The sequence below is a fragment of the Streptomyces sp. NPDC051664 genome, from assembly GCF_044453545.1.
Taxonomy (GTDB): Bacteria; Actinomycetota; Actinomycetes; order Streptomycetales; family Streptomycetaceae; genus Streptomyces.
On record NZ_JBITCU010000001.1, the window covers coordinates 1 to 55,248 of the forward strand.

A 55,248-nucleotide genomic window follows, 5' to 3' on the forward strand; every position below is an offset into this window, starting at 1 on the left:
CAGCAGCCTCGGCTACCTCAGCCCCGCCGAGTACGAGACCGCACTCGCAGCCTGACCACCACACCAATGGTGTCCGTCAAAGCGGAACAAGCTCATGGCCAGCTGATCCCGTAAGGCTGCGGCCTGAGAGTCATTGCCGTCGTCAGAGGAATCTTCGTAAGCATCCGGCCGGTTTAGGTGGGCTACAACCACGCGGGTCAGGATCTCGTCCACGCCCGCCTTGTCCACACGCACACAGCCCTTGCCCTTGCAGACGTAGGCGGCTGTATCGCGCTTGTACGAGACGGTGATGGGGCCGGAGCACACGTCGCAGACGACGGCTCCGGTGAACTCGTGCCGTGGTGCGCCCGAATTGCCCGTGAACCGGGACGGTTCGGCCAGCATCGCTTGCACCTCGTAGAACAGCTCGTCGCTGACCAGCCGTTCCCACGACGCCTCGACTGTCGTGCCCTTGGTGGAGCGCAGCCCGATGTAGGCAACGTTCAGGGCCAGGTCACGCATGGTCTCTGGTGAAATCGTCTTGCCCCGGCGGCCGGTGATCCCCTTCGCCGCCCAGTCCCGTGCGATGGCCCGGAAACTGTGACCGGCCCGTGTGCGGGTGAACAGCTCGACAACCAGCGGCGCCTCGTCTGGGTGGGCGTACTGACGGACCGGCACGAGCTTGCCCTTGAGCGTCACGTAATCACGCTTGAACCCGAAGGGGCAAATGCCGTGTGGCTTGCCGTCGCGGGCATTGGCATTGAGTCCACGGAGCGTGCGGCCACTGATCTTGGCGGACTCGTACTCGCTGTCTACGGCGTCTTCCAGCAGAGAGCGGCGATCACGCGGGTTGCCCGGGTCGTACAACCGGCTGTGGGTCGTGACATAGATCCGTACGCCGCGATCTTCACACAGCTCGATCAGGGTGACCCACTCGCCCACCCGGCGAGAACCACGCGATGACTCCCACAACATAAGCACCTCGGCGCCGAACTGGCCGCTCGTCAGCTCGCCCATCAGCCGGTCGTAGCCGTCACGCCCCTTGGTGGCGTAACGGGAGGCGCTCCCCTGGTCCTGGTACGGCGTGCCGAGCGCGAAGCCTTCTCGGTCGGCGGCCCGCTTGTCGTCCTGGCGCTGCTCCGGGATGGAGCGCTCCCCCTCGGCGGACACCCGCAGATACTCCCGGGCGGTCAGTGCGGCTGCTGGCAGGCTGTTCATATGACGCCCTCCCCGATTCAGCGGCACCCCCACAGGAGGACCCCCAAGCAAGGTACTACCCCTCCTGTTCCTGGGTGGTCGGTTCTTCGCATTTCTCTGGTGCCGTCGCTGCTCGCGGTCTTCGCACTCGTCACCTGGCAGGTCGCTGCCGACGGCCCCCTGCTCGGACCGGACGAGCAGATCAGCCGGGCCCTCGTCGGACACGGCCTCGCCCGGCTCACCGAACTCCTCGCCGATCTCGGCAATATGCAGGTCGCGCTCCCGGTGCTGGGCTGCGCGATCGTCTGGGCACTGGTGCGCGGCGCGCGCTGGGAGCCGTTGTACGCGGCGCTCACCATGGCGGCGGTGCCTCTGCTGGTCGTCCCGCTGAAGGACTGGATCGCGCGCCCGGGACCGCTGACCGACGCCACCGGCTACTACCCCTCCGGCCATGCGACGACGGCCGCGGTGGCGTACGGGGCGGCGGCGCTGCTGATCGCGCCGTACACGAAGCGGTCATGGATGATGCCCGTCGCCGCTGTCCTGCTGACAGTGGCGACGGGCATCGGTCTGGTGCTGCGCGGCTATCACTGGCCGCTGGATGTGCTCGCCGGCTGGTGCCTGAGCGGGCTGTTGCTCGTGACGCTCAGCTGGTCGAGCGGTCGGTCACGGCGACGTCAGCCGCCGAAGTAGGCGTCGAAGTTCTTCGAGAACTCCCCGTTGTTGAAGCGGTCCCAGTTGATCGACCAGGTCATCAGTCCGCGCAGTCCGGGCCAGGTCCCGTGCGTCGCGTACGAACCGCAGTCGGTCTTCTTCGTCAGGCAGTTCAGCGCCTTGTTGACCTCGCCGGGTGAGGTGTATCCGTTGCCCGCCTGGGTGGAGGCGGGAAGTCCGACGGAGACCTGGTCGGGGCGGAGCGCGGGGAAGACCTTGGTGGTGTCACCGGCCACCGGGAAGCCGGTGAGCAGCATGTCGGTCATGGCGATGTGGAAGTCTGCGCCGCCCATGGAGTGGTACTGGTTGTCCAGACCCATGATGGAACCCGAGTTGTAGTCCTGGACGTGCAGCAGGGTGAGGTCGTCACGCAGGGCGTGGATGACCGGGAGGTAGGCGCCGGCGCGCGGGTCCTGGCCGCCCCAGGGTCCCGAGCCGTAGTACTGGTAGCCGAGCTGCACGAAGAACGTCTCGGGGGCCATGGTCAGCACGAACTTGTCGCCGTACTTGGCCTTGAGGGTCTTCACCGCGGAGATCAGGTTGACGATGACCGGGGTGGTCGGGTTGCGGAAGTCGGTGTCGCCGGTGTTCAGCGAGAGCGAGTGGCCCTCGAAGTCGATGTCGAGACCGTCCAGACCGTAATCGTCGATGATCTTGCTGACGGAGGAGACGAAGGTGTCACGGGCGGCGGTGGTGGAGAGCTGCACCTGACCGTTCTGGCCGCCGATGGAGATCAGCACCTTCTTGCCCGCGGCCTGCTTGGCCTTGATGGCCGCCTTGAATTCGGCCACGGACTCGACGTTCGGGCACTCGGTGACCGGGCAGAGCGAGAACCGGATGTCGCCCGAGGTGACGGAGGTCGGCTCACCGAAGGCCAGGTCGATGACGTCCCAGGAGTCGGGGACGTCCGCCATCCGCGTGTAGCCGGAGCCGTTGGCGAAGCTGGAGTGCAGATAGCCGACCAGCGCGTGGGTGGGGAGGCCCGAGCCGCCGCCGCCTCCGCCGCCCGCCGTGGTGGTGGCGGTGACGGCTGCGGACTTGACCGACTCACCGGCGGAGTTGGTCGCGGTGATCTGGAAGCTGTACGCGGTCGAGGCGGCCAGGCCCGTCACGGTGGCGGACGTCCCGGTGACGGAGAGGACCTTCGTACCGCCCTGGTAGACGTTGTAGCCGGCGGCTCCCGTGGAGCCGCTCCAGGAGAGGGCGACGGAGGAGGAGGTGGTCGTGCCGGCCCTCAGCCCGGCGGGGGTCGCGGGGATCGCGACGGGGTCGCCGCCGGGGCCGACGAGGGTGAGGTCGTCGGCGTAGTAGGTGGGGGTGCCGTACCACCCGTGGGTGTAGATCTTCACGGACGTCGTGGCGGCACCGGTCTTGAACGTGGTGGTGAGCTGCGTCCAGCCGGGAGAGGACTGCGTCCAGGTCGACACATCGGTGGTGCCGGTTCCGGACGCGCCGAGGTAGACATAGCTGCCCTGCACCCAGGCGCTCAGTGTGTACGTGGAGTCCGGCTTGACCGTGACGGTCTGGGAGCACTCGGCGTTGTCACTGCCGGCCGGCGTCGCCTTGAGTGCGGAAGTTCCGCCGTGGGTGGGTGTGCTGACGACGGCTCCGCTGCCGCCCGTACAGCTCCAGCCGTCCAGACCGGCCTCGAATCCGCCGTTGCGCGCCAGATCGGTGTCGGCCGCCGCGGCGGACGGCGCCGAGGCCGCCAGGCCACCGGCGACGAGCAGAGCCGCCGAGAGGGCGGCCAGAAGTCCGGAAAATCGGGCGGGGGGTCCCGTGCGTTCCACAACGGCCTCCGTGCAGGGGGGAATTGAGTGTGGCGCCACAACATGGTCCAGACCAATCAGGTTGTCAAGACCTCTGGCGCCATCCCGGGCCCGCCACGCCGGGCGGTCACCCCCACCACCCCGCTCCCCGGCGCCCTTTCAGCCCCCAGCACCACACCAGCCACTCCCATCCCCTTCCCTGCTGCCGCCCAGGCCGCCACCCCGGGCCGTCGCCGTCGCGGCCTCGTGCATCGCCAGCTCCAGCAGAGTCGCGTCGGTCAGCGTCCCCGACCCGTCGGGCGGTATCAGCCAGCGCACCCCGCCGGACGCCCGCCCCGGGTACGGCACGAGGATCCAGGTCCCGAGTCCCACTCCTCGTACCCCCGTCCCGATCCAGCGGGCGACCGTACCCGGCGGCACGAAAAAGCCCATGCGGGCGTCGCCGAAGTCGGAGAGGACCGGCCCCGGCCTGTCGACGAGACGGGTGAGCACATCGAACGTCGGATAGCCGAACTCCCGCGGAAGAATCAGCACGTCCCAGCGCCTGCCTGCGGGAAGGAGCGCAATCCCCCGGGGATTGCGCTCCCATTCCCACCGGCACGCAGCCGGATCCGGTGCCACCGAGGCGAGCCAATCGACTGCCGCCCTTACCTCCGAGCCAGTCATGGCCGGCCTCCCTCTCCATGCGCACCGACAGTGCGTCCACACGGCGAGAGGGGGTTCGGTCCGGATCATTACGCGGGTCGGGGGCACCAGTCGGAAGTGAATTGGGTCACACCATGACTTGCCTCCCGGACCCGGTTCAGCTGTCGAAGCCGAGCCCCAGCCGGTCCATCGTGCGCAGCCACAGATCGCGCCGGCCCCCCTGGCTGTCCGCCCTGGCCAGGGACCTCTTCGTGAGTTCGATCCCGGCCCAGGCGAACGGCTCCGGCGGGAACGGCATCGGCTTGGTGCGCACCATCTCCAGACCGGTCCGCCCGGTCCGTTCACCGGAGAGCAGATCGAGCATCACATCGGCGCCGAACCGGGTGGCTCCGACGCCGAGTCCGGTGAATCCGGCGGCGTAGGCGACCCGCCCCTGGTGGGCCGTACCGAAGAAGGCGGAGAAGCGGGAACAGGTGTCGATCGCACCGCCCCAGGCGTGACTGAAACGTACCCCTGCCAGCTGCGGGAAGCACTCGAAGAACTGGCCGGCGAGCTTGAGGAAGGTCTCCGGCCGCTGGTCGAGGTCAGCGCTCAGCCGGCCGCCGTACGGATAGATCGCGTCATAGCCGCCCCACAGGATCCGGTTGTCCTCGGACAGCCGGAAGTAGTGGAACTGATTGGCGCTGTCGCCCAGTCCCTGCCGGTTCTTCCAGCCGATGGAGGCGAGCTGGTCGGCGGTGAGCGGCTCGGTCATCAGCGCGTAGTCGTAGACCGGGACGGTGTACGGGCGCACTCGCTTGACCAGCGACGGGAAGATGTTCGTGCCGAGTGCGACCCGGCGGGCGAGGACCTTCCCGTACGGCGTGCGGACCGCCATCCCGGTGGTGGTCCTGGCCAGTTCGAGGCCCCGGGTGTGCTCGTACACCCGTACCCCCAGATCGAGGCAGGCCCGCTTGAGGCCCCAGGCCAGCTTGGCGGGGTGCAGCATGGCGACTCCGCGCCGGTCCCAGAGTCCGCCGAGGAAGGTCGGTGAGTCGACTTCTGCGCGCAGTTCCTCCCGGTCGAGGAATTCCACTCCGGTGAAGCCGAGTTTCTCGGCTTCCTGGTGCCATTCCCGCAGCTCTTCCAGCTGATGCGGTTCGGTGGCGACATCGATTTCGCCGGTGCGCTCGAATGCGCAGTCGATGGAGTAGCGGGAGACTGCCGCCTCGATGGCGTCGAGGTTCTGCTCGCCCAGCTCTTCCAGCTTCTTGATCTCGTCCGGCCAGCGTTCCAGGCCGTTGGGGAGGCCATGGGTGAGGGAGGCGGCGCAGAATCCGCCGTTGCGGCCCGAGGCGGCCCAGCCCACCTCGTGCCCCTCGATCAGTACGACGTCCCGTTCCGGATCGCGTTCCTTGGCGATCAGCGCGGTCCACAGTCCGCTGTATCCGCCGCCGATGACGAGCAGATCGCAGTGCTCGTCGCCGGTGAGAGCGGGAAGCGCGTCGGGCCTGCCGGGGTCGTCCAGCCAGAACGAGACCGGCCGTGCGCCGGAGAGTGATTGTGCAGCAGTACGCATGGCAGCTGGGGCCATGGTTTCCAACTCCTTCAGGACTTTCAGGGTCGTGCGCTGTTTTTCCGCCGGTTCGAGATGAGCTGGCCGGCGAGAACCACCAGAACGGCAATGACGAACATCGCCGTGCCGATGACGTTGATCTGCACGGGTGTGCCGCGCTGCGCCGAACCCCAGACGTACATGGGGAAGGTCACGGTCGAGCCCGCGTTGAAATTGGTGATGATGAAATCGTCGAAGGAGAGCGCGAAGGCGAGCAGCGCTCCCGCGGCGATTCCGGGGGCGGCGATCGGCAGGGTCACCCGGATGAAGGTCTGCACGGGTCCCGCGTACAGATCGCGGGCCGCCTCCTCCAGTCGCGGGTCCATCGACATCACGCGTGCCTTGACCGCCGTCACGACGAAGCTCAGACAGAACATGATGTGTGCGATGAGGATCGTCCAGAAACCCAGTTGGGCGCCCATGTTGAGGAAGAGCGTGAGCAGCGAGGCGGCCATGACGACCTCGGGCATCGCCATCGGCAGGAAGATCAGCGAGTTGATCGCGCCGCGCGCCCGGAAGCGGTAGCGGACCAGTGCGAAGGCGATCATCGTGCCGAGCGCGGTCGCGCCGATCGTCGCCCAGGTGGCGATCTGGAGGGAGAGCGAGAGCGAGCCGCACATGTCGGCGACGCCGCAGGGGTCCGTCCAGGCGTCCAGCGAGAAGCGCTGCCAGGCGTAGTTGAAGCGCCCGTTCGGTTTGTTGAAGGAGAACACCATCACGACGATGTTCGGAAGGATCATGTAGGCGAGGGTCAGCAGACCCGCGATGACGATGAGATGGCGGCGGAGCCAGCGCAGTACGGGCATCAGACCAGGTCCTCCGTCCCGGAGCGGCGGATGTAGACGGTCACCATCAGCAGGACGACCGCCATGAGGATGAAGGAGAGCGCGGCCGCCATCGGGTAGTCGAGGACGCGCAGGAACTGGGTCTGGATGACGCTGCCGACCATCTTGGTGTCGGTGGAGCCCAGCAGTTCGGCGTTGACGTAGTCACCGCTGGCCGGGATGAAGGTCAGCAGCGTGCCCGAGACGACACCCGGCATGGAGAGCGGGAACGTCACCTTGCGGAAGGTGGTGGCGGGGGTGGCGTAAAGATCGCCGGCCGCCTCGTGCAGCCTGCCGTCGATCCGCTCCAGCGAGGTGTAGAGCGGCAGGATCATGAACGGCAGGAAGTTGTACGTCAGACCGCAGACCACGGCCATCGGTGTGGCCAGCACCCGGTTGTTCTCGGTCCAGCCGAGCCAGCTGGTGACATCCAGGACGTGCAGGGCGTTCAGTACGTCGACGACCGCGCCGCCGTCCGCGAGGATCGTCTTCCAGGCGAGGGTACGGATCAGGAAGCTGGTGAAGAAGGGCGCGATGACCAGCACCAGCACCACATTGCGCCAGCGGCCCGCCTTGAACGCGATGAGATACGCGAGCGGGTAGCCGAGCAGCAGGCAGAGAATCGTCGCGGTGCCCGCGTACAGCAGGGACCGGATGAACTGCGGGTAGTACTCGGACAGCGCGTCCCAGTAGGTCTGGACGTGCCAGGTGACCTCGAACCCCTTCTCCAGGGATCCGGTCTGTACGGAGGTCGATGCCTGGTAGACCATCGGCAGGGCGAAGAAGACGACCAGCCAGAGGATGCCGGGGAGCAGCAGCCAGTACGGGACGAGCCGCTTTCGGGTGGAGGCCTTGCGTACGGGGAGTTCGGCGGGGTCCTTGGACGGCGCGGGCGGCGCTTCGGTGACGGTCACGTCGCGTCCTCCACCGTCTCCACACCGGCGTCGATGTCCTGGGCCGCGTCGAGGCCGAAGGTGTGCTCCGGGTTCCAGTGCAGGACGACCTCGGCGCCGCGGGTGAGTCCCGCGCGGTGCCCGACGTTCTGCTCGTACACCTGAAGTGCCTTGCCGGCCGGGCTCTCCACCACGTACTGCGTGGAGACGCCGATGAAGCTGGAGTCGACGATCCGGCCGGTCACCCGGTTGCGTCCGACCGCTATGGTGTCCGCTTCGCCGGCGGATGTGAGGGAGATCTTCTCCGGGCGGATGCCGACCAGGATCCTCCCGCCGCGGGCGGTGGGGGCCGAGCATCGCCCGGCGGGCAGTCGCAGTGTGCTGCCGCCCGCGCCGACGACGACGTCCGTGCCGGACTCGGTGATCTCGCCCTCGATGAGGTTGGAGGTGCCGAGGAAGTTGGCGACGAAGGTCGTCTTCGGGTTCTCGTACAGGTCGGCGGGGGCGCCGAGCTGCTCGACGCGGCCCGCGTTCATCACCGCGACGGTGTCGGCCATGGTCATGGCCTCCTCCTGGTCGTGGGTGACATGGATGAACGTGATGCCGACCTCCGTCTGGATGCGCTTGAGCTCAAGCTGCATCTGGCGGCGCAGCTTGAGGTCGAGGGCGCCGAGCGGCTCGTCGAGCAGGAGCACCTGCGGGTGGTTGATCAGGGCGCGGGCGACGGCGACGCGCTGCTGCTGACCGCCGGAGAGCTGGTGCGGCTTGCGCTTCGCGAAGTCTCCGAGCTGAACGAGCTCCAGCATGTCGTCGACCTGCTTCTTCACCGACTTGATGCCGCGCCGGCGCAGGCCGAAGGCGACGTTCTCGGTGACGTCCAGGTGCGGGAAGAGCGCGTAGCTCTGAAAGACGGTGTTGACGGGGCGCTTGTACGGGGGAAGGTCGGTGATGTCCCGGCCGCCGAGCGAGATGGTGCCGGTGGTGGCCTCCTCCAGCCCCGCGATCATCCGCAGGGTGGTGGTCTTGCCGCAGCCGGACGCTCCGAGCAGGGCGAAGAAGGAACCCTGGGGGACGGTCAGGTCGAGCGGCTGGACGGCGGCGAAGGAACCGTACGTCTTGCTGATCCCGGTGAGGCGGACGTCGCCGCCTTCTGTCTGCTGCTGTGTCATGGGTCGCAGTCCCAGTGGTGTCAGGGGGAGATCGGGCGAGAGGGAAAAGGCACCGCGGTCAGGCGCCGATGAGCTTGGCGAACTTCTCCTCGTACGCCGTCTCTTCCTTGCTTGTCAGCGAGCGGAAGGCGTGCGATCGCGCCGCCATCTCCTTGTCGGGGAGGATGAGTGTGTTGGCGGCCATCGCCTTGTCGATCTTGGTGAGTTCCTCGCGGACACCGTCGACCGGACAGACGTAGTTGATGTACGCGGCGAGCTGGGCGGCGACCGGCGGCTCGTAGTAGTAGTCGATCAGCTTCTCGGCGTTGGTCTTGTGCCGGGCCTTGGCCGGGACCAGCATGTTGTCGCTCGACGTGATGTAACCGGCGGCCGGGATCGCGTACTTGATGTCCGGGTTTCCGGACTGGAGCTGGATGATGTCGCCGGCCCACGCGACGCAGGCGGCGATGTCACCCTTGTCGAGGTCCGCGGTGTAGTCGTTGCCGGTGAAGCGGCGGATCTGCTTCTTGTCGACGCCCTTCTGGATCCGGCCGATCGCCGCGTCGAAGTCGGCGTCCGTGAACGTCCCGGGGTCCTTGCCCATGTCGAGCAGGGTCATGCCGACGGAGTCACGCATCTCGGAGAGGAACCCGACCCTGCCCTTGAGGGAGGGGTCGTCGAGGAGCTGCGTGATGGAGTCGACCTTGCGCCCGCCGGTCGCCTTGGAGTTGTAGGCGATGACGGTCGGAATGCCCGTCCAGGGGTACGAGTGGGCGCGGCCCGGGTCCCAGTCGGGGGTGCGGAACTGGGACGAGAGGTTGGCGAAGGCGTGCGGCAGGTTCACCGGGTCGAGCTTCTGGGCCCAGCCGAGCCGGATGATCCGCGCGGCCAGCCAGTCGGTGACGATGATGAGGTCCCGGCCGGTGTCCTGGCCCGCGGCCAGCTGCGGCTTTATCTTGCCGAAGAATTCGACGTTGTCGTTGATGTCCTCGGTGTACTTGACCTCGATCCCGGTGCGTTTCGTGAACGCCTCCAGGGTGGGCCGGTGCTTCTCGTCCTCACTGACATCCATGTATTCGGTCCAGTTGGAGAAGTTGATCTGCTTCTCCTTGGCCGAATGGTCGTCCGAGGCCGCTGCGGCGTCCCCTTCCCGCTTCGCGGGCGGGATGCCGCATGCGCTCAGCGTCCCCAGTCCGCCGAGCGCGAGCGCGCCCATGCCGGAGGCGCGGATGAGCGATCGCCGGGTGAGGGCGCCCCTGCCACTGGTCAGACTGCGCCGCATCGCGGCCAGCTGCGCTGCAGAGAGGTGCTCGGGCTCGTACTGCTCCATGCGCGTTGCCCTTTCGGGTGGGAATGGCCGTGGTCGGCCGGGCTATCGGTCCCCGAAGATCGTGCGGTGCCAGTCCTTGCGGGCGACCGCGGTGTTGTCGTACATCACATGCTTGACCTGTGTGTACTCCTCGAAGGAGTACGCCGACATGTCCTTGCCGAAGCCGCTGGCCTTGTATCCGCCGTGTGGCATCTCGCTGATGATCGGAATGTGGTCGTTGACCCAGACGCAGCCCGCCTTGATCTCACGGGTGGCGCGGCCTGCCCGGTACACGTCCCGGCTCCAGGCGGAGGCGGCGAGTCCGTACGGGGTGTCGTTGGCAAGAGCGATGCCCTCGTCGTCGGTGTCGAAGGGCAGCACGACCAGGACCGGACCGAAGATCTCCGACTGCACGATCTCGCTGTCCTGGGCGGCACCCGCGACCAGCGTCGGCCGGTAGTACGCGCCGTCCTCGAGGACGCCGCCGGGGGCCCCGCCACCGGTGACGACGGTGGCATACGCACGGGCGCGCTCGACGAATCCGGCGACCCGGTCTCGCTGGGCGTGGCTGATCAGCGGGCCGAGGTCGGTCGACGGGTCGAAGGGGTCGCCGAGCCGTACGGTCTCCATCAGCTCGGCGACCCCCTGGACGAAGGCGTCGTAGAGCGGGCGCTGGACGTAGGCGCGGGTGGCGGCGGTGCAGTCCTGGCCGGTGTTGATGAGCGCTCCGGCGACCGCACCGTTGACTGCGGCGTCGAGGTCGGCATCGTCGAAGACCAGGAAGGGGGCCTTGCCGCCGAGTTCGAGGTGGAGGCGCTTGACGGTGGCGGTGGCGATCTCGGCGACCCGCTTGCCCACCGCGGTGGAGCCGGTGAAGGAGGTCATCACGACGTCCGGGTGGCCGACGAGGTGCTCGCCCGCGTCCTTGCCCGCCCCGGTGACGATGTTGATCACACCGTCCGGGATGCCGGCCCCGGTGGCCGCCTGCGCGAACATCAACGAGGTCAGCGGGGTGATCTCGGCGGGCTTCAGCACGATCGTGTTGCCTGCCGCGATCGCCGGGAGGATCTTCCAGGCGGCCATCTGGAGCGGGTAGTTCCACGGGGCGATGGAGCCGACGACACCGATCGCCTCACGGCGTACGTACGAGGTGTGGTCGCCGTCGTACTCGCCCGCGGACCTGCCCTCCAGATGGCGGGCGGCACCCGCGAAGAAGGAGGTGTTGTCGATGGTGCCCGGCACGTCGAACTCGGTGGAGAGCTTGATCGGCTTGCCGCACTGGAGCGACTCGGCGTACGCGAAGTCGTCTGCCTGCTCGGCGAGTACGGCGGCGAAGCGGTGCATCGCCTCGGACCGCTCGGCCGGCGTGGCGCCGGACCAGCCGGGGAAGGCCTCCCGGGCGGCAGCGACGGCCGCGTCGACATCGGCGGTGCCCGCCAGTTCGTACGTGTGGACGGTCTCGCCCGTCGCCGGGTTCACAATCGCGTGACTGCGTCCCGATGTACCGGACCGCAGACTTCCGCCGATGTACTGCGCGCCGTCCGCGAAGCGGTCCTGCATCTGGAAGCTGTTGCCCATGACGCTCTCCTCCGCCGCTGTCCCCGTCGACCGGGGCGGCGTAGCTTCTGCTCGAATTGAGTGCCGATCCTGACAGAGGACACTGAGCCCAACAAGTGATTCCGTTGTTGCCTTTTGGTTACGCAACGGAATCTGTCGACCATGTGTCGCGTCGGTACGGAAATCCCCGTACGGAGTGTCAGTGGCGGATGCCACACTCGCATGTCATGGAGCACATGAATGATCTTGTGGCGCGGACCCGTCGTGGCGAGAAGGTGAAGTACCTGCGGTTCTGGGGACACCGCCCGCTCCCGGACGGGCGGATCGGCGCGAGCTGCCTCAGTCAGTGGTGGCCGTCGCCATTCACCGTCGACGGCGTGACGTACGCGTCGGCCGAGCACTGGATGATGGCCGGCAAGGCGCGGCTCTTCGGCGACGAGGAGGCGGAGCGCCGCGCCATATCCGCGAGCAGCCCCGCAGCCGCGAAGAAGGAGGGCCGGCTGGTCCGCGCCTTCGACGGCACGGTGTGGGATCGGGAGCGGTTCGCCCTGGTGGTGGCGGGAAGCGTCCACAAGTTCGGCCAGAACGCCGAGCTGCGGGAGTTCCTGGTGAACACCGGCGACCGGGTGCTCGTCGAAGCCAGCCCCGTGGACCGGATCTGGGGCATCGGGCTGGCGGCGGACGATCCGCGTGCCGAGGACCCGGCGAGCTGGCGCGGGCTGAATCTGCTGGGGTTCGCGCTGATGGACGCGCGGGCGGAGCTGCGCACACCATGAGACGGCCCGGATGCGCGATGGCCGGGCGGGCCGGAGCCCGGCCCGCCCGGCCATCAGGCGGGATACGGCACCGGTCCGCAGGGTTCCGGTACCGCCGCCAGGCATCGTCTATCGCGTGACGTCGACGACCAGGGACGAGGAGAACGGGTCGTCGTTGTTGTACGTGTTGTCGTCGAACTCATCGGCGTGGGTGGCGAACAGCCAGATCAAGAAGCTGATGATCGCCAGGCCGAAAACGATGCCGATGGACCCCATGATGATCCCGGCGAGCGCCTGACCGCTGTTGGTCGCCTCGCCTCGCTGCACCCGCTTACGGCCCAGGATGCCGAAGATCAGGGCGAGTGCGCCCAGGATCAGGCTGGGTATTCCGTAGATGCAGAACAGGCAGACGGCCAGGATGCCGAGCACCATGGCTGCCGTACCCATGCCATTGGAAGGCGCGCTGCCCCAGGCCGTCTGGCCGTAGCCGGAATACCCCGGGTAGCTCCCGTACTGCGGACCCGGCGCGGCCGGGTAGCCGTACTGCCCCGCGGCCGGCGGGACCTGCTGGCCCGGTCCGTTCGGTGCGATCGGCGGCGGCGGTACCTCCCCGGGGCCGGCGGCCGGCGCCGGACCGGCCGGAGCTCCCGGACCGAATCCCGGTCCGGTGGCAGGTGCGGGGCCGTTCCCCACACCCGGCATCGAGGTCACCGTCGGCTGATCGTGCACAGCAGGCGGACGAGGATCACCGGACGGCTTCTCCAGCGGCACTCTGCTGTCCGGCGGAGCCCAGGGATCGCGTGGCGCTGCCCCGCCCCCTGGCTGCTCTGTGTTGTCTGACATGGGCCTCCCCCATCGTGGTCCCGTCATGCTACGGCCCGCTCCCGGCGGCCCGGGCGCGGCCTACGATGATCCTCGTCCCGCCCCGGGCCGCAATGCGCCCGGACCGCTCGAACCTCACGTTCCGGAGGATCCGATGACCGATCTGCACCCCTTCATCGCGGGGCTGCCCAAGGCCGAACTGCATGTCCACCATGTCGGATCCGCCTCTCCCCGCATCGTCGCCGAACTGGCCGCCCACCACCCGGACTCCAAGGTCCCCACAGACCCCGAGGCGCTGGCCGACTACTTCTCCTTCACCGACTTCGCTCACTTCATCGACGTCTATCTCTCCGTCGTGGACCTGATCCGCACCCCGGAGGACGTCCGGCTGCTGACCTTCGAGGTCGCCCGTGACATGGCCCGCCAGAACATCCGGTACGCGGAGCTGACCGTCACCCCGTTCAGCTCGACCCGGCGCGGGATCCCGGAGCAGGGCTTCATGGAAGCCATCGAGGACGCCCGCAAGGCCGCCGAGGCCGAGCTCGGGGTCGTACTGCGCTGGACGTTCGACATCCCCGGCGAGGCCGGACTGGAAGCCGCCGAGGAGACCACCCGGCTCGCGGTCGGGCTGCGGCCCGAGGGGCTCGTCGCGTTCGGGCTCGGCGGCCCGGAGATCGGCGTGCCCCGCCCGCAGTTCAAGCCCTACTTCGACCGGGCCATCGCCGAGGGCCTGCACTCCGTGCCGCACGCCGGAGAGACCACGGGCCCGCAGACCATCTGGGACGCCCTCACCGAGCTGCGCGCCGAGCGCATCGGCCACGGCACCAGCGCCACCCGGGACCCGAGGCTCCTGGACCACCTCGCCGAGCACCGGATTCCGCTGGAGGTCTGCCCGACCTCGAACATCGCGACCCGCGCCGTCACCGACCTCGACCGGCACCCGGTCAAGGAGATGGTGGACGCCGGTGTTCTGGTCACCATCAACAGCGACGACCCGCCGATGTTCGGCACGGACCTCAACAACGAGTACGGGGTGGCGGCACGTCTCCTCGGCCTGGACGAGCGGGGTCTCGCCGCACTCGCGAAGAACGCGGTGGAGGCCTCGTACCTCGACCCGGCCGGCAAGCGGACACTGGCCGCCGAGATCGACACGTACACGACGAGCTGGCTGGAGGGCACCGGCCGGTGACCGGGGGCGGTGACAATGGCCCCATGGCCACCTCTGTCACCGCCGTGGCTCACCGCGGCGATCCGTACCGTGTCCGCGAGAACACCCTCCCGTCGATCCGCTCCGCGATCGAGCGAGGGGCGGACGCGGTCGAGATCGATGTCCGGGTCACCCGCGACGGGGTGCCCGTCCTGCTGCACGACTCCACGCTGGAACGGCTGTGGGGCCACGACGTGCGTCTCGACCGGCTGACGCACCAGGAGGTCACCGAGCTGACCGGCGGCGGTGTGCCCACACTGCGCGACGCGCTGCTCGCCACCAGGACGCACCGCCTCATGGTCGACCTGCCCGGCTCCACCGACGACTCGGTACGCAGGACCGTCGGTGTGATCCGTGGGTGCGGGGCCGGGGAGCGCACGTACTACTGCGCGGGCCCCGAGGCCATGCTGCGGGTGCGCGCAGCCGATCCGTCCGCCGAGATCGCCCTGACCTGGACGACGCTCGCCCCGCCCCGTGCCGGTCTGCTGGACGCGGTGAAGCCGCGCTGGCTGAACTACCGGTTCGGTCTGGTGAGCCGGGAGTTGACGGACCGTGTCCACCGGGACGGGCTGCTGGTCTCGGCCTGGACGGCCGACACCAGGCGCACCATGCGCCGCCTGATCGCGCACGGCGTCGACTCGATCACCACCAATCGGGTCGACGCCCTGCGCGGCCTGCTCGCCAACTCGACTGTCGATGAGCCCCGTTGATCGATCCGGCATGATGGACGGTGCCTCATCGACCGTGATGTCGCCCCGGCGCCGGAGGAGCAGTTGTGACTGATGCGACCGATCCGCGGAGCAACCCCCTTTTCCCCCAGGTCCGTTCCGACATCGCGCACAACGCCCGGGTCTGGAACTACTGGCTGGGCGGCAAGGACAACTACCCCGTCGACCGCACGGTCGGCGATCAGGTCACCGGCATGTACCCGAGCATCGGTGAAGTGGCCCGCGCCGACCGGGCGTTCCTGGGGAGGGCGGTCCGCCATCTGGCCGGTGACGTGGGGATCGGCCAGTTCCTGGACATCGGCACCGGCCTGCCGACGGCGGACAACACCCATGAGGTCGCACAGCACACCGCGCCGGACGCCCGCATCGTGTACGTCGACAACGACCCGATCGTGCTCGCGCACGCCCGCGCGCTGCTCACCAGCTCGCCGGAGGGTGCGACCACCTACATCGACGCGGACGCCCGCCACCCGGAACGGATCCTCCAGGCGGCCGAACCGACCCTGGACCTGAAGAAGCCGGTCGCGGTGATGCTGCTCGGCATCCTGAACTTCGTTCTCGACACGGACGAGGCGCGGGGCATCGTACGGAAGCTGATGGATGCGATGCCGTCCGGCAGCTATCTGGTGCTCACCCACCCCACGCTGGAGCTGGGCGGCGCGGGCAACGAAGCGGCGATGCGGTTCTGGAACGAGAACGCCACACCACCGATCACCGCCCGCAGTCGCGCCGAGTTCGCCTCGTTCCTGGAGGGTCTGGAGCTCGTCGGGCCCGGCATCGTGTCGTGCGCTCGCTGGCGCACCGGCCCGGCGACGGTGGGGGCCGAGGTCGCCCAGTTCGGCGCAGTGGCCCGGAAGCCCTGACGGCGCCGGTCCCATGCATCTACGTGGCATCGGCCCGAGGACACTCGGGGCCGGCCCCGGACCGTGGACCTCCTCATCACGCTGCTGGTGCAAGCCGCGGTGACCATGCCGTTCGTCGTCCCGCGCGGCCCGGACCTGCCGGAGGCGACGTGGGCGGCACACGGACCGACCACCTTGACCGTGCTGCCGCCGGCCGCGCGGCGGCGGGCCCCGGTCGCCGTGCTGATCGCTGTGCTCGCTGTCGGCGGCCGGTACAAGTTCACGCTCGACGGGCCGGGCCGGCCGCTCCCGTACGCCACGGCGTTGACCATCGTGGTGGCCGCCTTCGGTGCCCCGTCGGCCGGATGACTCAGACCGCTGGAGCCACCGCCGGGCCGGCCACCGGATCCGGCGTCCGCTCCATCGCCTCCAGCCGCTTGATCATCCGGCGGACGACGAGCAGCGGGAGCACCCCGATGACACCGAACGACATGTCGATGATCGACCACCAGAAGGGGATCCCCCGGACCGGTCCGCAGATCAGCGCGAGCGGGATGATCCCGGCGCAGGCGATCATGCCGAACTCGATGACCCAGATGTTGCGGACCGGGTCGCGGTACGGGCCGTGGAAGGCGACGGCGATGACGAGATGCGCGAAGGCCAGCCAGTCGGTGCCGTACAGCACGAAGGGGTACTTGGCGTCGGCCTCGTCCAGACCGGCCCGGACCCGGGTGATCCACTCCATCAGAGCCGGGAAGTGCTCGGGCACGGGCGAGGCCGAGGACCTCAGCAGGTCCTCGGTCCAGTGGAGTTCGTGGACGAGCGGGAAAGCGGTCAGCCCGCTCAGCACCAGACAGACGATAAAGACGACCAACCACACGCGTATGCGCCTCAGCAGGGCTCTTCGCTCGCTCATGCCCGCAGCGTACGCCCGGGTTTACGTGCCCTTTACCCCGCCCCGGCACCTCCCTCAGAGACCGACGATGGAGTTCCATTTCTTCGCGAACTCGATGCGTTCCTCGGACGTGATGTCTCGGGCGATCGCCAGCCGTCGGCGCATCGCGTCGTCGGGGAAGATCAGCGGGTCCTCGGCGAGCGCGGCGGTCTCCTCGTCCTTGGAGGAGGCCAGCACCTCGCGGGCGGCCGGGACGGGACAGACGTAGTTGACCCAGGTGGCGAGTTCCGCGGCGACCTCGGGCTCGTAGTAGTAGTCGATCAGTTTCTCGGCATTGCGCTTGTGACGGGCGAGGTTGGGGATCATGAGCGATTCCGCCCAGAGCTCGGCCCCCTCCTCGGGCACCACGAACTCGATCTCCGGGTTGTCCGCCTGGAGTTGGATGACATCGCCCGAGTAGGCCTGACAGGCGAGCACATCGCCGGTGGACAGATCCTTGATGTAGTCGTTGCCGGTGAAGCGGCGGATGTGCTTCTCCTTCACCAGCTTCTCCACCTGGTCGCACGTCGTGTAGAAGTCGTCCCGCGTCCAGCGGGTGATGTCGACGCCGTTGCCCTGCATCAGCAGGGCGAAGGACTCGTCGAGCCCGGAGAGCAGCGTCACCTTGCCGCGCAGGTCGGCTGCCCAGAGATCGCTCGTGTGCTTGATCTCGCGGCCGAGCTTCTTGCGGTTGTACGCGATGCCGGTGATCCCGGACTGCCAGGGGACGCTGTGCGTCCGGCCCTGGTCGAAAGCGGGCGAACGCAGCTGCGGGTCCAGGTACCTGGCGACGTTGGGCTGCTCGGTCCGGTCCATCTCCTGCACCCAGCCGAGCCGTACGAACCGGGCGGCCATCCAGTCGCTGATGACGATCAGGTCCCGGCCGGTCTGCTGGTGGTTCATCAGCGCAGGGCTGATCTTCCCGAAGAACTCGTCGTTGTCGTTGATCTCCTCGGTGTACCTGACGGAGATCCCGGTGCGCTCGGTGAACGTGTCGAGGGTGGGCCGCTTGGACTCGTCCTCGTCGTCGGTGTCGATGTACAGCGGCCAGTTGGCGAACCGCAGCGTGTGGTCGGTGGCGGAGACGTCGCGTCCGGCGCGGTCACCGGGCTGCACATACGCGGCGGGCACTCCGCAGCCGGCCAGCGTGGCACCGGCCGCGCCCGCCCCGAAGGCGCGCAGCAGGGACCGGCGGGACATGGGGTGGTTCGGGATCGCTCGCACCTGCGCAGGATGCCGGTCGGCGGGTTCGGCGGACAATGGACCATTCGTCCAGCGGCATGCGCTCCACCCGCACACCCTGTCGATGCCCCGTCAGGAGCGGGCACGGAAACGGCCCCGGGCCGGAGCCCGAGGCCGCCACCGCATGCACGGAGGGTCAGTCGTCGAGAGACGTCATGACGTGCTTGATGCGCGTGTAGTCCTCGAAGCCGTACGCGGAGAGGTCCTTGCCGTAGCCGGACTTCTTGAATCCGCCGTGCGGCATCTCGGCGACGAGCGGGATGTGGGTGTTGATCCACACGCAGCCGAAGTCGAGGTACTTGGACATCCGCATCGCCCGGGAGTGGTCCTTGGTCCACACCGAGGAGGCGAGGGCGTACTCGACGCCGTTCGCGTACTCCACGGCCTGCGTCTCGTCGGTGAACGACTGGACGGTGATGACCGGGCCGAAGACCTCGTTCTGGATGATCTCGTCGTCCTGGCGCAGGCCGGAGACGACGGTCGGTGCGTAGAAGTAGCCCTTGTCGCCGACCCGGTGGCCGCCCGCCTCGACCTTGGCGTGGGCGGGGAGCCGCTCGATGAAGCCGCTGACCTGCTTCAGCTGGTTGGCGTTGTTGAGCGGGCCGTACAGCACGTCCTCGTCGTCCGGCTGCCCCGTCTTCGTGTCGGAGGCGGCCTTGGCGAGCGCGGTGACGAACTCGTCGTGGATCGACTCGTGGACGAGGACGCGGGTCGCGGCCGTGCAGTCCTGGCCGGCGTTGAAGAAGCCCGCGACGGAGATGCCCTCGACGGCCTTGGCGATGTCGGAGTCCTCGAAGACGACGGCGGGCGCCTTGCCGCCGAGCTCCAGGTGGACGCGCTTGACGTCCTTGGCGGCGGACTCGGCGACCTGCATGCCGGCCCGTACCGAACCGGTGATGGAGGCCATCGCCGGGGTCGGGTGCTCGACCATCGCGCGGCCGGTGTCCCGGTCGCCGCAGATGACGTTGAAGACGCCCTTGGGCAGGATCTGGCCGATGATCTCGGCGATCAGCACGGTCGACGCCGGGGTGGTGTCGGACGGCTTGATGACGACGGTGTTGCCCGCCGCGAGCGCCGGGGCGAACTTCCAGACGGCCATCATCATCGGGTAGTTCCACGGAGCGACCTGTGCGCAGACGCCGACCGGCTCGCGGCGGATGATGGAGGTCAGGCCCTCCATGTACTCGCCGGCCGAGCGGCCTTCGAGCATCCGCGCGGCACCCGCGAAGAAGCGGATCTGGTCCACCATCGGCGGGATCTCTTCGGTGCGGGTGAGTTCGAGCGGCTTGCCGGTGTTCTCGGACTCGGCGGCGATCAGGTCCTCCGCGCGCTCCTCGAAGGCGTCCGCGATCTTCAGCAGAGCCTTCTGGCGCTCGGCGGGCGTGACGTCGCGCCAGGCGGGGAAGGCGGCGGCCGCGGCGACCATGGCGGCATCGACATCGGCCTGGCCGGAGAGCGGCGAGGTCGCGTAGACCTCTTCCGTCGCCGGGTTGACCACGTCGATGGTCCGCCCGTCCGCGGCGTCCCGGAACTCTCCGTTGATGTAGTTGCGCAGACGGCGCACCTCGGTGGTCACAACCACCCCTCCTGTCGACACGTCCAATGGGTGAGATGTCCAGCCTAGTCGCTGGGGTAACGCTTTCGACATACCCAACCGCCGCGAACTTCGGATTCAGTTAGATCAAGGCCTTCAAACAACGAATTTCATCGATCCAGGGTTGCCAGACAGACGAGTCGCGGTGCAGAGTGGATCCGTGGCCAGTCGCAGCGCAGACTCCAGGACCGGGAACGGATCGTCACCAGCGGTCGATGCCGTGTCCCTCGCAATCATCGAGCAGCTCCAGGAGGACGGGCGTCGTCCGTACGCCGCGATCGGCAAGGCCGTGGGCCTCTCCGAGGCGGCTGTACGGCAGCGCGTTCAGAAGCTGCTCGACCAGGGCGTGATGCAGATCGTCGCCGTCACGGATCCGCTCACCGTGGGGTTCCGGCGGCAGGCGATGGTCGGCATCAATGTCGAAGGCGATCTCGATCCCGTCGCGGAGGCGCTGTCGGCCATGACCGAGTGCGAGTACGTGGTGATGACCGCAGGCTCCTTCGACCTGATGGTGGAGATCGTCTGCGAGGACGACGACCACCTGCTCGAAACGATCAACAAACGCATCCGGGCCATCCCCGGCGTGCGCTCCACCGAGAGTTTCGTCTACCTGAAGCTCAAGAAGCAGACCTATATGTGGGGAACCCGATAGCCGTGAGCAAGGACCTCAGCCGAACCGCGTACGACCACCTGTGGATGCACTTCACCCGCATGTCGGACTACGAGAACGCGCCCGTTCCCACCATCGTGCGTGGCGAGGGCACCTACATCTACGACGACCAGGGCAAGCGCTACCTCGACGGCCTGTCCGGCCTGTTCGTGGTCAACGCCGGTCACGGCCGTCACGAGCTCGCCGAAGCGGCGTACAAGCAGGGCCAGGAGCTGGGCTTCTTCCCGGTGTGGTCCTACGCTCACCCGAAGGCGGTCGAGCTGGCCGAGCGCCTCGCCGACTACGCGCCGGGTGACCTCAACAAGGTCTTCTTCACCACCGGTGGCGGTGAGGCCGTCGAGACGGCCTGGAAGCTCGCCAAGCAGTACTTCAAGCTCAAGGGCAAGCCGACCAAGTACAAGGTAATCTCACGCGCCGTCGCCTACCACGGCACCCCGCAGGGCGCCCTGTCGATCACCGGTCTGCCGGCCCTGAAGGCCCCGTTCGAGCCACTGGTTCCCGGCGCGCACAAGGTGCCGAACACCAACATCTACCGCGCCCCGATACATGGCGACGACCCGGAGGCCTTCGGCCGCTGGGCCGCCGACCAGATCGAGCAGGAGATCCTGTTCGAGGGCGCGGAAACGGTCGCCGCGGTCTTCCTGGAGCCCGTACAGAACGCCGGTGGCTGCTTCCCGCCGCCGCCCGGGTACTTCCAGCGCGTACGCGAGATCTGCGACAAGTACGACGTGCTGCTCGTCTCCGACGAGGTCATCTGCGCCTTCGGCCGCCTCGGCACGATGTTCGCCTGCGACAAGTTCGGCTATGTGCCGGACATGATCACCTGCGCCAAGGGCATGACGTCGGGCTACTCCCCGATCGGCGCCTGCATCGTCTCGGACCGCATCGCCGAGCCGTTCTACGAGGGCGGCAACACCTTCCTGCACGGCTACACCTTCGGTGGCCACCCGGTCTCCGCGGCGGTCGGCCTCGCCAACCTCGACATCTTCGAGCGCGAGGGTCTCAACCAGCACGTACTGGACAACGAGAACGCGTTCTTCACGACGCTGCAGAAGCTGCACGACCTGCCGATCGTCGGCGACGTCCGCGGCAACGGCTTCTTCTACGGCATCGAGCTGGTGAAGGACAAGGTCACCAAGGAGACCTTCACCGACGAGGAGACCGAGCGCGTCCTGTACGGCTTCCTCTCCAAGGCGCTGTACGAGAACGGTCTGTACTGCCGGGCCGACGACCGCGGCGACCCGGTCGTCCAGCTCGCCCCGCCGCTGATCTCCGACCAGTCGACGTTCGACGAGATCGAGTCCATCCTGCGGTCGGTGCTGACGGAGGCCTGGACGAAGCTCTGATCCGAACGGTGATCCGGCTCGTGAGTCGATCGGCCGATCGACCACGGATCGACTGACCGATTGACCACGGCCGGATCATCACCCGTCCCTGCTTCCAGCAGTCATTTCATACGGTCCACGCGGCCCGGATGCGCCCATTCGAGTGGGAAGGAGCGCACCCGGGCCGCGTGGTGCCGTGATGCCGTGGTTCGAATCCTTACGGTGCCCAGTGACCGATCGGCCCCCTCTTCGTTCCCCCGTACAGGGGACGGGAACTCTGATCTGAACCGAGGTGTACGCCATGGTGGCTCCGCCGGACAACGATGTGATCTGGGCGCGTTCCCTGCACCACTCCCACAACGGCTCACCCGCGCTCGGCGGGGTCTCCCTGGGGGTCCGCGACGGTGAGATCCTCGCCGTGACCGGCCCGCGCGGCAGCGGCAAAACGACTCTGCTGCACTGCCTCTCCGGGCAACTGGTGCCCCAGCAGGGCGAGGTGTGGTTCAACAGTGTCCCGGTCCACACCATGGGTCCGCGGCTGCGCGAGCGGCTGCGCCGGGACCGGTTCGGCTGGATCGCGCCCGAGCCCCAGCTCGTACCGGAGCTGAACACCTGGGAGAACGCGGCGCTTCCTCTGTTGCTGCGCGGCGCCTCGCACCGGGCCGCGAAGAAGGCCGCCATGGAGTGGCTGGAGCGGCTCGACATCGGCATGTGCGCCAAGAAGCGGCCGCACACACTGCTCCAGGGGCAGCGTCAGCGGATCGCCGTGGCCCGCGCGCTGGCCGGCACGCCCACGGTGATCTTCGCCGACGAACCGACCGCGACACTCCACCGCGCCGACCGCTCCCATGTGCTGCGAACCCTCACGAGCGCGGCCCGCTCGCACGGCATCACGGTCGTGCTCGCCACCCATGACGCCGAGGTCGCCTCGCTCGCCGACCGCACGGTCCCGCTGCTGGACGGCCGCTGTGTCACCACCGTCGCCCTGCCCTCCGTGTCCGATACGGAAGGCCGCGCGGCGTGCTCGCTCTCCGTCTAGCCCGCGGCACCCATCCGCTGGTCCAGGTGCGCCGGCTGCTGGTCGCGGCCGCCTCCGCCGGGGTCGGCTTCCTGCTGCTGTGCACCCTGGGGTACGCGTCCACGCATCCGGCATACTCGACCACCGCGGTGCTGCGGCTGCTGTGGTGCTTCGTACCGCTGGCCGCCACCGTGCAGTTCGCGGTCGCGGTGGCCCGCACGGATCCCAGTACGCGCCCGCGTCCAGGACTGTCCGCCGTCGGTCTCGGGCCGTTCCGGCTCAGCGTGCTGGCCGCGGTCTCCACCGCCGTGTCCTGCACCCTCGGGTCGATGGTGGCCCTGCTCCTCTTCCTGCATCTGCGCGGCGATCTGACCGGGCTGCCGTTCGACGGTGCGGCGGCCGGACTGCTCGGCGCAGGAGCCCCGTTGCCGGTGGCCGCGGCCCTCATGCTGCTGGCGCTGGCACCGGTGACCGCGGCGACGGCAAGCGCGATGGCGCTGCGCACCCGTCCGGTGCAGGCCGCGGTACCGGACGACGACGAGCAGGACATCGCGCCGGACGAGCAGATGCCGGCTCCGGCACCGGCGCCGACCGGACTGCCGTGGGGTGTGGCGCTGACGGCAGTCGGCCTCGCGATCGAGGTGTACTCGAGCCGTGATGGCGCGGGCAGCGCGTTCCCCCTGCCGGGAAAGCTCGACACCACCCCGGCGTGGGTGCTGGCGGGATGGTCGCTGACCGCGATCGGTCTGGCCATGGCAGGCCCCGGACTGACGCACTTCGCCGGACGGCTGCTGCAGGCGATGCGCCCTGGAGCCGTACGCCTGCTGGCCGGAAGGATGCTGATGGACGAGGCGCGCCGGATCGGCCGCCCACTGGGCGCGGTCTGCGCGGTGCTCTCCGCGGTGATCGCGGCTTTCGCGCTCTACGGGACGGGACCGCGCCCTTTCGGCCCACTCACCGCGCTCGGCGCCGTACTGGTACTGGGCTGTACGACGGCGACGCTGCTGACCTCCGCCCTGGAGGCGAAGCAGGCCCGCGCCCACATGGTCCGGATGCTGCTGCGGCTCGGTGCGCCGGCCTCGGCGCTGCGGGCCGCGACCGCCCTGCGCGTCGCCATCCTGCTGGTCGTGTTCGCCCCGATCACCTGGGCGATCGCCGAACTGGCCGCGCTGCCGCTGACCGGCTGAGGGCCGTCGGCCGGCCGTGGAGACGGTCGACGGTCAGCCGAGGTGCCGGAAGGCAGCCACTGACTGCCACGATTCCGGTACGCCCCCGCGCCAGGCCCTGCGGCCCCGCGCGTGCGAGCCTCGGCTCGGGCGCATGTGACCGTACGAAGGGAGCTGTACGCTCCGGCCGGTACGTAGCATGACAGCGTGGACAACCCGGATGACAGCATTCCTGCACCCGGCATCGAGATCGAGTCGGTCGCCGAGTTCGACGCCGCGGCCGCCGCAGGGACACTGGCCGGACACCGCATCCAGTCCGTCGATCTGACGGACCGCAGCGCCGCGCTGCTCGCCGCCGACACGTCCGGCGCCGTCTTCCTCGGCTGCCGGATGACGGCAGAAGCGACCGCGAAGGTGCGCGCCGAGGGGGCGTTCGTCTTCCCGCCCGTGCCGGGGCTGCCCTTCGACCCGTACCGCGGCCTGCTCTACTCCCCCGACGCGCTGTACGCAGGACTCGCGGACGGAGGCTACGAGGCGACGCCCGACGCCCGCGCGTACCGCTGGTTCCAGCAGACCCGGGCGAACGGCGACACCTTCGCCTCGATGCTGCGCGCGCTCCACGACGACGCGGTCTCCGACGCGCTGGACGAACTCCTCACCGGGGCACGGGTGGTCGGGGTGATGGGCGGCCACGCAACTCCCCGCGGCAGCGCCGCGTACGCGGCCGCGGCCCGGCTGGGCAGAACGCTGACCCGCAGCGGACTGACGGTGGCCACCGGCGGTGGCCCTGGCGCGATGGAGGCGGCGAACCTCGGCGCCTACGCGGCTCCGCATCCCGATCCGATGCTGGACAAGGCCTGCGAACTCCTGGCGGACGTGCCCTCGTTCACCCCGTCGGTCACCGAATGGGCGCTGGCCGCCTTCACCGTGCGGCAGCGGTGGCCGGCCGGCGGCGGCTCGGTCTCGATCCCCACCTGGTTCTACGGTCACGAGCCGCCGAACCCGTTCGCGGACCACATCGCCAAGTACTTCGCCAACGCGCTGCGCGAGGACGGGCTGCTCGCCCACTCCACCGCGGGCGTGATCTTCCTGCCGGGCGCCGCCGGAACCGTGCAGGAGATCTTCGACAACACGACGCCGAACTACTACGGCTCACGCGGCGCACCGACGCCGATGGTGCTGGTCGGCAGCGCCCACTGGACGGACGAACTGCCCACCTGGCCGCTGCTCCGGGCGCTCGCCGCGGGCCGGCCGATGGAATCCCGTATCGCACTGGTCGACACGGTGGACGAGGCCCCCGAGGCACTCGCCCGGCTGACCAGCTGAGGGGCCGGCCTGGAGCCTGTCCGGTTCAGACCGCCGCGAGCCGGTTGACCAGCGCGTCGAAGAAGGCCTCCCAGCCGTCCTCGGCCGCCGCGTACTGCTCGGGCGTGAGATTGCCGCCGCGCTGCTGGAAGACCATCTCGGTGGTCTTGCGGCCGCGCTCGGCGAAGGTGACGGTGACGATCTCGCCCTCGATGTCGGCAGGCGCCCCGGCGTCCTTCAGCGTGAAGACCAGCCGCTCCGGCGCGACCACCTCGCGGTAGACCCCGTGGAACGGCATCTCGGTGCCCGGCACCACGATGACCAGACTCCACGTGCCCTCCGGCCTGACGTCCATCGACACCCGGTCGAGCGGCACATCGGCATCCCCGCCGTACCAGGCGGCGAAGTGCTCGGGGGTCGTCCAGGCCGCGAAGACCTGTTCCCGTGGGGCGTCGAAGACGCGGGTGATGTCGATGCCCTCGCGTGCCGTTCCAGTCATTGTCCCTGCCCTTTTTTCGGAGTCGTTCCGGATCTTCCCCGGTCGTATGAGGTGTTCCCCGAAACGGCCGAAACTGCTCTTCAGGGAGACCCGGTAGTGGTCCGCACCGCGTGGCGTCGCGAGCGGCACCGACCCGCCGCCCACGATCAGCCTGCGGCGGGCAGCACCACCGTCTCCGACGCGTCGAACGTCACGCCGACCTTCGCACCCTCCTGAGGGGTGTCCCGCAGCGGACACTCCGCCTCCAGGAGCGGACCGCTGTCGGGGTGCAGTGTCACGGCGACATGATTGCCCCGGAAAGTGCGGGCGCCGACCGTACAGGGCAGGCCGTCCGCCGGGTCGCCGATCCGTACGCCCGCCGGACGCACCAGCAAGGCGCACGGGCCCTGCGGCGCCCCGTCCGGCACCGGCACCCTCCCCCACATCGTCGCCGCGGCCGCGCCGGCCACCGTCGCATCCACCACATTGTCGAAACCCAGGAACCGGGCGACGAACGCGGAGGCGGGACGTTGCCAGACCTCCAGCGGAGTGCCCACCTGGGCGATGCGTCCGTCGCGCATCACGACGACCCGGTCCGCGAGGGCGAACGCCTCGCCCTGGTCATGAGTGACGGCGAGCACCGTCGTACCCAACCGGGCGAACAGCGTGCGCAGTTCGACGACGAGGCGTTCGCGCAGGCTGCGGTCGAGCTGGCCGAGCGGTTCGTCGAGCATCAGCAGTTTCGGTCGCGGGGCGAGCGCCCGCGCGAGAGCGACGCGCTGCTGCTCGCCGCCGGACAGCGCGGCGACAGCCCGTCGTTGGCTGCCGGGCAGGCCCACCAGTTCGAGGAGTTCGGCGACCCTGCGGTCCTGGTCACCACGGGTCACTCCGTGCATCCGCAGCCCGAAGGCGACGTTGGCGCCGACGTCCCGATGCGGGAAGAGCTGATGATCCTGGAACATCAGCCCCAGACCGCGCCGGTGCACCGGTACGCCGGTCTGGTCGACGCCGTCGAGGAGCACCCGGCCGCCGTCCGGCGGGTGCAGTCCGGCGACCACCCGCAGCAGTGTCGACTTGCCGCTGCCGCTCGGCCCCAGCACACAGACGATCTCGTGGTCCGCGACCTCCAGATCCACCACGTCGAGCGCCGCCCGCTTCCCGAAGAGGACGGTTGCGGCTTCCAGTGTCAGCATGTCCAGAACACCCCGAGCATCTTCAGAACTCCCCGGACCGGTCCGGGCGGATACGTTCGAGCAGCAGCAGCGACACCGCGCACACCAGCATCAAAACGGTGCTGAGGGCCATCGCCTGGCCGTAGTTGAGCTCCCCGGACCGCCCGAGCAGCCGGGCCACGGCGACGGGCAGCGTCGGGTTGTCGGGCCGCGCGATGAACACCGTCGCCCCGAACTCGCCGAGCGACACGGCGAACGCGAAGCCCGCCGCGACCAGCAGCGCCCGCCGCACCAGCGGCAGGTCGACCTCGCGCCAGGCCCGCAGCGGTGACGCGCCGAGCACCGCCGCCGCCTCGCGCAGACGCCCGTCCACCGCCCGCAGGACCGGCAGCATCGTGCGTACGACGAACGGCACACCGACCAGCGCCTGGGCCAGCGGCACCAGGATCCAGGTGGTCCGCAGGTCCAGCGGGGGCTTGTCCAGCGTGATCAGGAAACCGAAGCCGACGGTGACCGCGGACACCCCGAGCGGCAGCATCAGCAGCGCGTCGAAGCCGCGGACGAGCCGCCCGGCCCGCCTCGTCAGCGCCGCCGCCGCGAGCCCGCCGACGACCAGCGCGATCGCGGTCGCGACCAGGGCGTACTGCAGTGAGTTCCAGATCGCTTCGAGCGGCGCGACCAGGAAAGTGCCGCCGCTCGCGTCCACGGACCGCAGAGCGCGGTAGTAGTCGAAGCCATGGCCGCCGGGCACGTCCAGCGAGCGCTCCACCAGCACGCCGAGCGGCAGCAGGATCAGCACCAGCACGGTCAGCAGGACCCCGCCGAGCAGCGCCCGCTGCCCGGCGCCGCGCGGCCTGCGGGCGGTCTGCGCCGGGTCAACCAGCTTCAGCGCCGTCTCCCTGCGCCGCACGGTCCAGGCGTGTACAGCCAGGACCGCGCCGACGGCGGCGAACTGCACCATCGTCAGCACGGCGGCCGTGGGGAGGTCGAGCAGCTGGGCGGTCTGCCGGTAGATCTCCACCTCCAGCGTGGAGTACGCCGGACCGCCGAGGATCTGCACGACCCCGAAGGAGGTGAACGTGAAGAGGAAGACCATCAGCGCCGCGGCGGCCACGGCGGGCGCGAGGGCCGGCAGCGTCACCCGCCGCCACGCTGCCAACCGCCCGGCGCCCAGCACCCGGGCGGCCTCCTCCTGCCGTGGGTCGAGCTGCGACCACAGGCCGCCGACGGTCCGTACGACCACCGCGTAGTTGAAGAAGACATGGGCGAGCAGGATCGCCCACACGGTGGTGTCGAGCCGTACGCCCGCCAGTTCGTCGAGGAAGCCGCCGCGCCCGAGCAGCGCCAGGAAGGCCGTCCCGACGACGACGGTCGGCAGGACGAACGGCACCGTGACGACCGCCCGCAGCAGTTGTTTGCCGGGAAAGTCGAAGCGGGCGAAGACATAGGCGCCGGGCAGCGCGATCAGCAGGGTCAGCGCGGTCGAGGCGAGCGCCTGCCAGGTGGTGAACCAGAGGACGCCGAGGATGTCCGGCCGGCTGAGCACCTCGCCGATCCGGCCGAACTGCCAGACGCCGTCGGCCTTCAGCCCGCGGCCGACGATCGCGACGACGGGGTAGGCGAAGAACACCGCGAAGAACGCGACGGGCACGGCCATCAGTCCGAGCCGCACCGCGCCCCCGCGCCACGCCCTCGGGCGTGCGGCGCCCGCCGCGCGCCCCGGCCGGGCGCGCGGACCTGCCCCGCGCGCGCCCGGGCCGGGTGCGGGCGTCTTCGTTACTTCACTACGAGCGAGGACCACGACTGGACCCACTGCTCACGGTTCTTGGCGATGGTGTCGGGGGCCACGGTGGTCGGCTTGTCGACCGTCGCGCCGAACTCGGTGAAGATCTCCGGCAGCTTCGCGTCCTTGGTGACCGGGCTCACGAACATGTTGAGCGGCATGTCCTCCTGGAACTTCTTGCTGATCAGGAAGTCCAGCAGAGCCTTGCCCCCGGCCTCGTTCCTCGCGCCGTTCAGCAACCCCGCGAACTCGATCTGGCGGAAGCAGGTGCCGGTCGCGACCCCCGTCGGGGCCTCGGTCGGCTGCGGCTTCGCGTACAGCACCTCGGCCGGCGGGCTGGAGGCGTACGACACGACGAGCGGCCGGTCGGCCTTGGCCTTCTTGCCGCCCGCGGAGCCGGAGAACTCCTCGTTGTACGCCTGCTCCCAGCCGTCGACGACCTTGACGCCGTTGCTCTTCAGCTTCTTCCAGTAATCCTGGTAGCCGTTCTCGCCGTAGGCGGCGACGGTGCCCAGCAGGAAGCCGAGCCCGGGCGACGAGGTCGCGGCGTTCTCCGTGACGAGGAGGTTCCTGTACGCGGGCTTCGCCAGGTCGTCGAAGGTCGTCGGCGGCGCGAGCTTCCGGTCGGCGAAGTACTTCTTGTCGTAGTTGATGCAGATGTCGCCGGTGTCGATCGGCGTGACCCGGTGCTTGGTCGCGTCCAGCTGGGTATCGGCCGCGACCCGGTCGCTGCCCTTCGCTTCGTACGGCGTGAACAGACCGTTGTCGAGGGCGCGGGAGAGCAGCGTGTTGTCGACGCCGAAGAACACATCGCCGCGCGGGGATCCCTTGGTCAGGATCTCCTGGTTGAGTGCGGCGCCGGCGTCACCGCTCTTGAGCACCTTGACGGTGTAGCCGGTCTCCTGGGTGAACGCCTTCAGTACGTCCTTGGAAGCGTTGAAGGAGTCATGGCTGACCAGGGTCACGGTCTTGGACCCGGAGCCCTTCGTGCCGCCGGCCCCGGAGGCCGAGCCGTCGGAACTGCTGCAGCCGGCGAGTGCCGTGACGCCGAGCGCGGCCGCGACGGCCGTCGCCGCAAGCTGCTTGGTGCGGCGCGTGGTACCGGTGGTGCTCATTGTTGATTCCTCCTGGGTTTGACCAGGAAGAGACGCGGCCCTGCCCACCGGGAGGTGGGCAGGGCGCAACAGCATGAGTTGATGACCGAACTTCCTACCCGGAATGACCCGGGCGAGGTTCAGAGGGTCTGCGGCCAACCTGTCGTCGGTGCCGCACTCTCAGCGCTGTGGCGCTCCCCTGTCGGAATATGAAATTGATTTCGGCCCAGATTACACGGGCCGTCTTTCAGCGCTCGGATGCCGCCAGCTGCCCGCACGCCCCGTCGATCTCCTGACCGCGGGTGTCCCGCACGGTCACGGGCACCCCGTGGGCGGCGATCGCCTCGACGAACGCCTTCTCGTCCTCGGGCCGCGAGGCGGTCCACTTGGAGCCGGGCGTCGGGTTCAACGGAATCAAGTTGACATGCACACGCTTGCCCTTGAGGAGCCGGCCGAGCAGGTCACCACGCCAGGCCTGGTCGTTGATGTCGCGGATCAGCGCGTACTCGATGGAGATCCGGCGGCCGGACTTCTCCGCGTACTCCCATGCCGCGTCGAGCACCTCACGCACCTTCCAGCGCGTGTTCACCGGCACGAGCGTGTCCCGCAGCTCGTCGTCCGGCGCATGCAGCGAGACCGCGAGCCGGCACTTGAAGCCCTCGTCGGCGAAGCGCAGCATGGCCGGCACCAGGCCCACGGTGGAGACGGTGATCCCGCGCTGAGACAGGCCGAGGCCGTCCGGCTCGGGGTCGGTCAGCCGACGGATCGCGCCGACCACCCGCTTGTAGTTGGCCAGGGGCTCGCCCATGCCCATGAAGACGATGTTGGAGAGCCGTGCGGGCCCGCCCGGCACCTCTCCGTCGCGCAGCGCCCGCATGCCGTCCACGATCTGGTGGACGATCTCGGCGGTCGACAGATTGCGGTCCAGGCCGGCCTGCCCCGTCGCACAGAACGGGCAGTTCATCCCGCATCCGGCCTGCGACGAGATGCACATCGTCACCCGCTCCGGGTACCGCATGAGGACGGACTCGACCAGCGTCCCGTCATGCAGCTTCCACAGCGTCTTACGGGTCGTGTCGTCGTCACAGCTGATGTGCCGGACCACGGACATCAGGTCGGGGAACATCGCCTCGGCGAGCTTGTCCCGCGAACCGGCCGGGATGTTGGTCCATTCCGCCGGGTCGTGCGCGTACCGCGCGAAGTAGTGCTGCGACAGCTGCTGCGCACGGAAAGGCTTCTCGCCGATCGCGGCGACGGCTTCCTTGCGCTCGGCGGGCGTGAGGTCGGCGAGGTGCCGCGGCGGCTTCTTGGCTCCGCGGGGCGCGACGAAAGTGAGTTCTCCGGGCTTAGGCATGGTTCCTCCAGTGTTGCAGACACGCCGTGGTCGCAGAGGCCTTCACCAGCTCAGGAGGGATGAGGTGCGCACACGCCCGGTCGTCGTCGGTCGTCATCAGTCGACGTCGGCGGCCCTTTGGCGGCCCACGGACGGCCCAGCCGCCCCGAGGGACAGTGACCGATCGCACGAAAGGCGAGTGGTACGCACAGCGTCCCACCGAGACCTAGAATCGAATACGTGTCCGAAAACTTCTCTCGTCTGGATCGCCTGCGCATCGTGCGCGAGTGGCAGGCGTATCAGCTCGGCCGAACCGATCGGACGATCGCCGAGCTGGAAGAACGCGAGGCCGCGGCCGTCCGGGCAGCACGCACCCTGCCGCCGCCGGCACCCGACTGGAGACTCTCCCTGCAGCGCGCGGGTGGCACGTCCCATGCCGACGCCGTCCACACGGGCGACTGCGGCATGGGCGGCAAGAGAACCAAGCCGATGACCCGGGAGCAGGCCCTGCGTGCGCTCACGGAAGACGGCATCACGGCCTGCCCGTACTGCCGGCCGGACAGAGAGCTGGGAGTGCTGTGAACCACGGACCATCGGAACCTGAGGACATGAGCGAAGCACCCATCGTCATCCACCGCCCAGCCGGAACGGGTGGCCGTCGGGTGACGATCCGCGCCCAGGTCGCGGGCCTCGCCCGCAGCGACGACGACGTGATCGAGTTCCTGCGCCGCGCGGGCCTGCCCGACGCCGGTGACGTACTGGACGACCCACGATGGGTGCAGTGGCAGGGCGGCCGACCACACCAGTACGGCGCGGCCTCTGTCGATGAGACTGCCGGCCCGCCCGGCCCGCAGCCGTAGACAGACCCACAGCAACCTCGAATCGGGACAGGTGGGCCGACACCCGCTTCAGGAATTGGATCCCCGGTTTCCGCCATGCCCGTGAACAGGCATGGTTCTTGCAGTCCCGCAGACAGAAGAGTGAGGGCCCGCCGCCCTCTGGACAACGGACCCTCACTCACAAAAAAGCAGGTCAGGATGGGTGGCGACCCGACTGTTCAGCTGGAGCCGACGAACAGCACCAGCAGCAGCCAGACCACCGGAGCGGTCGGCAGCAGCGAGTCCAGCCGGTCCATGATCCCACCGTGACCCGGCAGCAGCGTGCCCATGTCCTTGATCCCGAGATCCCGCTTGATCATGGACTCACCCAGGTCGCCGAGGGTGGCGCTGGCGGCGACGGCGAGGCCGAGCAGCAGACCCTGCCACCAGGTGCCACCGTCGATCAGGAACTGCATGCACAGCGCACCGGCGACCATCGCGAAGGCGACCGCCCCGAACAGGCCCTCGCGGGTCTTGCCGGGGCTGATCCGCGGCGCGAGCTTGTGCTTGCCGAAGCGCCAGCCGACGGCGTACGCCCCCGTGTCACTGACCACGGTCAGCAGCAGGAAGGTGAGGACCCGCTGCGGCCCGTCGTCCGCGCTCAGCAACATCGCGACGAAGGTGGCCAGGAACGGTACGTAGAACGCGGCGAAGACTCCGGCCGTGACGTCCTTGAGATACCCCTCCGGCGGCTCGGTCATCCGCCAGACGAGCAACGCCAGGGCGGTCAGCGCCATCGCGACCCACGCGCCCTCGGCGCCGCGGACATAGCCGGCCACGATCATCGCCGCGCCGCCGACCGCGAGCGGTACGAGCGGCGCCTTGATGCCCTTGCGCTCCTCGAGCCGGGAGGTGAGCTCCCAGAGGCCGACGACGACGGCGATCGCTATCACACCGATGAAGACGGCCTTGACGATGAAGAGCGAGGCGACGATGACGGCACCGAGCCCCACGCCGACCCCTATGGCGGCTCGCAGATCACGGCCCGCACGTTTCTTCTGCGGGGGCGGCGGGGTGGACATGGGCTCCTGCGGCTTCTCGTCACGGAACAGGGGGCCACCGCCCCGGCGGGCGGCTCCCCTGTCCCGCTCGTCACGGTCGTCACGGTCGTCAGCGTCTCTACCTGCGTCGGGAACGTCAGGCACGATGGGCATGGGCCGAGTGTGCTGGGCGTCATGCACATCGTATGCAGGACCCGCCGGAGCAGCCTGCATCTCGGGCGCACCCCAGTAGCCGGCCTGCGGAGCGCCCCAGGAAGAGTCGTTCATCAGACTTCGAGCAGCTCGGCTTCCTTGTGCTTGAGCAGCTCGTCGACCTGCGCGACGTACTTCGCAGTGGTGTCGTCGAGCTCCTTCTCGGCGCGGCGCACCTCGTCCTCGCCGGACTCCTTGTCCTTGACCAGCTTGTCCAGGGTCTCCTTGGCCTTGCGGCGGACGGCCCGGATCGAGATCTTGGAGTCCTCGGCCTTCGTCTTCGCGACCTTGATGTAGTCGCGGCGACGCTCCTCGGTGAGGTCCGGGAAGTTCACCCGGATGATATTGCCGTCGTTGCTCGGGTTGACGCCGAGGTCGGAGTCACGGATCGCCTGCTCGATGTTGCGCAGAGCGCTCTTGTCGAACGGCGTCACGACGGCCATCCGCGGCTCGGGAACCGAGAAAGAGGCCAGCTGGTTGATCGGGGTCAGCGCGCCGTAGTAGTCGGCGACGATCTTGTTGAACATCGCCGGGTGCGCACGGCCGGTGCGGATCGCGGCGAAGTCCTCTTTCGCGACCACGACGGCCTTCTCCATCTTCTCCTCGGCCTCGAGGAGGGTTTCTTCGATCACCACGTGCTCCTGCGTGTCTAGAGTGGGCCCGGCTTGCTCCGGCCCGGCGGGTCCTGCGTCGCGTCCTCACCTGCACGGTGTCCGACCGGCAGGCCGTTGTCCATCGTTCGGGGCCCTTCCAGGAGTGTTCCCGAAGAGCTCCGGGACTGCACCGGGATCCCCCGGAGCCGTCCCCCCGGTTCTCAGGCCCGGGTGCCCTGGTCGCTCACGAGCGTGCCGATCTTCTCACCCTTGACGGCACGGGCGATATTGCCGGTCGCGGTGAGCTCGAAGACAAGGATCGGCAGCCGGTTGTCACGGCAGAGTGTGATGGCGGTGGCGTCGGCGATCTTGAGATCGCGGGCGAGCACCTCGCTGTACTCCAGAGCGTCGAACTTCACCGCGTCGGGGTTGGTCTTGGGGTCGGAGTCGTAGACACCGTCCACACCGTTCTTGCCCATCAGCAGACCCTCGGCGTCGATCTCCAGGGCGCGCTGGGCGGCAGTGGTGTCGGTGGAGAAGTACGGCATGCCCATACCGGCACCGAAGATGACGACGCGGCCCTTCTCCAGGTGGCGCACGGCGCGCAGCGGGATGTACGGCTCCGCGACCTGGCCCATGGTGATGGCGGTCTGGACCCGGGAGTCGATGCCCTCCTTCTCCAGGAAGTCCTGGAGCGCGAGGCAGTTCATGACCGTGCCGAGCATGCCCATGTAGTCGGAGCGCGCCCGGTCCATGCCGCGCTGCTGGAGCTCGGCACCGCGGAAGAAGTTGCCGCCGCCGATGACGACCGCGATTTCGGCACCGCCCCGGACGACCGCCGCGATTTCCCGGGCGATGGCGTGTACGACGTCGGGGTCGACACCGAGACCCCCGCCGCCGGCGAACGCCTCGCCGGACAGCTTCAGCATGAAGCGCCCGGGCACCTTGCCGTCCTCGCGCTTCTGGTCACCTTTTGCGGCGTCCGCGTCCTTGTTCATGGAGTTTCTCCTCGTGCACATACGAAGAAGGCCATTGCCGGTGGGTCTGGTGTCCCTCAGCGGCAATGGCCTCCTCGTCAGATCTGCGGTCGTACGGCAGGTGTGCGGCCGTACGACTGCACTAGACCCTATCGGGGTCCACCGTTTTTCGCGGACGGACTCAGATGCCGACCTTGATGCGCGAGAAGCGCTTCAGGGTGACACCGGCCTCGTCCAGGACCTTCTGGACAGACTTCTTGTTGTCCTTGGCGAAGGCCTGCTCCAGGACGACGACGTCCTTGAAGAAGCCGTTGACGCGACCCTCGACGATCTTCGGAAGGGCGGCCTCGGGCTTGCCCTCCTCGCGAGAGGTGGCCTCGGCGACACGACGCTCGTTCTCGACCGTCTCGGCCGGGACCTCGTCGCGGTTGAGGTACTTCGGGGCGAAGGCGGCGATGTGCTGCGCAACGTCCTTGGCGACCTCGGCGTTCTCCTTGTCCAGCTCGACGAGCACGCCGACCTGCGGCGGGAGGTCGGGCATGGTGCGGTGCATGTACGCAGCCACGTAACCGCCGGTGAACTGCGCGAAGCGGTCCAGGACGATCTTCTCACCGAGGTTGGCGTTGGCCTCGTCGACGTACGCCTGGACGGTCTTGCCGGCCTCGATCTCGGAGGCGAGCAGCGTAGCCAGGTCGGCCGGCGAGGTCGCGGCGACGTGGGCGGCGAGCGCGTCGGCGACGGCGAGGAACTTCTCGCCCTTGGCGACGAAGTCCGTCTCGCACTTGAGCTCGAGCAGGACGCCGGAGGTCTTGTCCTCGGAGATGAGGGAGACAACGGCGCCGTTCTCGGCAGAACGGCCCTCGCGCTTGGCGACGCCCTTCTGGCCCTTGATACGAAGGGCCTCGACGGCCTTGTCGACGCTGCCGTCGGCCTCGTCGAGCGCCTTCTTGCAGTCCATCATGCCGGCGCCGGTGAGCTCACGGAGCTTCTTGACGTCAGCGGCGGTGTAGTTCGCCATGAGTCTGTGATTCTCTCTCGAAGTCTGAAAGATCTACGGGTGAACGGCGGGGGCGGTGCTTGTGGCACCGGCCCCCGCCGTCATTCAGCCGTGACGCAGTGGTCAGGCCTGCTCGGCGTCCGTGGCCGGAGCCTCGGCAGCGGCCGGAGCCTCAGCAGCGGCCGGAGCCTCAGCAGCGGCCGGAGCCTCGGCAGCGGCCTCGGCCGGCGTCTCGGCGGCGTCCGCGACCTTCTCGGTCTCGGCGGACGTCTGCACCTCGGCGTCGTCCTTCTTCTCACCCTCGAGCAGGTCGCGCTCCCACTCGGCGAGCGGCTCGCCGGCGGCCTTCTCGCCCGGCTTCGAGTCGCCGGTCGCGGCGCCGGAACGGGCGATGAGGCCCTCGGCGACGGCGTCGGCGATCACGCGGGTGAGCAGGGTGACGGAGCGGATCGCGTCGTCGTTGCCCGGGATCTTGTAGTCGACCTCGTCGGGGTCGCAGTTGGTGTCGAGGATCGCGACGACCGGGATGTGGAGCTTGCGCGCCTCACCGACGGCGATGTGCTCCTTCTTGGTGTCGACGATCCAGACGGCGCTGGGCACCTTCTGCATCTCGCGGATACCACCGAGGGTCTTCTCCAGCTTGGCCTTCTCGCGGGAGAGAACCAGGAGCTCCTTCTTGGTGAGGCCGGAGGCGGCCACGTCCTCGAAGTCGATCTGCTCGAGCTCCTTCAGACGCTGAAGGCGCTTGTAGACGGTGGAGAAGTTGGTGAGCATGCCACCGAGCCAACGCTGGTTGACGTACGGCATGCCGACGCGCGTCGCCTGCTCGGCGATGGCCTCCTGGGCCTGCTTCTTCGTGCCCACGAACATGATGGAGCCGCCGTGCGCGACGGTCTCCTTGACGAACTCGTAGGCGCGGTCGATGTACGACAGCGACTGGAGCAGGTCGATGATGTAGATGCCGTTGCGCTCGGTGAAGATGAAGCGCTTCATCTTCGGGTTCCAGCGACGGGTCTGGTGACCGAAGTGGACGCCGCTTTCCAGCAGCTCCCGCATCGTGACGACGGCCATGGCCGTACTCCTTGAGGTGCTCGGTTGTCGCGACCGCAGGATTGCTGTCGCGCCTGACGCCCCGACGCGCCGTGCCACAAGGGACCGAGGAGCGCGGCCACCGTCCGCAGAGAGGGAGGTGGCGGGGCGTGCGAAGTCGACCCGGTGACCCGGATCGCCACAAGAAGTGTACGGGACCCGTCGGGTGCCGGGTGACGGCGATGTCCACAACCGGCCGGTAGTCCACAGATCCGGTCCGTGATCCCCATGGATCCGCCGGATGCGGGACGGTTCCGGTCATGCGACACACACCTGAACCGCCTGCTGCCCGACGCGGTGAGCCGAGCCGTCCCCGTCGGGCGCGGACCCTGCTCGCGGCGGTGGCCCTGGCCGTATTCACTCTGCTGTGCGGTGCGCACGCCGCCACCGCCGCCGACTCCGGGCCCGGCGCCGAGCGCGTGTGGCCGCTCGATGGGCACCCTGCGGTCGTACGGGGGTGGGAACCGCCGGCCGGCGCGTACGGACGGGGGCACCGTGGCGTCGATCTCGCCGCCGGGCCCGGTGCGCCGGTGCGCGCCGCCGCGTCCGGCCGGGTCTCGTTCGCAGGGCGCGTCGCGGGGCGCGGAGTTGTCTCGATCGAGGTGGCGGGGACGGGTGATCCGCCGCTGCGCACGACCTACGAGCCGGTGCGCGCGCTGGTCGAGAAGGGCGAGGAGGCCGTCGCGGGGCAGGTGGTCGCGGTCCTGGAGGCCGGGCCGTTCCACTGTGCGTCCGGGTGTCTGCACTGGGGGCTGCGGCGCGGTGACGCATATCTGGACCCGCTGACCCTACTGCCGCCGTCACTGCTTCGACGCGGCCCGTCCCGGCTGCTGCCGGTCGTCGGAGTACCGGAACCGAGGCCGGACACACCGGGCGCCATCGGATACGCGGCCCCTGCCGCGCTGCTCGCCACAGTGACCCTCCGGTCCGGGCGTCAGCCCCGGACGCCCCGCAGGATCATGGCGACAGCGGTGTCCGCGATCACGTCCGGTGCCTCCGCCACGCTCAGCTCGATACGGCGCACGGCGGCGTCCACCGAGCCCTGCAGCAGCATCGCCGCGAGCCTCGGCTGCTCGTGGCCGAGGTCGCCGAGCGCCTCGACGATCATGGCGATCAGCCCGCCGTGCGCGGCCCGGATCTTCTCGCGTGCGCCCGCGTCCAGCTCGCTCGCGGAGATGGCGACAACCGCCCGGTGCCGCCGGTCCCCGACCAGGTCGAGCTGGCGGCGCACATACGCCTCGATCTTTCCCTCAGGGGTCCCGGCCCGCTCCATGGCGTGCTCGACCTCGGCCGCCCAGACGGGGAAGTCGACGGCGCACAGCTCCTCGACGACGGCCGCGCGGGAGCGGAAGTACTCGTAGACGGAGGACCTGGCGAGGCCCGTGCGCTCGGCGAGAGCGGGGAAGGTCAACGCCTCCGTACCACCCTCGGACAGCAGGGATCGGGCGGCGTCCAGGAGGGCGCCGCGCTGCATGGTCCGGTGCTCGGCCACGGAGGCCGCTCGAATCCTGGGCACGGCTCCACTGTACGGCGGCACTTGCGGGAGAGGGGGGCGGGCGGCACCGATCGCCGGCTGAGCACCGTCTCAGCGTCCGGCGTCGGCCAGTTTCGCGCGAAGCTGCAGCACCGATTTGGTGTGGATCTGGCTGACCCGGCTCTCGGTGACCCCGAGCACGTTGCCGATCTCGGCGAGGGTGAGGCCCTCGTAGTAGTAGAGGGTGACGACCGTCTTCTCGCGATCCGGGAGTGTGTTGATAGCCCGGGCGAGCAGCCGCCTGAGCTCACGGCCCTCGGCGACCTCCACGGGATTGTCGGCGGCGGTGTCCTCCAGCGTGTCCATCAGGCTCAGCCGGTCACCGCCCTCGCCGCCGACATGCAGGAGCTCCTCCAGCGCGACCACGTTCGCCAGCGACAACTGGCTGAAAACCGCGTGCAGTTCTTCCAGCGTGATGTCCATCTCGGCGGCGACCTCCGGCTCGGAGGGGGTACGCCGCAACTGCGCCTCCAGCGTGGCGTAGGCGCGCTCCACGGCCCGCGCCTTCTGCCGCACGGAGCGCGGGATCCAGTCCAGCGCCCGGAGTTCGTCGATCATCGCGCCACGGATGCGGGTAATTGCGTACGTCTCGAACTTGATGGCCCGTTCGATGTCGAACTTCTCGATCGCGTCGATCAGCCCGAAGACTCCCGACGAGACGAAGTCCGCCTGCTCGACGTTGGACGGCAGTCCCACGCTCACCCGGCCGGCGACGTACTTCACCAACGGCGAGTAGTGCAGGATCAGCTGTTCCCGCAGCCGCTCGTCGCCCGTGGACTTGTACGAACGCCACAACTCGTCGAGCGAGGAAGGGGCAGGAGGGCGCACAGTGCCACGCGCAGCCGGTGGTACTGGCGCACGGTCAGACCCGGAGGTGTGCTGGGGCATGTGGTGCCTTGAGCCGTTCTGCTGTGGACTGCTGGGGGACTTGTGTCTGGGCCGGAATCCTTGTGAGCGTAGCGTGACTGAAGTGTTGCGGTGCGCGAAGGATAGAGGATCGGCGCCGGGCACTTCCGGACGAATGGACATGACTGCGCTCCGGAACCGTCACCGCATGGGTCGGTCCCGGAGGCGTCACTGAAGGATCCGCCGAGGTCATCGGCATCACCTTTTCACCCGAATGCTCCAGGTCAAGGACCGCCTCGCCGCGGGCCGCCAATGCGTGTCGGGCGCGGCGTCAACTGCCAGCCTTCGCCACCGCGTTCGACGAACCCCAGTGAGTGCAGTTCGTACAATCTGCCGAGTGCTTCGTCGGCGCTGGTTCCCGCGGTGCGGGCGATGTCCCTTCCACTGACGGAGCCGTGGGAGGGCAGGGCGTCGAGCACCTGGGCGGAGGCGGCGTCCAACAGGTCCCTGGCAAATACGGGGCCCCTCCGGGCCGGGGCGAGGTCGCCGATCTCCCCCACCAGTTCGGCGACTTCCGCGGCGTCGGTGACCAGGACTCCCTCGCCCCTGAGGAGTTCATGGACCCCGGCCGACAGACCGCTGGTGGCGGGACCCGGTACCCCCATGGTGAACCGGCCCAGCCGTTGCGCACTGCGTGCGGTGACCAGTGAGCCACTGCGGTATTCCGCCTCGACCACGACCGTGCCCCGGGTCAGCGCGGCAATCACCCGGTTCCGGAGGATGAATCTGCTGCGCGTCGGATGCTCGGCCGGTGGCAGCTCTCCGATGACCAGCCCCTGTTCCGCCACACGCCCGATCAGCTCGGCATGCCCTCGGGGATAGGCGACGTCCACCCCGCAGGCCAGGACCGCCATGGTCGCCCCGCCGGCCGAGAGGGCGCCGCGATGGGCCGCCCCGTCCACTCCGAACGCTGCGCCCGACACCACCACCCAGCCCAGCTCCGCCAGCCCTGCCCCGAGACTCGCCGCCATGTGCGCCCCGTACGGAGTACAAGCCCGGGCGCCGACCACCGCGACCGAACGCAGCGCCCAGAGCCGCAGATCGGGCCGCCCCCGAACCCAGAGGCCGGTCGGCCGGGAGTCGCCCAGGTCGTCGAGTTGGCTGGGCCACTCACGGTCACCGGGGCAGACGAAGCGGCCGCCCACGGCGGCGACCGACGCCAGGTCCCGCTCGGGGTCGACGGCCTCGGCCCGCAACCGGTAACCGGCCAGCCGCTTCGCCGTCATGCCCCGGAGCTGTTCCGCGGTCCCGTCCCGGGCTGTGATCCGCCGTATCAGATCGGCGGCGCCGACTTCGCGCAGCCAGCGGCCCCCGCGTTCGTCGCCCGGCTCGAGGACGCGGGTCAGGGCGGCCCGCGCCAGGCGCTCCCGGTCGCCCACCGCCGGTCGTGCCCACCCCGCTTGCCGGCTCCGCTCCCGGAGGCCCGGCGTGCTGATGCCCCGGCCCTCGTCAAGGCCCTCCGGCGCCCTGATGCCCGGTCCGGCGTCGAGGCCGCCCGGCGTCATGAAGCCCGGTCCAGCACCGAGGCCCCGCGCGAGATCCCCGTCCGCAGCTCCAGGGCCACCGCGATGTCGAACGCCTCCGGGCGATCGGCGCCGCGCAGGTCGGCGAGGGTCCATGCCACCCGCAGGACCCGGTCGAGTCCTCGCGCGGTGAGCAGTCCGCGCTCCATGTCCCGCTCCGCCTCCATGAGCGCCCCCGGCGCCGTGAGCAGCCTGGTCCGCAGCTCATGGCCGGGGACCTCGCTGTTGGTGGTCCAGGGCGTGCCCGTGAGCCGGTCCGCCGCCCGCGACCTGGCCTCCCGCACCCGGGCGGCGACATCGGCCGTCGACTCGCCCGGGCCGCCCCGCCCCATCAGGTCCTCACGGGTGACCGGAGCGACGACCACACGCAGATCCACCCGGTCGAGCAGGGGCCCGGAGAGTCTCGCCTGATAGCGACGGACCGACGAGGGAGGGCATTCGCAGGCGGCGCCGGTGAGGGTGTGGCGTCCGCACGGACACGGGTTGGCGGCCAGCACCATCAGGAAGCGGGCGGGCAACCGCACCACGCCGGCACTGCGCGCCACCACCACATGCCCCGACTCCAGCGGCTGGCGCAGCGCGTCCAGGGCCCGCACCGAGAACTCCGGCGCCTCGTCCAAAAAGAGCACACCTCGATGGGCCAGCGAGACCGCACCGGGCCGCGGCAGTCCATTGCCGCCGCCGACCAGCGACTGCATGGTCGCCGAGTGGTGCGGTGCGCAGTACGGCGCCCGGGAGACCAGCGGTTCGCCGGGTGGCAGGATGCCCGCCACCGAGTGCACCGCGGTCACCTCGAGGGATTCCTGCCTGGTCAGCGGGGGCAGAATCGCGGACAGCCGCTCGGCCAGCATGGTCTTGCCGGCGCCCGGCGGTCCGGAGAGCAGCAGATGGTGACCGCCCGCCGCGGCGACCTCCAGGGCCTTTCGCGGTGTCTCCTGGCCTGCGACGTCCGCCAGGTCCGGCCGGTGTCCGTCGCTCTGCGCGGAGCCCATCGCCAGTCCGGTGCCGATGCCCGCGCCCGGCACCATCAACCCCGCGAGCATGGTGTCGGGGCGTCCTTCCGCACGGATCTCCGGCTCGTCAGGCACCGGTTCGTCGCTGAGCACGGCGATCAGCTGCCGCAGGCTCCGTACCCCGAGCACCGACACCCCCGGCACCAGCGCAGCTTCGCCCGCCGTCTGTTCGGGCACGACGACCTTGCGGTACCCGGCCTCCGCCGCGGCGAGTACTGCGGGCAGCACTCCGCGCACGGGCCGCACCCGGCCGTCGAGCCCGAGCTCCCCGATCATCACCACATCCGCGATGGCCGCAGGGGCGATCCGCTCTGCCGCGCCCATCACGGCACACGCCACGGCCAGGTCGAATCCGCTGCCGCCCTTGGGCACGGAGGCCGGGGAGAGCCCGACCGTGAGTTTCTTCTGCGGCCACTCGGCCCCGGAGTTGACCACTGCGGCCCTGACCCGGTCCCGGCTCTCCACCAGGCTCTTGTCCGGCAGCCCGACCAGGGTGAACGCCGCCACCCCGGGCTCCAGGTCCGCCTGGACCTCCACCACCACGCCGTCGACGCCGACCAGCGCCACCGAGCACGCCCGCGCGAACCCCATCAGGCCACCCCCCGCGCGTGCTCGGCGACCGGCGCTCCGCGCCGCGGCACCACAACGCCGACCAGGTCGATCCGCACCCCGCCCGGCGGCGGACCGCCGTTCAGGTCCAGCCAGATCTCGGCGAGCCGTCGCAGCCGGTCCGCCTTGACCGGGGTGACGGCCGCCATCGGATGCTCGAACGGCCCCGCCCTGCGGGTCTTGACCTCGCAGACGACCAACGCGTCGCCGTCCTTGGCGACGATGTCGATCTCACCGGCGCGACAGCGCCAGTTCCGTGCCAGTACGGCCATGCCGGCGTCGGTCAGCAGCCGCGCCGCCAGATCCTCGCCGTACCGCCCGAGTGCCCCCCGTGCGTTCATATCGGCACCACCTCCGGCACCGACTCTGTCCTGTCCGACCCCGACCGGTGGATCTTGGTGGACAACTCAGCGGCTGTGGACAACCCGGCCACCCGTGAGGGGGACCGACCGGAGGGGCGGCCTCGGCGGCTCAGCCGCCCGGCAGTTCGAGGTCGCTCTTGTTGAGCTCCTCGATGTTGACGTCCTTGAACGTCAGCACACGTACCTGCTTGACGAATCGGGCGGGCCGGTACATGTCCCAGACCCAGGCATCCGCCATGGACACCTCGAAAAACACCTCACCCTGGACCGAGTGCACCTGCATCTCGTAGTCGTTGGTGAGGTAGAAACGCCGTTCGGTCTCGATCACATATTTGAACAGACCGACGACATCGCGGTACTCCCGGTAGAGCTTCAGCTCCATCTCGGTCTCGTACTTCTCGAGGTCCTCGGCGCTCATTGGCATGTTCCCCTTCAGCCGTGCGTCCACCTATTGTGCGCCAGGCTCCGGCGCCCCTGGACGCTTAGACGATTTCGGGGGCCAGAACCAGTGGCGTACGCGGCGGACCCTCTTCGAGCAGCGTGCGCAGCAGCTCGGCGAGTCTGGTCGGGTACACCGTCTCACGCGCCACCGACAGTTCGGCGGAGGTCCACCACCTCAGACCCGCGACACTGCGCTGTTCCAGCCCGGTGAGCCCGCTCAGGTCCGTCGCGGTCTGGGTCGTACGTGCCAGGAAGTACCACTCGTCCTGATCCCACCGCCGCCCGTCGAACGGGAATGAGCAGATCCGCTGCCAGAGCACCGGACCCAGCTCGACATCGGTGATCCCGGTCTCCTCGGCCAGCTCGCGCAGGGCCGCCTGCTCCCGGCTCTCGTCGCCCTCCAGACCACCGCCGGGGGTGAACCACCAGGTGCTCGTGGGGTCCTCCGGTTCATATCCGTGCACCAGGAGAATGCGGTCGTCGGGGTCGAGCAGGATCACCCGGGCCACCTTCCGCTTCTCAGTGGGCACCGGCAGGCACCCTTGGGTCCTGCCCGTTCCTCCTGCGTGCGGACCGCGCGGCGATCGGACCGTACGCGGTGCCTCCGAAGATGAGAACCACACCCGCCACCACAGCCCCGAGCTGAAGCTTCAGCGGGCCGGGGGCCGACACCCCGCCGGGGAGAGCGGCAAACGCCTGCGGTCGCTCGATCATGCCGTCCATCGGCCAGGCGATGGCGTCCACCCGGGCCTGTACGTCGCTGCGCGGCACCGACCCCTGTCCCGGGTCGTTCAGATGGACCCGGGAGTCCAGGGAGCCGCTGCGCTCGTCGCCGAGGAGGAAGAGCTGTCCCTTGGGCACGTTCGCCGTGAAGCTCTTCGCCGAGGCGAGGCCCTCTGTCTGCAGATACGGCTCCTCGATGGGCTTGCCATTGACGGTGAGCCGGCCGCTCTTCTCGCAGCAGGCGATCTTGTCGCCGCCGATTCCGACGACCCGCTTGACCATCGGCATGTTGTTTTCCCAGGCCGGGTCCGTGAACACCACCACGTCGCCGCGGCGCACCTCGCTGCCGTCCACACGCTCCGCGAGGACCCGGTCTCCCGCATTCACCGTCGGCGTCATCGACTCGGTCGGCACGATGTACGGCTTGTACACCAACGCGCCCCAGGCGAACCCACCGAGGAAGAGCACAAGGCCGACAGCCACGGCCAGCCCTGACAGCATGCTGCCGAGCCGGCCGTGGCCGTCACCCGTACGTCCTGTTCCACTCATCCCAGCGTCCCCCACCTCGGAGATCGACAATCGCTGATCCGAGTCGGCACCCTACCCGGCGGTATGCCCGTTGGTCAGCCTCTTACGGCGCCACAACACGAGGGGCAGCGCTCCGGCTACACCGAGTGCTCCCGGTACCAACCCCGTCGCCGCATTGATCCCCGGCTGGTCGAATGTGCTCGGGATCGGCAGCGTCGCCCAGCGGTTGATCGGCCATGCGACCACGATTGCCCGGCCGACGACCTCGTCCGTGGAGACCGTGCCCTGACCGGGCAGCTCCTGGTGGTAGCGGGAGTCGAGGGAGTTCTGTCGGTGGTCGCCCATCACCCAGATGCGGCCCTCGGGCACCTTGATCGGGCCGAACGGCTCGTCATTGCAGGGGGTGTTGCCCGGGTAGATGAACGACGTCTCGTCCAGTGCCACGCCATTGACCGTGACCGGCCCGTTCTCCTTGCACTCCACCGTGTCGCCGCCGATCGCGATGACCCGCTTGATCAGGTCCTTCTCCTCGGCGGACGGCATCAGTCCGATGAAGCTGAGGAACTTCTGTGCCACATTCGGTGCCGGCGTCTGGGCGCTCTCCAGCCAGCCGCCCGGGTCGTGGAAGACCACGACCTCGCCCCGCTCAGGCTCCGAGCCGAACCACGGGGTCAGCTTGTCGACCAGCACCCGGTCGCCCCGCTGGAGCGTGTCCTGCATCGAGTCCGAGGGAATCGAGAACGCCTGTACCAGGAACGTCTTGATCAGCAGCGCCAGAATCAGCGCGATGCCGATGAGCAGGGGCAGCTCCTTCCAGAAGGAGCGTGGCTTCCCCGGAGCCGTACCGCTGCTGTCCGGGGAGTCGCCGTCACTCTCCGTCCGGCCCGCCACCTCGGGGGATTCACCGTTCTCCGGATGCTCCGCCCGGTCCTCGGGTTCGTCGTGTCCGGATCGTGCGCCGACCGCCAAATCCCCCACATCCACTCCTCACTCCGTGCCACCGCCCGCGACCCATTCGGCGCAGGCCCACCACTCCCATAACGAGCGGGAGTTCCGCAGGGGTCGGGAGCCGGACCATTCCATTGAGATCCTGGGAGGACACACTATTCGACAGTCCGTACGCAGCCGCCGTCCCGGCGCGCGCGTCCGGCACCGAGGCAAATGTCTGCGGCTCCTCCAGCCTCCGCCAGTGGCCGAAGGGCCAGGCGATGACGACGGCCCGTCCCACGACCTCGTTCTCGGAGACCGTGCCGTGATCGGGCTCGTCCAGGTGGAAGCGCGAATCGGCGGAATTCGAACGATGGTCGCCCATCACGAAGATTCGGCCGGCCGGAACCTTTACCTCGAATTTGAGCGTGGAGGGCGGATTGCCCGGATGCAGATAGGGCTCATTGAGCGCAACACCGTTGACGGTGACCTTGCCGTCCTTGTCGCAACACTTCACGGTGTCGCCGCCGACGGCGACCACACGTTTGATCAGATCCTGTTCGTCGTCGGACGGCAGCAGCCCGATGAAGGTCAGTCCTTCCGTCACCTGTTTGACGACGACGGGCGGATCCTTCTTGTCGACGTTCTCCTGCCGGAGCCAACCGCCCGGATCCTTGAAGACGACGACGTCGCCGCGCCGGGGCTTTGCACCGAACCACGGCGTCAGCTTGTCGACGAGCACCCGGTCGCCGATCCGGATGGTCTGCTCCATCGATCCGGACGGGATCACGAAGGCCTGCACCAGGAAGGTCTTGAGGACGAGCGCTATGAGCAGCGCCACGGTGATCAGGAGGGGGATCTCCTTCACGGCCGACCTGCGCCGCCGCCGTTTGACCTTGCGGGCCAGCTTGCGCCGCTCCGCCCGGGTCGGCAGCGACCGCGATGCCGTCGGCCTGCTGCCGGTCGGCAGCGGAGTGCCGGGGTCGGAGGCGCGGCTGTCGCGCCCGCGGTTACCCATGGGTCCCACCCGGTATCCGTATGCCGTCGAAGGCACCGGTGTCCGGCAGCGGGCCCAGCCGGCCCAGCGGCCAGCCGATCCAGTCCACCCGGCCGATCACCCGGCCGACCGGCACCATGCCGCCGCCCGGCCCGCCCAGATGGTCGCGGGAGTCACGGGAGTTGCTGCGGTGGTCGCCCATCATCCACAGAGTGCCGTCGGGGACGACAATGTCGAACGCTGCCCTGGACGGGGCGTCGCCCGGATAGAGGTACTCCTCGTCCACCGGCCGGCCGTTCACCTCGACCCTGCCCCGTTTGTCACAGCAGACCACCCGGTCGCCACCCACGCCCACCACCCGCTTCACGAAGTCGGTCTCGGCGGGCTCCGCCAGCCCCAGGGATGCCGCCGCACCGTGTGCCAGCGCGGTGACGGGGTTCTCCTCGGACTTCTCCTGTACGAAGGATCCGGTGCCGTCGAAGACCACCACGTCGCCGCGCTGCGGTACGGACCCGAAACGGTACGCCAGTTTGTTCACAAGCACCCGGTCCCCCACCCGCAGCGTGGACTCCATCGAGCCACTGGGGATCAGGAAGGGCTGCAGCACATAGTTGCTGAACAGCAGCAGGAAGACCGCGCAGACGGCGCCGAGCGCGGCTGCCCGCCGCCACGACATCGTGGCGAACCGGTCCGGGATACGCGAAGAGCGCGACCTCTCCTCCGACCCTGCTTCGGGTGCGGAGGAGCGGTCGCGCTCCGTGGGCTTTGCTTCCGTGTCCATCGCAGCCAGAGCTTATCCGGCCGTGCCGTGGACCTGGGAGCTAGCTCACCTGTCGCGCTTCTCCTTGATCTTCGCGGCCTTGCCGCGCAGCTCACGGAGGTAGTAGAGCTTCGCGCGGCGGACGTCACCGCGGGTGACGAGCTCGATCTTCTCGAAGATCGGGCTGTGCACCGGGAAGGTGCGCTCGACGCCGACGCTGAAGGAGACCTTGCGGACCGTGAAGGTCTCGCTGACGCCAGAGCCCTGGCGGCGGATGACTACGCCCTTGAACTGCTGGATACGGGAGCGGTTGCCCTCGATCACTCGCACGTGGACGTTGACGGTGTCACCGGGGCGGAACGCCGGGACGTCCGTACGCAGGGAGGCGGCATTGACGCCATCGAGCAGGGAAGCCATGTTGTCTGCTTTCTTCGCCGATGCCACAGGTCATCGACGGGAGATCGTAAGGAATCTGGGTGCTGATCGCGTCGGGTGGGCGTCGTTCCCCCTGTGGCAGGGGCGCACACCGGACGTACAGCAGCGGCTTATTGTTCCATGCCTTCGGGCCTGCGCCAAAATCGGCCGCCGGGCTCCGGCGACCAGCCGAGGATGGAGAGGATCTCACGGTCCTTCTTGTCGAAGGCGCTCGCCTCGCAACGCTCGATGAGATCGGGCCGGTTGACCGCGGTACGGCGGAACGCCTCGTCCCGCCGCCAGCGTGCGATCTTCCCGTGGTGACCGCTGAGCAGGACGTCCGGGATGCCTCTGCCGCGCCACTCGGGCGGCTTGGTGAAGACCGGACCCTCCAGCAGATCGGCCATGGCGCCGGGTGCGAAGGAGTCGTCGCGGTGCGACTCGGCGTTGCCGAGCACACCGGGCAGCAGCCGGGCCACCGCCTCCGTGATGACCAGCACGGCGGCTTCCCCGCCGGCCAGCACGTAGTCCCCGATGGAGACCTCGACGACCGGCATGCGGGTCGCGTACTCGTCCATCACCCGGCGGTCGATGCCCTCGTAGCGGGCCGGGGTGAAGATCAGCCACGGCCGCTCGGAGAGCTCCACGGCGAGCTCCTGGGTGAAGGGACGGCCGCTGGGTGTGGGTACCACGAGCACCGGGGAGTGCGCCCCGGCCTCGTACCCGTCCGCCAGGGTCTCGTCCAGGGCGTCACCCCACGGCCCGGTCTTCATCACCATGCCGGGACCGCCGCCGTAGGGCGTGTCGTCCACCGTGTTGTGCCGGTCGTACGTCCAGTCCCGCAGATCGTGCACGTGCACATCGAGGCGGCCGCGTGCGCGGGCCTTGCCGACGAGCGAGACGTTCAGCGGTTCCAGGTACTCGGGGAAGATCGTGACGACGTCGAGCCGCATCAGGCGTCGTTCCCCGGCTCGGAGGCCTCTTCGTCGCGCGAGGAGACGATCTCTGCCTGGCTGTCGTCGATCAGGCCGGGCGGCGGGGTGATGACCGCGCGCTGCTCCTCCAGATCGATCTCGGTGACGATCTCCTCGACGAACGGGATCATCACCTCGCTGCCGTCCGGGCGCTCCACGATGAAGAGGTCCTGGGACGGCAGATGCGAGATCTCGGTGATCCGGCCGATCTCGGTGCCGTCGGCGAGGACCACATCGAGGTCGATGAGCTGGTGGTCGTAGAACTCCTCGGGGTCCTCCGGGAGCTCCGCCGGGTCGACGTCGGCGATCAGCAGGGTGTTCCGGAGGGCCTCGGCCGCCGTACGGTCCCGTACGCCCTCGAAACGCAGCAGCAGCCTGCCGCTGTGCACCCGTCCGGTCTCGATCGTCAGCGGCCCGTTCGCTGCCGGGTCGGTGGTCAGGCGGGCCCCGGGGCCGAGCCTGAGCTCCGGCTCGTCCGTCCGCACCTCGACGGTGACCTCACCCTTGATGCCGTGGGCGCGGCCGATCCGCGCAACTACCAGCTGCACCTTGTGTCTCTCCTGTCATACGACGACGGGCCGGGGCGGGCGCATGGCCCTCCCCGGCCCGTGCCGGTGTTCAACTCTGTCAGCGAACCTGGTCCACATCGACGAGGTCGACGCGGATGCCACGGCCGCCGATGGCGCCCACGACGGTTCGCAGCGCGCGTGCGGTGCGGCCGTTGCGGCCGATCACCTTGCCGAGGTCATCGGGATGGACCCGGACCTCGAGCACACGACCACGGCGCAGGTCGCGCGAGGCGACCTGCACATCGTCGGGGTTGTCGACGATGCCCTTCACGAGGTGCTCGAGAGCCTCCTCGAGCATGCTCAGGCCTCGGTCGACTCGGCGGGCGCGGCAGCGTCAGCAGCCTCGTCCGCCTTCTTGTCGGCCTTCTTCGCCTTCTGCGTGATGGCCTCGCCCTTGGACTCCTCGCCGGTGTCCTTGGCCAGGGCCTCGAACAGCGCGCGCTTGTCGGCCTTGGGCTCCGGCTGCAGCAGCGGCGCGGGGGCGGGGAGACCCTTGTGGGCCTGCCAGTCACCGGTGAGCTTCAGGATCGCGAGAACCGGCTCGGTCGGCTGGGCGCCGACGGACAGCCAGTACTGCGCACGCTCCGAGTTGACCTCGATGCGCGAGGGGTTCTGCACCGGGTGGTACAGGCCGATCTCCTCGATGGCCCGGCCGTCACGGCGGGTACGGGAGTCGGCGACGACGATGCGGTAGTGAGGCGAACGGATCTTGCCCAGACGCTTCAGCTTGATCTTGACTGCCACGGAAGTGGTGTCTCCTGGTCTATGACGTGGTTGGGCACAACGAAGATGCCACGTGGGGTTGCGGTACTCGGGTGCCCGATGGACGCGTCAGCCGGAGGCGAGAGGGTTCCTATGCGGCTGTCGAGTACAGCTAGCCATTGTGCCACACCACATCGGGTCACCCCACCGCGACCGCCGCTTCCGGGATACGGAAGGGCTTTCCGCAGCCACCGCAGACGATCGGCGCCTGGGCGAGGACCGACGGTACGACCCGGACGTTGCGTCCGCAGTCGCAGACGGCCTTGACGCGCACGCCGCCTCCGGAGGAGCCGTGCCGTGCGGCCGGCCCGCGGAAGGAGCGTTTGGTGTCGGCGGCGGTGGCGACCGTGTGCGCCTTGAGGGCGCGCTGCAGCCGCTCGATCGTCGGGCGGTACCGGCGCTTGGCCTCGGGGTTGAGCGTGACCAGCGAGAAGCCACTGCTGGGGTGGGGCTCCTCGGCATGGTCGAGACCCAGCTCCTCGGCGATCGCGAGGAATCGTCTGTTGTGGTAGCGGCCGGCGCGGGAGGTGTCACGGACACCTCGGGCGGCGGCGATGCCATGGACTGCCTCATGCAGCAGTCGCTCGAAGGAGAGCTCGGCGCCACAGGCGGACGAGGACTCTCCGATCAGGGACTCGGGCGCGGCAAGATCGGGCAGCTCGGGGTGGTACCGCTGAATGTCGGCCCACGCCTGCGCCAGCTCTGCGGCAAGTACAGGTGGTGTCGTGCTCACGTCGTGACAACGAGCCTGAGTGCCCAGGTGTTCCGATTCCGGGCCATCCCAAATATTTTGCACGTACCAGTCAGTTGCCATTCATGCGTCCTGACGAGGGCAGGTGCGCTGATCTGCGGAGAACCCTCACAGCTCGCACGAAGCCGGTACGTAGTGACGCGTACGCCCCGGCGCGTAGACAGCGCCTGCGCGCCGGGTCCGGACGGTTCCGGGAACACCGGTCGGGCGTCAGTAGGCGCGGGCCACGACGGCGACAGTACCCGGGGCGTCGTCGGACTGCGGCACCGACCCGTCCTCGGCCACCAGACACCGTACCGAGGCTCCCTGCTCCGCGAGCCGGGCCTCCCCCGCCGGGCCGAGGACGTCCCATGGGATGCGGGCCCAGCCGCCCGCGGCCGCTGCTTCTGCGGCCTCCTCGACGGTGGCCGCCTCGCTGGTACGGGAGGTGCGGCGGGCCCGGGACTCACGCAGCAGGGTCGCCTGGTCCTCCTCCAGAACGGCCGGTAGCAGGGTTGCCAGCGCCTCGATCGGGACCGGTTCCTTCCCGCCGGGGATGCGGCGGGCCAGCATCGCCGTGCCGTTCTCCAGATCGCGCGGGCCGAGTTCGATCCGTACCGGTACGCCCTTCAGCTCCCAGTCGACAGCGCGCCGGCCGAACGGGGTCTCCGTGCGGTCGTCGACGTGCACCCTGATCCCGGCGGCGCGCAGCCGGTCGCCGATGGAGCGCACCGCGGTGAGTACCGCGTCGTCCCCCTTGATCGCGAGGACGACCGCCTGGACGGCGGCCAGCCGCGGCGGGACGCGGAGCCCCTGGTCGTCGCCGTGCGACATGATCAGGCCGCCGACCATCCGGGTCGAGGTGCCCCAGGAGGTCTGCCAGACGAGTTCCTGCCTGCCCTCCTTCGACAGGTACTCGGTGTGGAAGGCCTTGGCGAAATTGGTGCCGAGCTCATGGCTCGTACCCATCTGCAGGGCCTTGCCGTCGCCCATCATCGCTTCGAGGGTGAGCGTGTTGACGGCGCCCGCGAACCGATCCCTCGGGGTCTTCCGGCCGAGCACCACATCGATACCGAGGACCTCGGTCATGAAGTCCGCGTAGACGTCCCGGTGGATGCGGGCGGCGTACTCCCGGGCTTCCTCGTACGTGGCGTGGGCGGTGTGGCCCTCCTGCCAGAGGAACTCCGTCGTACGGAGAAAGACCCGCGGGCGCATCTCCCAGCGGACGACGTTGGCCCACTGGTTGATCAGGAGGGGCAGATCCCGGTAGCTCTGGACCCATTTCGAGAAGTACTCATTGATGATCGTTTCGGACGTCGGCCGCACCACCACAGGCTCTTCGAGGTCCTTGCCGCCGCCGTGGGTGACGATGGCGAGCTCGGGTGCGAAGCCCTCGACGTGCTCCGCCTCGCGTGTCAGGTAAGACTGGGGGATGAAGAGTGGGAAGTAGGCGTTCTGGGCGCCCGCATCCTTGATGCGGGCATCCATCTCCTGCTGCATCCGCTCCCACAGGCCGTATCCGTACGGTCGGATGACCATGGTGCCGCGCACCGGACCGTTGTCCGCGAGTTCGGCCTTGTTGATCAGATCCTGGTACCAGCGGGGAAAGTCCTCGGCCTGGGGTGTGAGAACGGGTGCCTTTGCCATGGCGCGCATCGTACGGCGACATCTCACTCCGCACGGAGTGACGGGACCGGCCTTCGTGGCCTGTATCCGGGGGCGCTCGACGTGTCCCCCGGGGCGCACGACCGTAGCTCGCAAGCATTGCCCTCCGACCCCTGGACGAAGCCGCGGATGCGGAGTTCTCTGACTTACGGGGGAGTGCGGGCGCGCAGACACACGGGGGCCGTCCACTCGGGTACGACCGATTTCTCGGCGGATTGGGGCGCTTTCATGACACCAACGCTCGTCCGGCACCACAGGCAGGCGGATGCATCCGCCCCGGTGGACCCCGGAACCCGTGCCCGTGACTGGGCCGAGATCCAGGAGCGCATGCTCGCACCACTGCACGAAGCGGTGTACGAGCGGCTCGAAATCGGAGCCGGTACGCGGATGCTCTCCCTCGGCTGCGGCTCCGGGCTCGCGCTGCTGATGGCCGCCGCCCGCGGGGCGCACGTCACCGGCGTCGACACCGACCGTGAACGTCTTGCTCTGGCCCGCGAACGGCTGCTGCCCGATCCCGGACCCGAGCGGGCCCCGGACGGCCTGCCGGTGCTCCTCGACGGTGATCCGTCCGCCGCCGCCCGGCCCGAAGGCCCTCCGTACAACCTGCTCACCGTGTTCACCCCGATCGGCTGCTCGGCGGGCGACTCCGAAGGGCTGAAACCTGAGCTGGAGACCGCTGTTCCGCTGGTCGCCCGGGGCAGCTCGGTGGTGCTGACCGGATGGGGTCCGCCCGAGCGCTGTGCCACTGCAGCGGTGCTGCGGGTGGCGACGCGGCTCGGTGACGGGGTGCGTGCGCCCCGGGCGGGAGGCTGGCGCCCGGCGCGCCGGGACGATCTGGAGGAGGTCGCGTTCCGGGTCGGGCTCAATCCGAACGGCTCGGGGAGGGTGGCGTGCCCGTTCGGGTACGCGGACATGGACAGCGCGGTGCGCGGGCTGCTGTCGACCCGGCTGTTCGACGCGGCGGTACGGGCGACGGACCGGTCCCAGGTGGAGAAGGAGGTCGCGGAGGCACTGCATCCGCACCGGCGCCGGGACGGCACGGTCTGGATGCCGAACGTCTTCCGCTATCTCGTCTGCACCACTCCCTAGAAGGGCGCTCCACTCCGCAGAAGGGCGCTCCGCGCCCGGCCGGGCAGCTCTCAGTGCTTGGCCAGGCGCGCGACGCCCGCCGCCCGGTAGGCCGCCTCCTCGTCCAGCGTCTCGTTCTGCAGCAGCGCGGACGAAAGCGCGTCCAGCTTCTCCCGGTGCTCGCGCAGCAGCCGCTGCGCCTCGATGTAGCACTCATCGACGATGCGCCGCATCTCGTGGTCCACCGCGTCCAGCGTGGCGGGCGCCGCCGAGAGGCCGTACGCCTGCTGGGCGTCGCCCGGGATCGCCGTCAACCTGCCGACTCTGTCGCTCATCCCCCAGCGCCCGACCATTCCACGCGCCAGGTTGGTGACCTGTTCCAGGTCGCTCTCCGAACCCGTGGTGACCACCCCGTACACGAGATGCTCCGCGGCCATGCCACCGAGGGCGCCGATGATGCGGCCGCGCAGATAGTCCTCGGTGTACGCGTACTTGTCGGCCTCCGGCGTCGAGAGGGTGACGCCGAGGGCTCGGCCGCGCGGCACGATGGTGACCTTGCGGACCGGGTCGGCGCCGGGCTGGAGCATCCCGAGCAGGGCGTGGCCGCTCTCGTGGTACGCGGTCCTGCGGCGCTCCTCCTCCGGCATGACCAGCGGTCGTTCGGCTCCGAGCTGGACCTTTTCCAAGGCGTCCGACAGGTCGGCCTGGTTGACCTCGGACTGCTTGCGCTTGACGGCGAGCAGGGCGGCCTCGTTGGCGAGGTTGGCGAGGTCCGCACCGGTCATGCCGGGGGTCGTGCGGGCCACCTGGCCGAGGCTCACGTCCTCGGAGAGCGGGATCTGCCGGGTGTGGATCTTCAAGATCGCCTCCCGGCCGCCCCGGTCCGGGGGACTCACCTGGACGATCCGGTCGAAGCGGCCGGGCCTGGTGAGCGCCGGGTCGAGGACATCGGCCCGGTTGGTCGCGGCGAGGACGACGACGCCTTCCGATCCGGAGAAGCCGTCCATCTCGGTGAGGATCTGGTTCAGCGTCTGTTCGCGCTCGTCGTGGCCGCCCATGCCGGAGCCGCCGCCGCGGGCCCTGCCGATGGTGTCGATCTCGTCGATGAAGACGATGGCGGGGGCGACCTTGCGGGCCTCGGCGAAGAGTTCCCTTACCCGGCTCGCGCCGACGCCGACGATCATCTCGATGAACTCGGAAGCGGAGGCGGAGAAGAACGGCACCCCGGCCTCGCCCGCGACGGCCCGCGCGAGCAGCGTCTTGCCGGTGCCGGGCGGGCCGGCGAGCAGCACTCCCCCGGGCATCCGGGCGCCCATCTTCCGGTACTCCTGCGGGTTCTTCAGGAAGTCGACGACATCGTTGAGTTCGCCCTCGACCTCGTCGATCCCGGCCACGTCCTCGAAAGTGGTGCGCTTGGCGCCCTCCAGTTCGACCGGTCTGGGCGGGGCCTTGCGGCCCAGTGCGCCGGCGCCGCCGAGCCCGCCGGACATCCGGCGGGCGATGAAGACCCAGAGCAGGACGAGCAGCAGGATCGGGGCCAGGGAGATCAGCAGATTGGCGAGGAAACTGCGCTGCTGGACGACCGGTTCCGCGGTGACGGTGACATCGTCCTTGATCAGCTCGGCCCAGAGGTTGTCGTCGGCGAAGGCGGGCCGCTGGGTGACGAACTTGGTGTACGTCATGTCGCTGCCGGGGACCTTCGCCTCCTTCCTCAGCTGCCCCTGGATGGCGTCGCCCTTGGAATAGATCTTGGAGACGTTGCCCGCCGTGACCTGCTTGCTGAATTCCGTGTAGGCGATGGTCGGCTCGTTCCTGCCGTTGAAGAAGGAGAGCACCAGGTTGGTGATCAGATAGACGGCCAGCGCGGTCAGCAGCAGTCCGCCCCAGCCGCCAGGCATCTTCCGGCGCGGCGGAGGGGG

General features: G+C 69.2%; 56 protein-coding genes, 1 pseudogene and 1 riboswitch (1 of these 58 only partly in view). Of the genes and pseudogenes, 15 read left to right on the forward strand and 42 right to left on the reverse strand.

All coding sequences use genetic code 11. From position 1 onward, the window contains the following. Positions 1-12 precede the first annotated feature (12 nt). The gene (locus ACIA8E_RS00005; protein WP_399292632.1) at positions 13-1,197 is read right to left on the reverse strand and encodes a recombinase family protein; all 1,185 of its coding nucleotides are present in this window, start codon (positions 1,195-1,197) and stop codon (positions 13-15) included. A 99-nt stretch (positions 1,198-1,296) separates the two neighbouring features. On the opposite strand from ACIA8E_RS00005, the gene ACIA8E_RS00010 reads away from it, so the two are divergent. Continuing rightward, positions 1,297-1,869, forward strand: coding sequence for a phosphatase PAP2 family protein (locus ACIA8E_RS00010; RefSeq protein WP_399292634.1), 573 nt, complete (start codon positions 1,297-1,299; stop codon positions 1,867-1,869). Here the strand turns inward: ACIA8E_RS00010 and ACIA8E_RS00015 are convergent. From ACIA8E_RS00015 to ACIA8E_RS00050, 8 genes are all read right to left on the reverse strand, one after another. Beyond that, on the reverse strand, positions 1,854-3,680 hold the full coding sequence (locus ACIA8E_RS00015) for a chitinase (RefSeq protein ID WP_399292636.1): 1,827 nt from the start codon (positions 3,678-3,680) through the stop codon (positions 1,854-1,856). The two genes, ACIA8E_RS00010 and ACIA8E_RS00015, sit on opposite strands and share 16 nt — an antisense overlap. Before the next feature lie 138 nt (positions 3,681-3,818). Beyond that, positions 3,819-4,325 (reverse strand): hypothetical protein, encoded by a 507-nt coding sequence (locus ACIA8E_RS00020; protein WP_399292638.1) that lies wholly within the window; start codon positions 4,323-4,325, stop codon positions 3,819-3,821. Positions 4,326-4,461: 136 nt separating this feature from the next. Further along, positions 4,462-5,877 (reverse strand): NAD(P)/FAD-dependent oxidoreductase, encoded by a 1,416-nt coding sequence (locus ACIA8E_RS00025; RefSeq protein ID WP_399292640.1) that lies wholly within the window; start codon positions 5,875-5,877, stop codon positions 4,462-4,464. Positions 5,878-5,900: 23 nt separating this feature from the next. Next, complete coding sequence (locus tag ACIA8E_RS00030) at positions 5,901-6,704, reverse strand: ABC transporter permease (RefSeq protein WP_399292642.1); 804 nt, start codon at positions 6,702-6,704, stop codon at positions 5,901-5,903. Continuing rightward, a complete protein-coding gene (locus ACIA8E_RS00035; RefSeq protein WP_030928288.1) occupies positions 6,704-7,636 on the reverse strand; it encodes an ABC transporter permease in 933 nt (310 codons plus the stop codon). Before ACIA8E_RS00035 ends, ACIA8E_RS00030 begins: the two co-directional genes overlap by 1 nt. Then, the gene (locus ACIA8E_RS00040) at positions 7,633-8,784 is read right to left on the reverse strand and encodes an ABC transporter ATP-binding protein (RefSeq protein ID WP_399292644.1); all 1,152 of its coding nucleotides are present in this window, start codon (positions 8,782-8,784) and stop codon (positions 7,633-7,635) included. The genes ACIA8E_RS00035 and ACIA8E_RS00040 overlap by 4 nt, the downstream gene beginning before the upstream one ends. Before the next feature lie 58 nt (positions 8,785-8,842). After that, positions 8,843-10,093 carry a spermidine/putrescine ABC transporter substrate-binding protein gene (locus ACIA8E_RS00045; RefSeq protein ID WP_399292646.1) on the reverse strand — a complete coding sequence of 417 codons (1,251 nt, stop codon included), beginning with the start codon at positions 10,091-10,093 and terminating at the stop codon, positions 8,843-8,845. A 42-nt stretch (positions 10,094-10,135) separates the two neighbouring features. Beyond that, a complete protein-coding gene (locus tag ACIA8E_RS00050; protein WP_399292648.1) occupies positions 10,136-11,650 on the reverse strand; it encodes a gamma-aminobutyraldehyde dehydrogenase in 1,515 nt (504 codons plus the stop codon). Positions 11,651-11,865: 215 nt separating this feature from the next. Between ACIA8E_RS00050 and ACIA8E_RS00055 the strand changes: the two genes are divergently transcribed. Beyond that, positions 11,866-12,405, forward strand: a complete 540-nt coding sequence (locus ACIA8E_RS00055) for an NADAR family protein (protein ID WP_399293744.1) — start codon at positions 11,866-11,868, stop codon at positions 12,403-12,405. 108 nt (positions 12,406-12,513) lie between these two features. Here ACIA8E_RS00055 and ACIA8E_RS00060 read toward each other — a convergent pair whose 3' ends face one another. Then, positions 12,514-13,227 (reverse strand): DUF4190 domain-containing protein, encoded by a 714-nt coding sequence (locus ACIA8E_RS00060; protein WP_399292650.1) that lies wholly within the window; start codon positions 13,225-13,227, stop codon positions 12,514-12,516. 133 nt (positions 13,228-13,360) lie between these two features. Here ACIA8E_RS00060 and ACIA8E_RS00065 point away from each other — a divergent pair, with 133 nt between their 5' ends. The 4 genes from ACIA8E_RS00065 to ACIA8E_RS00080 all read left to right on the forward strand — a co-directional run bounded on the left by ACIA8E_RS00065 (position 13,361) and on the right by ACIA8E_RS00080 (position 16,352). Then, entirely contained in the window at positions 13,361-14,395 is a 1,035-nt protein-coding gene (locus ACIA8E_RS00065; protein WP_399292652.1) for an adenosine deaminase, read from the forward strand. A gap of 23 nt (positions 14,396-14,418) precedes the next feature. Continuing rightward, entirely contained in the window at positions 14,419-15,123 is a 705-nt protein-coding gene (locus ACIA8E_RS00070) for a glycerophosphodiester phosphodiesterase (protein ID WP_399292654.1), read from the forward strand. A gap of 65 nt (positions 15,124-15,188) precedes the next feature. Next, complete coding sequence (locus ACIA8E_RS00075; protein WP_399292656.1) at positions 15,189-16,004, forward strand: SAM-dependent methyltransferase; 816 nt, start codon at positions 15,189-15,191, stop codon at positions 16,002-16,004. Positions 16,005-16,067: 63 nt separating this feature from the next. Continuing rightward, a complete protein-coding gene (locus tag ACIA8E_RS00080; protein ID WP_399292658.1) occupies positions 16,068-16,352 on the forward strand; it encodes a hypothetical protein in 285 nt (94 codons plus the stop codon). A 1-nt stretch (position 16,353) separates the two neighbouring features. On the opposite strand, the gene ACIA8E_RS00085 is transcribed toward ACIA8E_RS00080, so the two are convergent. The 3 genes from ACIA8E_RS00085 to ACIA8E_RS00095 form a co-directional block, all read right to left on the reverse strand. After that, positions 16,354-16,899 (reverse strand): hypothetical protein, encoded by a 546-nt coding sequence (locus ACIA8E_RS00085; protein ID WP_399292660.1) that lies wholly within the window; start codon positions 16,897-16,899, stop codon positions 16,354-16,356. A 54-nt stretch (positions 16,900-16,953) separates the two neighbouring features. After that, a complete protein-coding gene (locus tag ACIA8E_RS00090; RefSeq protein WP_399293747.1) occupies positions 16,954-18,117 on the reverse strand; it encodes a spermidine/putrescine ABC transporter substrate-binding protein in 1,164 nt (387 codons plus the stop codon). 178 nt (positions 18,118-18,295) lie between these two features. Continuing rightward, positions 18,296-19,735: a gamma-aminobutyraldehyde dehydrogenase gene (locus tag ACIA8E_RS00095; protein ID WP_399292661.1), complete on the reverse strand. Its 1,440-nt coding sequence runs from the start codon at positions 19,733-19,735 to the stop codon at positions 18,296-18,298. A 178-nt stretch (positions 19,736-19,913) separates the two neighbouring features. On the opposite strand from ACIA8E_RS00095, the gene ACIA8E_RS00100 reads away from it, so the two are divergent. The 5 genes from ACIA8E_RS00100 (at position 19,914) to ACIA8E_RS00120 (ending at position 25,258) form a co-directional block, all read left to right on the forward strand. Next, complete coding sequence (locus ACIA8E_RS00100; protein WP_326739069.1) at positions 19,914-20,405, forward strand: Lrp/AsnC family transcriptional regulator; 492 nt, start codon at positions 19,914-19,916, stop codon at positions 20,403-20,405. Continuing rightward, positions 20,390-21,769, forward strand: coding sequence for an aspartate aminotransferase family protein (locus tag ACIA8E_RS00105; RefSeq protein WP_037853716.1), 1,380 nt, complete (start codon positions 20,390-20,392; stop codon positions 21,767-21,769). Before ACIA8E_RS00100 ends, ACIA8E_RS00105 begins: the two co-directional genes overlap by 16 nt. Before the next feature lie 280 nt (positions 21,770-22,049). Further along, complete coding sequence (locus tag ACIA8E_RS00110; RefSeq protein WP_399292664.1) at positions 22,050-22,787, forward strand: ABC transporter ATP-binding protein; 738 nt, start codon at positions 22,050-22,052, stop codon at positions 22,785-22,787. Continuing rightward, complete coding sequence (locus ACIA8E_RS00115) at positions 22,769-23,953, forward strand: hypothetical protein (RefSeq protein ID WP_399292666.1); 1,185 nt, start codon at positions 22,769-22,771, stop codon at positions 23,951-23,953. The genes ACIA8E_RS00110 and ACIA8E_RS00115 overlap by 19 nt, the downstream gene beginning before the upstream one ends. A gap of 186 nt (positions 23,954-24,139) precedes the next feature. After that, complete coding sequence (locus ACIA8E_RS00120) at positions 24,140-25,258, forward strand: LOG family protein (RefSeq protein WP_399292668.1); 1,119 nt, start codon at positions 24,140-24,142, stop codon at positions 25,256-25,258. A 25-nt stretch (positions 25,259-25,283) separates the two neighbouring features. Here ACIA8E_RS00120 and ACIA8E_RS00125 read toward each other — a convergent pair whose 3' ends face one another. From ACIA8E_RS00125 to rlmN, 5 genes are all read right to left on the reverse strand, one after another. Beyond that, positions 25,284-25,736 (reverse strand): SRPBCC domain-containing protein, encoded by a 453-nt coding sequence (locus ACIA8E_RS00125; RefSeq protein ID WP_399292669.1) that lies wholly within the window; start codon positions 25,734-25,736, stop codon positions 25,284-25,286. 146 nt (positions 25,737-25,882) lie between these two features. Further along, the gene (locus tag ACIA8E_RS00130; protein ID WP_399292671.1) at positions 25,883-26,908 is read right to left on the reverse strand and encodes an ABC transporter ATP-binding protein; all 1,026 of its coding nucleotides are present in this window, start codon (positions 26,906-26,908) and stop codon (positions 25,883-25,885) included. A gap of 22 nt (positions 26,909-26,930) precedes the next feature. Then, positions 26,931-28,544: an ABC transporter permease gene (locus tag ACIA8E_RS00135; protein WP_399292673.1), complete on the reverse strand. Its 1,614-nt coding sequence runs from the start codon at positions 28,542-28,544 to the stop codon at positions 26,931-26,933. Between the two features lie 119 nt (positions 28,545-28,663). Next, on the reverse strand, positions 28,664-29,785 hold the full coding sequence (locus ACIA8E_RS00140) for a thiamine ABC transporter substrate binding subunit (RefSeq protein WP_399292675.1): 1,122 nt from the start codon (positions 29,783-29,785) through the stop codon (positions 28,664-28,666). Positions 29,786-29,858: 73 nt separating this feature from the next. Continuing rightward, positions 29,859-29,975: riboswitch (TPP riboswitch) on the reverse strand. Positions 29,976-30,011: 36 nt separating this feature from the next. Further along, positions 30,012-31,118, reverse strand: coding sequence for a 23S rRNA (adenine(2503)-C(2))-methyltransferase RlmN (gene rlmN, locus ACIA8E_RS00145; protein ID WP_030928354.1), 1,107 nt, complete (start codon positions 31,116-31,118; stop codon positions 30,012-30,014). Between the two features lie 219 nt (positions 31,119-31,337). On the opposite strand from rlmN, the gene ACIA8E_RS00150 reads away from it, so the two are divergent. Both ACIA8E_RS00150 and ACIA8E_RS00155 read left to right on the forward strand, forming a co-directional pair. Further along, complete coding sequence (locus tag ACIA8E_RS00150; protein ID WP_399292678.1) at positions 31,338-31,679, forward strand: DUF6233 domain-containing protein; 342 nt, start codon at positions 31,338-31,340, stop codon at positions 31,677-31,679. Positions 31,680-31,705: 26 nt separating this feature from the next. Continuing rightward, entirely contained in the window at positions 31,706-31,957 is a 252-nt protein-coding gene (locus tag ACIA8E_RS00155; RefSeq protein ID WP_399292680.1) for a hypothetical protein, read from the forward strand. Positions 31,958-32,154: 197 nt separating this feature from the next. Here the strand turns inward: ACIA8E_RS00155 and ACIA8E_RS00160 are convergent, their stop codons facing one another. From ACIA8E_RS00160 to rpsB, 5 genes are all read right to left on the reverse strand, one after another. After that, positions 32,155-33,243: a phosphatidate cytidylyltransferase gene (locus ACIA8E_RS00160; protein WP_399292682.1), complete on the reverse strand. Its 1,089-nt coding sequence runs from the start codon at positions 33,241-33,243 to the stop codon at positions 32,155-32,157. Next, complete coding sequence (frr, locus tag ACIA8E_RS00165; RefSeq protein WP_030928366.1) at positions 33,243-33,800, reverse strand: ribosome recycling factor; 558 nt, start codon at positions 33,798-33,800, stop codon at positions 33,243-33,245. The genes ACIA8E_RS00160 and frr overlap by 1 nt, the downstream gene beginning before the upstream one ends. Before the next feature lie 182 nt (positions 33,801-33,982). Further along, positions 33,983-34,759, reverse strand: coding sequence for a UMP kinase (pyrH, locus tag ACIA8E_RS00170; protein WP_399292684.1), 777 nt, complete (start codon positions 34,757-34,759; stop codon positions 33,983-33,985). Between the two features lie 160 nt (positions 34,760-34,919). Continuing rightward, positions 34,920-35,756 carry a translation elongation factor Ts gene (gene tsf, locus ACIA8E_RS00175; protein WP_327421913.1) on the reverse strand — a complete coding sequence of 279 codons (837 nt, stop codon included), beginning with the start codon at positions 35,754-35,756 and terminating at the stop codon, positions 34,920-34,922. 102 nt (positions 35,757-35,858) lie between these two features. Beyond that, positions 35,859-36,806: a 30S ribosomal protein S2 gene (gene rpsB / locus ACIA8E_RS00180; RefSeq protein WP_399292687.1), complete on the reverse strand. Its 948-nt coding sequence runs from the start codon at positions 36,804-36,806 to the stop codon at positions 35,859-35,861. Positions 36,807-37,084: 278 nt separating this feature from the next. Here rpsB and ACIA8E_RS00185 point away from each other — a divergent pair. Next, positions 37,085-37,681 (forward strand): annotated as a pseudogene (locus ACIA8E_RS00185) (peptidoglycan DD-metalloendopeptidase family protein); the annotation flags it as partial. A gap of 77 nt (positions 37,682-37,758) precedes the next feature. Here the strand turns inward: ACIA8E_RS00185 and ACIA8E_RS00190 are convergent. The 18 genes from ACIA8E_RS00190 to proS all read right to left on the reverse strand — a co-directional run bounded on the left by ACIA8E_RS00190 (position 37,759) and on the right by proS (position 52,243). Further along, on the reverse strand, positions 37,759-38,316 hold the full coding sequence (locus ACIA8E_RS00190) for a helix-turn-helix domain-containing protein (RefSeq protein ID WP_352263277.1): 558 nt from the start codon (positions 38,314-38,316) through the stop codon (positions 37,759-37,761). Between the two features lie 93 nt (positions 38,317-38,409). Beyond that, positions 38,410-39,246, reverse strand: coding sequence for an RNA polymerase sigma factor WhiG (gene whiG / locus ACIA8E_RS00195; protein WP_399292689.1), 837 nt, complete (start codon positions 39,244-39,246; stop codon positions 38,410-38,412). 242 nt (positions 39,247-39,488) lie between these two features. Next, the gene (dprA, locus tag ACIA8E_RS00200) at positions 39,489-40,769 is read right to left on the reverse strand and encodes a DNA-processing protein DprA (protein WP_399292691.1); all 1,281 of its coding nucleotides are present in this window, start codon (positions 40,767-40,769) and stop codon (positions 39,489-39,491) included. Beyond that, the gene (locus ACIA8E_RS00205; protein WP_399292693.1) at positions 40,766-42,391 is read right to left on the reverse strand and encodes a YifB family Mg chelatase-like AAA ATPase; all 1,626 of its coding nucleotides are present in this window, start codon (positions 42,389-42,391) and stop codon (positions 40,766-40,768) included. Before ACIA8E_RS00205 ends, dprA begins: the two co-directional genes overlap by 4 nt. Beyond that, complete coding sequence (locus ACIA8E_RS00210) at positions 42,391-42,750, reverse strand: YraN family protein (RefSeq protein WP_399292695.1); 360 nt, start codon at positions 42,748-42,750, stop codon at positions 42,391-42,393. The genes ACIA8E_RS00205 and ACIA8E_RS00210 overlap by 1 nt, the downstream gene beginning before the upstream one ends. A gap of 130 nt (positions 42,751-42,880) precedes the next feature. Next, entirely contained in the window at positions 42,881-43,189 is a 309-nt protein-coding gene (locus ACIA8E_RS00215; protein ID WP_003965949.1) for a DUF2469 domain-containing protein, read from the reverse strand. 64 nt (positions 43,190-43,253) lie between these two features. After that, complete coding sequence (locus tag ACIA8E_RS00220) at positions 43,254-43,742, reverse strand: NUDIX hydrolase (RefSeq protein ID WP_399292697.1); 489 nt, start codon at positions 43,740-43,742, stop codon at positions 43,254-43,256. After that, complete coding sequence (gene lepB, locus ACIA8E_RS00225) at positions 43,732-44,484, reverse strand: signal peptidase I (RefSeq protein ID WP_399292699.1); 753 nt, start codon at positions 44,482-44,484, stop codon at positions 43,732-43,734. Before lepB (ACIA8E_RS00225) ends, ACIA8E_RS00220 begins: the two co-directional genes overlap by 11 nt. Before the next feature lie 51 nt (positions 44,485-44,535). Beyond that, positions 44,536-45,432 carry a signal peptidase I gene (gene lepB, locus ACIA8E_RS00230; RefSeq protein WP_399293750.1) on the reverse strand — a complete coding sequence of 299 codons (897 nt, stop codon included), beginning with the start codon at positions 45,430-45,432 and terminating at the stop codon, positions 44,536-44,538. Further along, entirely contained in the window at positions 45,365-46,408 is a 1,044-nt protein-coding gene (gene lepB / locus ACIA8E_RS00235) for a signal peptidase I (RefSeq protein ID WP_399292701.1), read from the reverse strand. The genes lepB (ACIA8E_RS00230) and lepB (ACIA8E_RS00235) overlap by 68 nt, the downstream gene beginning before the upstream one ends. Next, a complete protein-coding gene (gene lepB, locus ACIA8E_RS00240; RefSeq protein ID WP_399292703.1) occupies positions 46,401-47,168 on the reverse strand; it encodes a signal peptidase I in 768 nt (255 codons plus the stop codon). The genes lepB (ACIA8E_RS00235) and lepB (ACIA8E_RS00240) overlap by 8 nt, the downstream gene beginning before the upstream one ends. 45 nt (positions 47,169-47,213) lie before the next feature. Continuing rightward, positions 47,214-47,564 carry a 50S ribosomal protein L19 gene (rplS, locus tag ACIA8E_RS00245; protein WP_030928567.1) on the reverse strand — a complete coding sequence of 117 codons (351 nt, stop codon included), beginning with the start codon at positions 47,562-47,564 and terminating at the stop codon, positions 47,214-47,216. 128 nt (positions 47,565-47,692) lie between these two features. Continuing rightward, a complete protein-coding gene (gene trmD, locus ACIA8E_RS00250; RefSeq protein WP_389041766.1) occupies positions 47,693-48,514 on the reverse strand; it encodes a tRNA (guanosine(37)-N1)-methyltransferase TrmD in 822 nt (273 codons plus the stop codon). After that, positions 48,514-49,083, reverse strand: a complete 570-nt coding sequence (gene rimM / locus ACIA8E_RS00255) for a ribosome maturation factor RimM (protein ID WP_399292705.1) — start codon at positions 49,081-49,083, stop codon at positions 48,514-48,516. The genes trmD and rimM overlap by 1 nt, the downstream gene beginning before the upstream one ends. Before the next feature lie 79 nt (positions 49,084-49,162). Next, positions 49,163-49,402 (reverse strand): RNA-binding protein, encoded by a 240-nt coding sequence (locus tag ACIA8E_RS00260; RefSeq protein ID WP_014153811.1) that lies wholly within the window; start codon positions 49,400-49,402, stop codon positions 49,163-49,165. 2 nt (positions 49,403-49,404) lie between these two features. Further along, positions 49,405-49,848 (reverse strand): 30S ribosomal protein S16, encoded by a 444-nt coding sequence (gene rpsP / locus ACIA8E_RS00265; RefSeq protein WP_030928571.1) that lies wholly within the window; start codon positions 49,846-49,848, stop codon positions 49,405-49,407. Between the two features lie 157 nt (positions 49,849-50,005). Beyond that, the gene (locus ACIA8E_RS00270; protein WP_030928573.1) at positions 50,006-50,599 is read right to left on the reverse strand and encodes a hypothetical protein; all 594 of its coding nucleotides are present in this window, start codon (positions 50,597-50,599) and stop codon (positions 50,006-50,008) included. A gap of 228 nt (positions 50,600-50,827) precedes the next feature. After that, positions 50,828-52,243, reverse strand: coding sequence for a proline--tRNA ligase (proS, locus tag ACIA8E_RS00275; protein ID WP_399292708.1), 1,416 nt, complete (start codon positions 52,241-52,243; stop codon positions 50,828-50,830). Positions 52,244-52,489: 246 nt separating this feature from the next. Here proS and ACIA8E_RS00280 point away from each other — a divergent pair, with 246 nt between their 5' ends. Further along, a complete protein-coding gene (locus ACIA8E_RS00280) occupies positions 52,490-53,350 on the forward strand; it encodes a methyltransferase domain-containing protein (RefSeq protein ID WP_399292710.1) in 861 nt (286 codons plus the stop codon). A 50-nt stretch (positions 53,351-53,400) separates the two neighbouring features. Here ACIA8E_RS00280 and ftsH read toward each other — a convergent pair whose 3' ends face one another. Beyond that, a protein-coding gene (ftsH, locus tag ACIA8E_RS00285) for an ATP-dependent zinc metalloprotease FtsH (protein WP_399292712.1) crosses the window boundary here: on the reverse strand, positions 53,401-55,248 show its 3' portion. It continues 66 nt past the right edge of the window; the window shows 1,848 of its 1,914 coding nt (coding positions 67-1,914); its start codon lies off the right edge, out of view; it ends in the stop codon at positions 53,401-53,403.

Bases quoted from the DNA above. Each gene is read 5' to 3' on its own strand.
- ACIA8E_RS00005 (WP_399292632.1), bottom strand. From the start codon at position 1,197: ATGAACAGCCTGCCAGCAGCCGCACTGACCGCCCGGGAGTATCTGCGG.
- ACIA8E_RS00020 (WP_399292638.1), bottom strand. From the start codon at position 4,325: ATGACTGGCTCGGAGGTAAGGGCGGCAGTCGATTGGCTCGCCTCGGTG.
- ACIA8E_RS00025 (WP_399292640.1), bottom strand. From the start codon at position 5,877: ATGGCCCCAGCTGCCATGCGTACTGCTGCACAATCACTCTCCGGCGCA.
- ACIA8E_RS00030 (WP_399292642.1), bottom strand. From the start codon at position 6,704: ATGCCCGTACTGCGCTGGCTCCGCCGCCATCTCATCGTCATCGCGGGT.
- ACIA8E_RS00040 (WP_399292644.1), bottom strand. From the start codon at position 8,784: ATGACACAGCAGCAGACAGAAGGCGGCGACGTCCGCCTCACCGGGATC.
- ACIA8E_RS00045 (WP_399292646.1), bottom strand. From the start codon at position 10,093: ATGGAGCAGTACGAGCCCGAGCACCTCTCTGCAGCGCAGCTGGCCGCG.
- ACIA8E_RS00050 (WP_399292648.1), bottom strand. From the start codon at position 11,650: ATGGGCAACAGCTTCCAGATGCAGGACCGCTTCGCGGACGGCGCGCAG.
- ACIA8E_RS00055 (WP_399293744.1), top strand. From the start codon at position 11,866: ATGAATGATCTTGTGGCGCGGACCCGTCGTGGCGAGAAGGTGAAGTAC.
- ACIA8E_RS00060 (WP_399292650.1), bottom strand. From the start codon at position 13,227: ATGTCAGACAACACAGAGCAGCCAGGGGGCGGGGCAGCGCCACGCGAT.
- ACIA8E_RS00065 (WP_399292652.1), top strand. From the start codon at position 13,361: ATGACCGATCTGCACCCCTTCATCGCGGGGCTGCCCAAGGCCGAACTG.
- ACIA8E_RS00070 (WP_399292654.1), top strand. From the start codon at position 14,419: ATGGCCACCTCTGTCACCGCCGTGGCTCACCGCGGCGATCCGTACCGT.
- ACIA8E_RS00085 (WP_399292660.1), bottom strand. From the start codon at position 16,899: ATGAGCGAGCGAAGAGCCCTGCTGAGGCGCATACGCGTGTGGTTGGTC.
- ACIA8E_RS00090 (WP_399293747.1), bottom strand. From the start codon at position 18,117: ATGTCCCGCCGGTCCCTGCTGCGCGCCTTCGGGGCGGGCGCGGCCGGT.
- ACIA8E_RS00110 (WP_399292664.1), top strand. From the start codon at position 22,050: ATGGTGGCTCCGCCGGACAACGATGTGATCTGGGCGCGTTCCCTGCAC.
- ACIA8E_RS00125 (WP_399292669.1), bottom strand. From the start codon at position 25,736: ATGACTGGAACGGCACGCGAGGGCATCGACATCACCCGCGTCTTCGAC.
- ACIA8E_RS00130 (WP_399292671.1), bottom strand. From the start codon at position 26,908: ATGCTGACACTGGAAGCCGCAACCGTCCTCTTCGGGAAGCGGGCGGCG.
- ACIA8E_RS00135 (WP_399292673.1), bottom strand. From the start codon at position 28,544: ATGGCCGTGCCCGTCGCGTTCTTCGCGGTGTTCTTCGCCTACCCCGTC.
- ACIA8E_RS00140 (WP_399292675.1), bottom strand. From the start codon at position 29,785: ATGAGCACCACCGGTACCACGCGCCGCACCAAGCAGCTTGCGGCGACG.
- rlmN (WP_030928354.1), bottom strand. From the start codon at position 31,118: ATGCCTAAGCCCGGAGAACTCACTTTCGTCGCGCCCCGCGGAGCCAAG.
- ACIA8E_RS00155 (WP_399292680.1), top strand. From the start codon at position 31,706: ATGAGCGAAGCACCCATCGTCATCCACCGCCCAGCCGGAACGGGTGGC.
- ACIA8E_RS00160 (WP_399292682.1), bottom strand. From the start codon at position 33,243: ATGAACGACTCTTCCTGGGGCGCTCCGCAGGCCGGCTACTGGGGTGCG.
- pyrH (WP_399292684.1), bottom strand. From the start codon at position 34,759: ATGAACAAGGACGCGGACGCCGCAAAAGGTGACCAGAAGCGCGAGGAC.
- tsf (WP_327421913.1), bottom strand. From the start codon at position 35,756: ATGGCGAACTACACCGCCGCTGACGTCAAGAAGCTCCGTGAGCTCACC.
- rpsB (WP_399292687.1), bottom strand. From the start codon at position 36,806: ATGGCCGTCGTCACGATGCGGGAGCTGCTGGAAAGCGGCGTCCACTTC.
- whiG (WP_399292689.1), bottom strand. From the start codon at position 39,246: ATGCCCCAGCACACCTCCGGGTCTGACCGTGCGCCAGTACCACCGGCT.
- dprA (WP_399292691.1), bottom strand. From the start codon at position 40,769: ATGACGCCGGGCGGCCTCGACGCCGGACCGGGCATCAGGGCGCCGGAG.
- ACIA8E_RS00205 (WP_399292693.1), bottom strand. From the start codon at position 42,391: ATGGGGTTCGCGCGGGCGTGCTCGGTGGCGCTGGTCGGCGTCGACGGC.
- ACIA8E_RS00210 (WP_399292695.1), bottom strand. From the start codon at position 42,750: ATGAACGCACGGGGGGCACTCGGGCGGTACGGCGAGGATCTGGCGGCG.
- ACIA8E_RS00215 (WP_003965949.1), bottom strand. From the start codon at position 43,189: ATGAGCGCCGAGGACCTCGAGAAGTACGAGACCGAGATGGAGCTGAAG.
- lepB (WP_399292699.1), bottom strand. From the start codon at position 44,484: ATGAGTGGAACAGGACGTACGGGTGACGGCCACGGCCGGCTCGGCAGC.
- lepB (WP_399292701.1), bottom strand. From the start codon at position 46,408: ATGGGTAACCGCGGGCGCGACAGCCGCGCCTCCGACCCCGGCACTCCG.
- lepB (WP_399292703.1), bottom strand. From the start codon at position 47,168: ATGGACACGGAAGCAAAGCCCACGGAGCGCGACCGCTCCTCCGCACCC.
- rplS (WP_030928567.1), bottom strand. From the start codon at position 47,564: ATGGCTTCCCTGCTCGATGGCGTCAATGCCGCCTCCCTGCGTACGGAC.
- trmD (WP_389041766.1), bottom strand. From the start codon at position 48,514: ATGCGGCTCGACGTCGTCACGATCTTCCCCGAGTACCTGGAACCGCTG.
- ACIA8E_RS00260 (WP_014153811.1), bottom strand. From the start codon at position 49,402: ATGCTCGAGGAGGCTCTCGAGCACCTCGTGAAGGGCATCGTCGACAAC.
- proS (WP_399292708.1), bottom strand. From the start codon at position 52,243: ATGGCAAAGGCACCCGTTCTCACACCCCAGGCCGAGGACTTTCCCCGC.
- ACIA8E_RS00280 (WP_399292710.1), top strand. From the start codon at position 52,490: ATGACACCAACGCTCGTCCGGCACCACAGGCAGGCGGATGCATCCGCC.